Source organism: Snodgrassella sp. M0351 (genome assembly GCF_016100575.1).
GTDB lineage: Bacteria > Pseudomonadota > Gammaproteobacteria > Burkholderiales > Neisseriaceae > Snodgrassella > Snodgrassella alvi.
This window is the reverse complement of sequence record NZ_JACFSG010000001.1, coordinates 692058-749728: the sequence shown is the minus strand read 5'-3', so window position 1 is coordinate 749728 and position 57671 is coordinate 692058. Positions and strand designations below refer to the sequence as shown.

Below are 57671 nucleotides of genomic sequence, written 5' to 3'. Positions count from 1 at the left end.
CTGAGTTTCTACCTTCTTTGCTGTGGTTAATGGCAGACTATTCGGTCTGATTTGGTGTTTACTTAGTATTTGATTCAGAACTTTATGGTCACTGGCTTTATTAAGCCAGCCCTGAGCCCATATCTGACGAGCTTCGTCCTCACGCCCTTGCTGCCAGTAAACTTCTCCCAGATGAGCAGCTACTTCACTTTCCGGCAGCTTCTGATATGCATATTCTAGTAAAGGCAGTGCTTTTTCTACATTACCATTAAGAAAATAAGCCCAGCCAAGGCTGTCATTAATTGCCGGTGACTGGTTATTCTGAGCATAGGCTTGCTCCAGCAATTGCTGTGCTTCCTGCCAGTGATCTTTTGACAGACTTAACAAGGTGTAACCCAGTGCATTAAGCCCCTCTATCTGATTAGGCCGCATTTTCACAAACCGACGCAGATCTGCTACTGCTTTTGCCGGCTCATCAAGTTTATCTGCATATAATAGCCCACGAAGAAGTAATAACGGCGCAACATTTTCTACCTGTGTTCTGGCATCACCATGTTCTGCTTCATTAATCACTCTATTCAGATATTGTTCATATTTCTGGTCTGTGAGTGAAGAACTATTTACAAATGTTTGTAAACGAAGCAAATCCGATTCGCTGAAAAAAGTACCTGCCGGTGTTTTATCTGTCTGAGCTTTATTTAACCATTGCTGAGCTGCTTTCCAGTGTTTTTGTTCTGCTTCAATTGAGCACATCATAAGTGCCTGATCGAAGAGAAACTGCGGATCATTGACTTTAGCTGCCCATGTTCGGGAAGCCGGCAGATTATGTTCATCATAATAGCGCATAGCCACCATCATGGCCGCTTTACTTCGCTGATTGGAATTCCCCAGTTCTACAATTTTCTCTGCATATCCGGCAAGGGTAGCTGTAGCAGCTTTTTGACTGACAGCCAGATAAACTGCCTGCAAATACAGATCTGCGCTTTTACTTTTCTCAAGCAATGGCTGCAAAGTTTGATATGCCTGTTGTAATTGATTATTTTTAATCAGCAATTCTATATAAAGACTTTGCCATTTAGCTGGCATGGTATCCACACCGGTTAGCTGGTAAAAATCCAGCAGATATTGTGGCTGCTTAAGATTAATCAGATTCAGTGTCAGCTGGCTGGCTGGAAAAATATCGGTATCCAGATGAACCAGTGATTGTAACGCTTTGATGGTTTGCTCTTTATGCGCACCGGTTGCACCATAAATAGCATCGGCAATTAGTGCTTCTGCCATTTCAGGATGTAAAACTGCTGTTTTGTGAATCGGTGCATTTAACTCATCAGTGGCATCTAGGTTATTTAACCGGAATTGTGCCATTTTTAAAAACAACCGGCGCAACTGATAATCATTGGCATGGGATAAAACCGCATCTGCATTTTTCAATACTTGTGGCACATCATTTTTGGCGATAGCCAGCTCCCACATCAGGCGCTGTCTTGCTGGTGTCTCTGTCGGCTCAATTTCCTGCCAGCGATTAGCAATGGTTTGCGCTTCGGTGATTTTATTTGCGCCAAGAGCCATTTCCATTGCCCGTTCAGCTACCTCCGGTTCCTGTGTATGCTCAAGCATTCGCATATCTGCGGCCAGAGCCTGATCCGTTTTACCCTGAGAATAAATAAGTTCTGTGGCAAACAAAGTAAAAATATCATTGGCACGGCCGGCAATAGCCAGACGCTGCTGCAGCGAATCTGCATCATCCGGTGCTGTAATCTGATTATTTATCCGCTCAATTTTAGTTTGAATCAGTGGTACTGGTTTATGCTGCTCTGACACACTGCTGGCATTGGCCATATGTACAGCCATTAAACTTAAAACAATCGGGGTAATACGATGAATCCAATGAGGCATTAAACTTCTCCATATATGCAAATCAGTTTACGTAGACACTGAATCATAAATAAATAACAATTCTGTACTTGTGCAGACAATTTTTTCTAATCGCGGTTTATCATGCAATATGTGTTCAGTTATTAAATTCTTTAACCGGCACGATAAAATTTGCAGCCGTTTAAAGAATAAACTATTAGGGTAAAATAATTTGCTACTTTAACACAGACAATTTTAGCTGCGTATGACTTATGGCAATTTTATCTGATTAAAACTGACACAGTATGTGCTTTAAATTTTGTTTTCATGATGTTATTGTAGCGATTTTATTCTGAATAATATAAATCAATTATGCCCGAGTTACCTGAAGTAGAAACAACGCTGCGCGGAATCGCTCCTTTTATTGAAAATCAAACTATTTCACAGGTAGAAGTGCGTCAGCCGCGTTTACGCTGGCCGATAATAGATAATCTAGGCGAACAGCTTGGCGGCGAAAAGGTATTATCAGTCAGACGCAGAGCTAAATACCTGCTGATTGAATTAGCTTCAGGCACATTAATTATTCATCTGGGTATGTCAGGCAGTTTGCGCGTCTTCACTGACTTTACTGCACCGCCGGTACAAAAGCATGATCATGTAGATATTGCTTTTAGTAATGGTACGCTCTTACGATTTCATGACCCGAGACGTTTCGGAGCTGTTTTATGGTTTATCGGACTCATTGAACAGCATCCTTTATTAATTAACCTCGGACCGGAACCACTCAGCCAGGATTTTAATACTGATTATTTGCTACAAAAACTTTCAAACCAGAAACGTGCGATTAAAACAGCAATTATGGATAATAAAATTGTTGTCGGTGTAGGCAATATCTATGCTAACGAAGCATTGTTCCGTACTGGTATCCATCCGGCCATTCCGGCTATGAAGCTGAATAAAAAGCAGATTAGCGCACTGACTGATGCAATCAGACAAATATTACAGGAAGCCATTACGGCAGGTGGCAGTACTTTAAGGGATTTTGTGAATAGTGCTGGCACTAGTGGTTATTTTCAGCTACAACATCAGGTATACGGACGAGCCGGTGAACCTTGCCCGCAGTGCAAGCATCCGATTGAAAAAATGATTTTGGGACAAAGAAGCAGTTTTTATTGTCCTCAATGCCAGAAAAAACGATAAATAACAATGACAAAATCAGAACATACTTCTTTAATTACCCGTTTTTCGCGTATTTTCAGACTGGCTGTGTGGCTGGTTAAGACAATCAGACGGGTAAATCGGTTTAAGAACCTGAATGAAACAGAGCGAAATAAGGAATTAATTTCAATTGCGCACAATTTACTTGATATTCTGCACGTAAAGGTAAACTCTGAGCAATTATTACCCGATACAGCAAGTATGCCTTGGCTTACTGTAGCCAATCATATTAGCTGGCTGGATATTTTCGTATTAATGTCCTATATCCCCGGTGGTTTTATTGCTAAACAAAGTGTCAAATCATGGCCGGTAATCGGCAGACTGGCTACAAACGGAGGCTCTGTTTATATTAATCGTCAGTCGAGACAGGATATTAATCCGGTTATCAAAGCCATAGTACTGGCATTGCACGAAGGTAAAAACGTCCTGTTTTTTCCCGAAGCGTATACATCTGAGGGAATGACTACCCTACCGTTTAAAGCAGCCCTGTTTCAGGCAGCAATAGATGCAGATACACCCGTGATGGCAGTAGCCATGCGCTATTACAACCCTCAGGGATTGCGTACATCTAAAGTAGCATTTGCCGGCAAAACCAGTTTATTGCGTAGTCTGTGGAATATAGTATCTATGCCGGAAATTATAGTGAAAGTAGATTTTTCTGCGTTGCTGAATATTGCAGAAAACAAAACAAATGATCGTTTCAGCCTGAAAACTCAGGCTGAAGATTTTATTCAAAACAAAGTTCTTATGGACAGTCCGGCTACAGCAACCACGCCTTCAACTCCCGGTTCAATATAGGCACAAAAAGATGTTTAAGGCGATAGGCGCTGTTTAATCCAGAGATTATTTTGTCTTGTATACTGAATACGGTCATGTAAACGGCTTGGTCTTCCCTGCCAGAATTCTACCAGATCGGGTTTAACCAGATATCCGCCCCAATGCGGCGGTCTGGGTACATTGAACAAATATTTTGCCCCCAGTTTTGCTGCGCGCGCCATCAGCTCGGTTTTATTATTAATTACAGAGCTTTGTTCACTGGCCCATGCGCCAATACGGCTGCTGTAAGGCCGTGATCGAAAATAGGCATCTGATTCTGCTGTAGGTAATTGTTGTACACATCCCTCCACTCGTACCTGACGTTCCAGTTCCGGCCAGAAAAATGTGAGTGCCGCATGCGGATTCAGACTTAATGAACGCCCTTTACGGCTATGATAATTAGTAAAAAACACAAACCCTTCTGCTGTCACTTCTTTTAACAGCACAATGCGGGCATTAGGTCGTCCGTTTTGATCAACAGTAGCAATATTCATGGCTGTAGGCTCATTTACTTTGGCATGCATGGCTGCCATTAACCATTTTTGAAACTGCTCCAAAGGGTCTTCACAGCAATCAGCTTCACTAAGTGACTGCTGGCTGTAATCTTCACGAATATCGTGCAAATCCAGATTCTTCATTTTTTTGTTTATGCATGCGAAAAAGTTATTTATACCACTCTCAGGCATGATTTACTGCTTTTTCAGCACTGATAGCGTATAATTGCCCGATTTGATAACTTTATATTTATATAGAATATAAAGTCTGGCTGGCAATTATCCTACCCGCGGTAGCGGGCAAACGCAAATTACTTCAGGTAGTATGTCTTTAACCGTTATCGGACTCAATCACCAAACTGCGCCAGTTTCTGTACGTGAACGTTTGGCTTTCCCTGCCATAGAACTGGCAGAAGCACTAACTGCGCTTGGCAGTCAGGAAGAAATAGCAGAAGCGATGATTCTGTCTACCTGTAACCGTACAGAAATTTACTGTACTGGTAATGCAACCACAGCCATACAATGGCTGGCCGACTACCATCAATTGCCATTATCTGAATTTGCTCCCTATTTATATCAATTCCATGATAAACAGGCTGTGCAGCATGCCTTTCGGGTAGCTTGCGGACTGGATTCAATGGTTTTAGGTGAACCGCAGATTCTCGGACAATTAAAAGATGCCGTACGCGTTGCCCGCAGCCGGCATACGCTGCATCAGCAGCTGAATGCTCTGTTTGAAAAAACTTTTGCAGCAGCTAAAGAAATTCGCAATGAAAGTGCAGTTGGAGAAAACTCTGTATCCATGGCAGCGGCAGCAGTTAAAATGGCCGCACAGATTTTTCCTGATATTTCGGCATTGAATGTTTTAATGGTGGGTGCCGGTGAAATGATTGAGCTGGTAGCCACCTATTTTGCCGCAGAATGTCCGCGGCGCCTGACTGTTCTAAACCGTACCCTGGAACGGGCTCAGGAATTATGTCAGAAATTAAGCTGTGAAGCAGATGCACGCATATTAACTGCTTTACCTGAAATTCTGGCTGAATACGACGTAATTGTTTCTTCTACTGCCAGCCCTTTTCCGGTTATTGGTAAAGGTTTGGTAGAACGCGCACTCAGGCATCGGCGCGGCATGCCGATGTTTTTGCTTGATCTGGCCGTACCACGCGACATTGAAGCCGAAGCAGGCGAACTGAACGATGCGTATTTGTATAGTGTTGATGATATGGTGCATATTGTGCAGCATGGTCAGGCAGCACGGCAACAGGCTGCAGCTGAAGCTGAAAAGATGGTTGCAGGCAAAGTTGCTGAGTTTATTGCATGGCAACAGACACGCAATAGCGTTCCTTTAATTTGTGAATTGCGCGATCAGGGTGAACAGCAGCGCAACAAAGCAGTCAATAAAGCTCTACGCCGTCTGCGTAAAGGTACACCTGTTGAAGAAGTATTGCAGCGTTTAAGCCGTGAATTAACCAATAGCCTTTTGCATGCACCCACCCGAACTTTAAATAAAGACAGTCAGCAATATCCTGAGCTGGCCGAGGCCATTTGTCAGATTTACCAGCTGCATGGAAAAAATCAGCAGCATTAGCTACTGCCTCCAATTTATTCATAATTCTTAACTCTATATATTTAATACAGTCTCAATGGACTGATAGCTTTTATTTAATACGGAATACCAGATGAAACCTTCATTGATAGACAAGTTACAGCACCTGACTGAGCGTCTGGAAGAAGTAACCGCTTTGCTGGCTTCTCCTGATGTCACGAACAATATTGACGAATATCGTCGCCTTACCCGTGAACATGCCGAGCTTACACCGGTAGTAGAAACCTATCGCCGGTATACACAGGCAGAAACTGATTTAGCTGCCGCAGAAGAAATGCTGGCAGACCCGGAATTAAAAGAATTTGCGGCTGAAGAAATCAATACTGCCCGTAATCAGATTACTCAGCTGGATGGCGAGCTGCAAAAACTTTTGTTACCGAAAGACGAAGATGATGATAAGAATATTTTCATAGAAATTCGTGCCGGAACCGGTGGTGATGAAGCAGCTTTATTTGCCGGCGATTTATTGCGCATGTATACCCGCTTTGCAGAACGTATGGGCTGGCAGGTAGAAATTGTATCCGCCAGTGAAAGCGATCTGGGTGGCTATAAAGAAGTGATTGCACGAATTGCAGGCATGAATGTTTACAGTCAGCTCAAATTTGAATCTGGCGGCCATCGGGTTCAGCGCGTACCAACTACAGAAAGTCAGGGCAGAATCCATACCTCAGCCTGTACTGTGGCCATTATGCCGGAAGCCGATGAAGTTGCTGAAGTACAGCTCAATCCGAACGATTTACGCATTGATACTTTCCGCGCCTCCGGTGCGGGGGGTCAGCATATTAATAAGACGGATTCTGCCGTACGTATTACTCACTTACCAACGGGTATGGTAGTGGAATGTCAGGATGGTCGTTCACAGCATGCCAATAAAGCACAGGCAATGCGAGTACTTGCCTCCCGACTGTATGAACAGCAGAAACATGCTGCTCATGCCAAAGAGGCTGCTGAACGTAAAAGCCTGATTGGCAGCGGCGACCGCAGTGAACGTATTCGAACTTATAATTATCCCCAAGGCAGAGTAACCGATCATCGCATCAATCTTACTCTGCATAAACTGGTTTTTATTATGGATGGTGATTTATCTGAGCTGACACAGGCATTAATTGCCGAGCATCAGGCTCAGCAGCTGGCACAATTAAGTAATGCCGGCTAAGCTCATCAAAAAAAGCTGTTCTGACTTTCAGAACAGCTTTTCAATATAAATCAGCTACAACAAAGAATTAAGCCTGCTGCCATAGAACAGAAACCAGATTGCAGCAATTGCCAGAACAATTCCGGCAGCATTCAAACCATTGATTTTTTCTTTAAACACAAAAGCGCCAATAATAGTGGCCAGTGTTATTACACCCAGATTCATACCGGCAAACACCAGCGAAGGGTCTTGCTGAAAATACTGATGTGCACGAATGTAAAACAGAATATTGGCAAAATTCAAACCACCCAGTATCAGACCTGCCAGAATACTGGCCGCATTCCAGACTGTTCTGCGTAAACACAGATAACATATAATCAGAATGGCAGCGAGGATAAATGACACCAGCAAGGTCGGTGCAAAAGCTGTTCCGCTTTTCGCCATCTGTTTAAACAGAATATCTGTAGTTCCGTAACAAAGCCACACACCGAATAAATAGCCGGCAGTACTTAAAAAATCGCCTTTTCCTTTGCTTTTAGCCGGATTCTCACGATACAGCAAGGTAAGCAAGGCCATTAGTGCCAGTGCAATTCCAATAATTTTATTAGTGCTTAAAGTTTCTCCAAAGAGCACAAATGCGGCTACTATAGGCATAAATAGCGACAGGCGCTGGGCGGCATCTGTTTTTACCATTCCCGCCTGTTCGATAGCCCGCCCCAGCACAATAAAGCCGAGCGGCAGACCAATACCCAAAGCCAGAAAAATAATCCAGTGACTACTATAAGTATGCCAGTCAGAAAAATCCGGACGTAAAAAAAACCAGGTGCAGGCAGCAGCTACCGGGTAATTAATCGCTACGGCCTGAGCAATATTAACACCGTTTCTGCGTGCCAGTTTCAGTAATACTGACACAGAGACACTACATAGAATACTAATAATCAGAAAATGCATTTTTCCCCCAAAAATCAAAATTTACGAACTGACTTATCCGCTATTAAAAACTAAAAATCAAAATCTGCCTGCAGCCATATTTGCTCACTCAGATTTTGTTCTGTCTGGTCTGCTGGTTGTGATTGCATTTGTTCCAGCTTGCGCCGGCGCAATACACACAAACGCAGCACATACTGTTTCTGAGTATCAGACATACGTAACCAGTAAAGACGCTCGTCTCTGCTGCGCAGGCAGCCTTTGCAATATCCCTTTTGATTGCTTTCACAAATACCTTTACAGGGACTGGGAATAACAAAAAATTCTAACTGTTCCATTGCCTAGGTTTTGCATCCCTCTTCAATACCACAATTACAACAGACTGCCTTAAACAACCCAGCTGGAATAACACCTGAAAAACGTTAACTATGACACATACACAGATGTAAGTCAGCCTCTTTAATACAGAAAGAACATCTGATTTTGCTAAAAATTCCACGAAAAGCAGAGTAAATGTTATAATTCAAGGTTAATTTTCCTTACAAATAGCTAATAAACTAGGTTACACACTCCTATGAGTAAAAAAATTCGTAATATTGCCATTATCGCACACGTCGACCACGGCAAAACCACACTGGTAGACCAGTTATTGCGCCAGTCCGGTACATTCCGTGCCAATCAGCAGGTAGACGAACGAGTAATGGACAGCAACGATCTTGAAAAAGAACGCGGCATTACCATTCTTGCCAAAAATACCGCCATCGAATACGAAGGCTACCATATTAATATCGTTGATACACCCGGACATGCCGATTTTGGCGGTGAAGTAGAACGTGTACTGGGAATGGTTGATTGTGTGCTACTACTGGTGGATGCCCAGGAAGGCCCGATGCCGCAAACCCGCTTTGTTACCAAAAAAGCACTGGCATTAGGGCTGAAACCGATTGTAGTGATCAATAAAATTGATAAGCCAAGTGCCCGCCCGAGCTGGGTAATTGACCAGACTTTTGAACTGTTCGATAAACTGGGTGCTACCGATGAACAGCTCGACTTCCCTATCGTTTATGCTTCTGGTCTGTCTGGCTTTGCCAAGCTGAATGAAGAAGACGAATCTACCGATATGCGTCCGCTGTTTGAAACCATTCTGAAATATACCCCGGAACCAGCCGGTGATGCAGATAAACCTCTGCAATTACAGATTTCTCAGCTTGATTATGATAACTATACCGGCCGGCTGGGTATCGGTCGTATTCTGAACGGACGAATTAAACCCGGTCAGGTAGTAGCTATCATGAATGAAGATAAGCAGATTGGTCAGGGACGCATTAATCAGTTGCTTGGCTTCAAAGGATTGGAACGCATTCCGCTACAAGAAGCGGAAGCCGGTGATATTGTTACGGTTTCCGGACTGGAAGATATAGGTATCGGTGTTACCATTGCTGATCGTGAACAACCTCAGGGGCTGCCCATGCTGAGCGTGGACGAACCTACTCTGACAATGGATTTCATGGTCAATACCAGCCCGCTGGCCGGTACAGAAGGTAAATTTGTTACCAGTCGCCAGATTCGCGAACGTTTGCAAAAAGAATTGCTGACCAATGTAGCCCTGCGCGTTGAAGACACAGCAGACGCAGATGTATTCCGTGTTTCAGGCCGTGGTGAGCTTCATCTGACTATTCTGATTGAAAATATGCGCCGTGAAGGTTACGAGCTGGCTGTCGGCAAACCACGTGTGGTTTTCCGTGAAATTGACGGCGTTAAATGCGAACCTTACGAAAACCTGACTGTCGATGTAGAAGACAATACTCAGGGTGCTGTAATGGAAGAACTGGGTCGCCGCCGCGGTGAACTGACCAATATGGAAAGCGACGGCAAAGGCCGTACCCGTCTGGAATACCGTATTCCTGCACGCGGACTGATTGGTTTTCAGGGTGAATTCATGACCATGACCCGTGGTCAGGGATTGATGAGTCACGTATTTGATAATTACGCACCAGTAAAAGCAGAAATACCCGGCCGCCGCAATGGTGTACTGGTATCACAAGAACAAGGTGATGCCGTAGCCTATGCTTTATGGAATCTGGAAGACCGCGGTCGTATGTTTATCAATCCGGGCGAAAAAATTTACGAAGGCATGATTATCGGTATTCACAGCCGTGACAATGATCTGGTTGTTAATCCGCTGAAAGGCAAAAAACTGACTAATGTCCGTGCTTCCGGCACAGATGAAGCAGTGCGTCTGACTCCGCCGGTACTGATGTCTCTGGAAGCTGCGGTAGAGTTTATCGATGATGATGAACTGGTAGAAATTACTCCGCAAACCATTCGCCTGCGTAAACGCTACCTGAGCGAACAGGAACGCCGCAAGCACTTTAAAAAATTAGATTAATTAAAGTTTATTTGGCACAGGCAGCTTTTTAAAGGCTGCCTTTTTTCAATATCGACTATTTATCTTTAAGAAAAATATTTCATAATAAATAGCATTGTTATTCAATCTGATTATTGTATTGCTATTGAATCATCTAGTCTCAACAAATAACGCAGGTTTATTTATCATTTATATTTTATACAGATTGTCTGTACTGCAACTGCTCACTAATATACAGATACCATGCCAAACTGATAAAATTATCTGTTATTAATCACCGGCTGATTACATATTTTTTATCTACACTACAAAATTTATCCTTGTATGTGAGAACCGCATCCCCCATTTTACTATTCTATATTATGAATTTTATTGAGGACTAATTTGCCATGAATGCAGTATTGGTAATATTGGCTATTGTTTTATTACTCATTGGTTTATTAGGTACATTTATGCCTGCTTTACCAGGTCTGCCTCTCATGTTCGGAGGTGCATGGTTACTGGCATTGAGCAGCAATTATCAGATTATGGGAGCACCCACATTAATTACTTTAGGTATACTGACTTTATTAGGTTGTTTTCTGGATTATATGGCCGGTATGCTGGGTGCTAAACATAGTGGTGCAAGCAGAAGAGCTATCTGGGGTTCTTTTATTGGTGCCATTATTGGCATGTTTTTTGCCTTACCGGGCATGGTATTGGGGCCGCTAATTGGTGCAGCAACCGGTGAATTTATTGCCAGACGCAATCTGGTCGCTGCGGGCAAGGTAGGTTTTGCCACACTGATTGGTCTGGTTGTTGGTGTGGTTGCCAAAATTGGCTGTGCATTTGCCATTCTGATTACCATCGCTGTAATGTATTTGTATTCGCTATATTAATTATTGTTATGTAATAATAGCCATAATTCTGGGACTGTGTCTGAAACTGACTTGTTATTCACCCATTCCAAACAATTCTGTTTCAATTGTCTGCTTATCAGGGCTTGTCTTATCATAGCTTGCCCATAAGTACTGGCAATCAATTTCTATTATCTGTAAAACTAAAATTATGCCCGCTGCTGCTTCATTCGCATTGCCTAAAACCAGACAGACTGTAACCTGGTCTGATTTAAATGCTGGTAGTCTGCCATTATTACTTAGCCAGCATTTACCTGAAAAAAAACTGAAAATTATTTTAACTGCAGATGCTGAACAGGCAATCCGTATTCAGGCAGCATGGCAATTTTTTGATCCTGCTGCACGTATCATGTTTTTCCCGGACTGGGAAACTCTGCCCTACGAACATTTTTCTCCTCATCAGGAGCTAGTATCAGAGCGACTAAGTACATTGTGGCAACTAAAAAACGGACTGGTTGACGTTTTATTGTTACCGCTGGCAACAGCCATGCAAAAAATTGCCCCTCCTTCATTTTTGCTGGGACATACTTTCTGGCTGAAAACCGGGCAGGAACTGAATATTGAAGCATTGAAACACAGCCTGGTTGAAGCCGGCTACAACCATGTTTCTCATGTGGTAGCGACCGGAGAATTCGCCATGCGTGGCGGTATTCTCGATATTTTTCCAATGGGCAGTGACACCCCGTTTCGTCTGGACTTATTTGACAATGAAATTGATACCATCAAAACATTTGATGCAGACAGCCAGCGCACATTAACCACAGTAAATGAAATTCGTCTGTTACCGGCACATGAATTTCCAACCGACAGTGATGCACAGAAAATATTCCGCAGCCGCTTTCGGGAAGAAATCAATAGCGATGCCCGAAAAGCTACTGTTTATAATGCAGTATCTGAAGGACATTTCGGGGCGGGTGTTGAGTATTACCTGCCTTTATTTTTTGAAGAAGAATGCGTCAGTATCTTTGATTACACTGATGATGAAGCCATTCTGGTTTGTCTGGGTGATATTCATCAAGAATCTGCCCGCATCTGGCAGGATGTCAAACAACGCTACATTCTGGCACAGGGCGATCCGGCCTATCCACCTCTGGCACCAGATTATCTTTATCTTAGTGAAGACCAGTTCGGGGCACGTATTAAATCTTATGCGCGTCTTGTTCCGCAAATCAGTGAAAACACTACTTATACGCTGCCAAGTGTCGCAGTAGACAGACAGGCTGATGATCCGCTGCACACATTGAAAAATTTTCTCCAGCAATGGTCAGGACGGGTACTAATTTGTGCAGAAAGTCTCGGACGCCGGGAAACTATGCTCAATTTTATGCGCCAGTACAGTTTACAGCCAGATATTGTCAATAGCTGGCAGGACTTTCTGAACAGTAATTCAGGCTTGTGCCTGACTATTGCACCGTTAAGTTACGGTTGCCTGCTGACAGATCAGCAACTGGCCATTATTACTGAGGCTGATTTATACCAGTATGTTATTCGCGGCCGGCGTACAAGACGCAAGCATAGTGCTGTTTCTGACGGCATGCTGCGCGATTTGGCTGAAATTAAAATTGGTGATCCGGTGGTACATGAGCAACATGGTATCGGACGCTATCAGGGCTTGGTAACACTGGATTTAGGTGAAGGTGCCTGTGAAATGATGCTACTGGAGTATGCTGAAGGTTCTCAGTTATATGTACCTGTTAGTCAGCTCCAGCTTATTTCCCGCTATGCAGGCAGTGCTCATGATAACATCAGTTTGCATAAACTGGGTCATGGAGCATGGGATAAAGCACGACATAAAGCCGCGGAAAAAGCCAGAGATACAGCCGCCGAATTATTAAATCTATATGCTCAGCGTGAAGCCCAGCAAGGCCACCGCTTTAGTCTGAACGAGATGGATTATCAGGCTTTTGCCAATGGCTTTGGCTATGAAGAAACCGAAGATCAGGCTGCGGCAATCGCTGCGACCATAAAAGATTTATGTGCTGAAAAGCCCATGGACAGACTGATTTGCGGAGATGTAGGCTTTGGTAAAACTGAGGTTGCGCTACGCGCCGCTTTTGTAGCAGCAATGGCTGGTAAACAGGTGGTAGTACTTGCACCAACTACACTGCTTGTTGAGCAACATGCACAAAATTTTGCTGATCGCTTTGCAGACTTTCCGATTAAAGTTGCCCAGCTTTCCCGCTTTAATACCAGTAAACAAACACAGGCCACACTTGCTGGACTGGCTGACGGCACAGTAGATATTGTGATTGGTACCCATAAACTGGTTCAGCCGGATGTTCATTTTAAAAATCTGGGACTGGTTATTATAGATGAAGAACATCGCTTTGGCGTACGTCAGAAAGAACAGCTTAAACGCCTGCGTGCTAATGTGGATGTGCTTACACTGACCGCTACACCAATTCCGCGTACATTAAGTATGGCACTGGAAGGCCTGCGTGATTTTTCATTGATTACCACAGCTCCAAGCCGCCGGCTGGCTGTAAAAACTTTTGTTCGTCCTTACAGCGATGGTTTAATACGAGAAGCCGTATTACGCGAACTGAAACGTGGTGGACAGGTGTTTTTTCTGCACAATGAAGTTGATACCATTGCTAACACTTATGAAAAATTAACTACTTTATTACCTGAAGCCCGTATCGGTATCGCTCATGGACAACTGCGTGAACGCGAACTGGAGCAGATTATGCGGGATTTTCTTCAGCAGCGTTATAACGTGTTACTGTGTTCAACTATTATTGAAACCGGAATTGATATTCCCAATGCCAATACGATTATTATTGAGCGGGCTGATAAATTTGGTCTTGCCCAGTTGCATCAGCTGCGTGGCCGTGTAGGCCGTTCTCATCATCAGGCATATGCATATCTACTGATACCGGATGCAATGACCAAAGATGCACAGAAACGTCTGGAAGCCATAGAAATGGCTGATGATCTGGGAGCCGGATTTACACTAGCCATGCAGGATTTAGAAATCCGTGGTGCCGGCGAAATTTTGGGTGAAGGACAGTCTGGTGAAATGATTCAGGTCGGATTTACTTTATATACCGAAATGCTCAAGCAGGCCGTGCGCAATTTGAAGAAAGGCAGAGAGCCGGATTTGGATGCCCCGCTGGGTATTACCAGTGATATTAAATTGCATAGCCCTGCTCTGCTGCCGGAAAGTTATTGCCCGGATATTCATGCCAGACTGGTGTTGTACAAACGCCTGGCAAGCTGTGAAACCGAAGCAGAGATAGACCAGATACTCGAAGAACTGATCGACCGTTTCGGACTTCCCGAACCGGCTGTCTCTACATTGATTGCCAGCCATCATTTACGTATTGAAGCAGCCAGCTTAGGCATAGACACAATTGACGCCAGTAGTGAAGCCATTACTTTTACTTTTGGCAAACATCATCGCATTAATCCCGCAACTATTGTAGCCATTATGCAAAGTGATAAAAACTACCGTCTGACTGGAGCAGATAAACTCAGAGTTAGCATTGGTATTGAAGACGTTATGCAACGTGTCCAGATTATTAAAAACATTATGAAACAACTTGCGGTTGATGCCGGCTAAACTTAAAAATAACAGGTAAGCATTTTTAGCTGACAGCCAAAAATAAAAATCAGCATTTAAAGCTGAATAACAAAAAGCAGTCATACGATGAAAATAGTATGACTGCTTTTTATTTTGTATCAATATTGAAAACAGCCAGAATTTACTGAATTTTCCAGAGTGAGACTTTAGCTGAATTTATCCAGAGCAAACAACTCATTAGCATATTTTTTTAGCCACTTACGAGCATTATCAGCATCAGCACAGTATTCTGCAACCATTGCCCAGAAAGCTTTACCATGGTTGGCATGGCGCAAGTGACACAACTCATGAATACAGACATAATCCACCACATCAGCAGGTGCGCCAATTAATCTCCAGTTCAGACGGATTCCGCTACGCCGGCGACATACTCCCCAAAAAGTTCGTGCCTGACTTAATGTCATTGCCATTGGCTGCAACTGCATTACATTTGCCCAATATTGCAAGCGTAGTAACAATTCCTTTTTGGCACTTTGTTTTAACCATGCTTTCAAAAGTACATAGGGTGACTGTGAATTTACCAGTGGTACTAAAAAGCCATATTGCTTATGCCACTGCACTCTTGTTAGTACGGATATCTGAGTAAAAGGATATGCCTGACCACGAAACCAGATAAATTCAGGTAATGCTGCCGCTATTTTTTCTGATTGCTGCCACAGCTTTTTAATAGCGATTTCATTAACGTTCAGCCATTCAGACAAAGATTTCATTGATACAAATGGCGGAACGTTAATATCCAGTAAACAACCTGATGCAGGACGTACAATAATATTTTTTTTTGCTGTACGCCGTAATTTCAGCCTGATGGTATCGCCATCTGTCGTTGTGTGAAGAAATTCCGACATGACAACTAATCTGTTAAAAATGTAAATAAATTACTATCTGAGACAAGTAGATACTTCTATTAACCAGCACATCATATTATTTATATCCTGTTTCAGATTTAGTCTTAAAAAAAATTAAATAGGCTATCTGTTTATCTGCTCAGGATTCAGCAAAACACTATTTAACAAATAAAAAAGTATCAATATTCAACTAATATCAATTAATGCGGCACAAACGGCGTTGGTACTTGCGGATGCTCTGGTGCAAACGGTCCCACCCCTTGAATTTTTACTTGCTCGGATTCTATCCATTGCTCACAGATTCTGATTAATTCTTCCGGATTATGAGCTGACTCATAATGAATCGGTTCACCAATCACTACTGTTACTTTACCCGGATATTTAAAAAAGGAATCTTTAGGCCAGAATTCGCCACTATTTAATGCAACCGGAACCAGATTCATATGTAGTTCCTGTGCCATTCGGGCAGCACCTTTTTTATAATGGCCACGGAAACCCGGCTTAATTCGTGTACCTTCCGGAAAAATACAAACCCACATCCCCTTTTGTTTGCATATTTTCCCCTGACTGATAATCTGGGCATTTGCCGCTTTAGGGTTTTTACGATCAATACCTATTGTGCCGCGCCATTTCAGTGCCCAGCCAAAAACCGGTATACGAAAAAGTTCACGTTTAGCCACAAAGGCGAGATCAGGGAAAAATACCAGCATGGCCAGCGTTTCCCAGCCGGATTGGTGTTTACAGCACACAATTCCGGGTTCGCGCGGAATATTTTCCCGGCCGGTTACTTCGTATTTCAATCCGATAATGTGCTCCAGCATCCAGAAAAGAGTTTTTCCCCATACAGTGGTTGTCCATGTAACCCCTTTTGGTACCAGCATGGAAACAATTACTACCACCAGCCAGATTAATGAAAATACACACAAACAAAACCAGTAAATCAAATTACGCAACAACAGCATGTTATATTATTCCTCGGCTGCCTGTTCAGCCAGAGTACGACAATATTTGGCAAAATCCAGCAAATCATCGTACACCTGAGTATCTTCCGGCAATTCTTCCATTTTTAATGTTTCCTTGCCTTTACCGGTTAAAACCAGTACAGGATGACCGCCAATTGCGGCAATTGCCTGCATATCGCGAATACCATCTCCGACAAGCCAGGTATTTTCTGCTTTCATATGCAGACGATCCAGAATATCCAGCAGCAAACCCGGTTCAGGTTTACGACATTTACATTTAGCATTACCGGTATGCGGACAAAACCAAACCCCGCTTAAGCGGCCGCCAGCTTTCTGTATATGAGTATGCATTTTGCTATGTACTTCATTCAACTGCTGCATACTGACCTGATTACGCCCGATACCAGACATATTTTCCGCCACAACAACGGTATAACCACTTTGAGTCAGAAAGGCAACAGCATCCATACTACCCGGTAAAGGTAGCCACTGATCAGGATCGCTGATGGGCTGTGGTTGCATAACATTCAACACACCATCGCGATCCAGTATGATTAATTTGCCTTTTCCATTCAATGCCATAATTAACCTTATTGCACCGGCTTCAAACTTTGCCGCCACTGAATCAAAGCACTATCAAATACGCCATCAAGTAAAGACTGATTTTCATCATTAATTTCTACATGATAAAAACTTTGCAAGGCCGGCGTATTTAATGTTTGCACATAATCTTCCATAAAACGACCATAGCCCTCATCTTCATCTTCATAGTAATAAAGTGAAAACCGTCGTCCTTCATCATTAAAATCACTGTCTTCCAGACAACCGGCCATATTATTCAGAACAAATTCAGCTCCGCTCATAACCTGGGCTTTCAGTGCTGCCATATCTTCTTCTGCAGCTTCATCCCATTGCGGATTATATAAACCCCGGCGTACAGCCCATGACCAGTAATAACCCATATGTGTAGCAGCATTAGCCAGTGACAACGCAGGCGGATAATCTTCTTCTGTATGGAATACTATATTATCAAATATCATAATTTAGCTTTCATCCACTATTTAAGAATGAGCAGAAATGTCTGCTATTATTTACTCACTTAATAAGGCAATATCGGCCACAGCATTCATCTGCTGCGATAAACACAGTAACAAAGCCAGACGGTTATTTTTAACTGCTTCATTTTCATCCATTACCATCACATTAGTAAAGAATGCATCCACTTTTTCTTTAATCCCGGCCAGCTCGGTTAATGCCTGAGCAAAATCCTGCCGTTTCAGCACAGCTTGAATTTTTTCTGCAACCTGCTCAGTTGCCTGATAGAGCTGTTTTTCATCCTGCTGCTGCAAAAGATCTGGATTAACAGCGGATAAAGCAGAAATATCGGCTTTTTTCAGTAAATTGTGAACACGTTTATTAGCTGCAATCAGTGCAGTAGCTTCATCCAGATGTTTAAAGCGAGTTACTGCGGCAAGTCTGGCTTCCAGCTCACCTAAATTTTCTACCTTACCGGCCAGTACAGCAGCCACCACATCCTGTGTAAAGGAATTCTGTAACAGAATTGCCAGTCTGGCCTGCATAAACCCGGCCACCTCACTGACAGTATTTTCAGCCAGTCTGCCTGAAGCAAATGTATCAAATGCTGCCTGTAATAATGGCATCAATGCCAGATTATGCTGCATCAGCATTCGTAAAATACCCAGTGCACTGCGGCGCAATGCATACGGATCTTTATCCCCGGTCGGAATAAGCCCGATACCCCAGATACCGAGCAAAGTTTCCAGTTTATCTGCCAAAGCAACCACTGTACCAGTTAAATTGTCCGGTAAAGCATCATTAGCAAAACGCGGCCAGTAATGTTGCTCAATTGCTACAGCAACATCAGCATTTTCACCATCATGCAAAGCATAGTATTTACCCATAATTCCCTGTAGCTCAGGGAACTCCCCTACCATGTCGGTCAGTAAATCAGCTTTAGCCAGCTCAGCAGCACGTACGGCCTTATCTACATCAGCATTAAGTAGCGGTGCAATAGCTTTTGCCAGCTGAGTAATACGCTGAACCCTTTCTGCAACACTACCCAGCTTATTGTGATATACCACGTTCTGCAGACGAGGCAGACGACTTTCAAGAGTCGTTTTCTGATCCTGACGGTAGAAAAATTCGGCATCTGCCAGACGGGCTCGTAATACACGCTCATTTCCATGAATAATATGTACCGGATTTTCTGTTTGCAGATTAGATACCAGCAGGAAACGATTAATTAGTTTGCCATCACTGTTTAACAGCGGAAAATATTTCTGATTTTGCTGCATGGTTAAAATCAGACATTCCTGCGGCACTTGTAAAAAGCGCTCATCAAAACCCGCCTGTAAAACTACTGGCCATTCAACCAAAGCTGTAACCTCATCCAGCAAGCCTTCTGCATAGGCTACTTGAGCATGAAGTGCATCAGCCGCTACAGTTAAACCCTGCTCAATACGGGCTCGGCGCTCGGCAAAGCTGGCTACTACTTTACCCTGCTCCAATAATACTTTTTCATAATCTGAAGCATGGTTAAAAATAATTCTGTCTTTACTCAGAAAACGGTGACCTAAAGTCCAGTTCTGGCTGTTTAATCCCAGGACACTGCCAGTAACCGTTTCATTACCATGCATCATCACCAATCCATGTACAGGACGGACAAAAGTAAAGGTACTGCTACCCCAGTGCATCACTTTCGGAATAGGCAGTTTTTTGATAGATTGATTCAATATATCGCTTAACAAGGCATTCAGTGGTAAACCGGCCTGAGTATATTCATAGGCAAATACCATTTGTTTGCCATCATTAATCTGGCTAAGCTGACTGATTTCTACCTGATTACTGCGGGCAAATCCCTGCAAAGCCTTGGTAGGCTCACCATCTTTCATACCCGCTGTTACACTGGGTCCTTTTTTCACAATTTGCTGGTCTGCCTGCACCGCTTTAACATTTTGCACCAGAACACCCAGCCGTCTGGGTGCAGCAAATACCTGATAATCAGCCACACCACTAATCAGCTGTGCCTTTTCCAGACCCTCAACTACTCCGGCGGCCAGACTTTCACCCAGATTATTCAGTGCCTTTGGCGGCAATTCTTCAGTACGCAGTTCAATTAATAAAAGAGCATTCATGCAAGTATTACTTTCATTCAGTTTCAGGCAGTCTGATTAGTAGTATTTTTATTCAGTAACGGAAAACCAAGTTTTTCACGGCTTTCTACATATTTTTGTGCAACTGCACGGCTTAAAGCACGAACACGGCCGATATAAGCAGCTCGCTCGGTTACAGAAATAGCACCACGTGCATCAAGCAAATTAAACGTATGTCCTGCCTTAAGTACTAATTCATAGGCTGGTAATGCAAGACTGATATCCTCTACAGCCAGCAGACGTTTAGCTTCGGTTTCATAATAATTAAACTGTGCCAGTAACCATTCTGCATTACTGAATTCAAAATTATAAGTAGACTGCTCGACTTCATTCTGATGATATACATCACCATAGGTGACAATCCGACCGTCATGAGTTTTAGCCCAAACCAGATCATAGACATTTTCAACACCCTGCAGATACATTGCCAGCCGCTCAATACCATAGGTAATTTCACCCAATACAGGCGAACAGTCCATACCGCCTACCTGCTGGAAATAAGTAAACTGAGTCACTTCCATACCATTGAGCCAGACTTCCCAGCCAAGTCCCCAGGCACCCAGAGTCGGATTTTCCCAGTCATCTTCAACAAAACGGATATCATGCTGACAGGGATCTATACCCAGTTCCTGTAAAGATGCCAGATATAACTCCTGAATATTATCAGGAGCAGGCTTCAGAGCGACCTGAAACTGATAATAATGTTGCAGACGATTTGGATTTTCACCATAACGCCCGTCCTTAGGACGACGTGACGGCTGCACATAGGCTGCAAACCATGGTTCCGGCCCCAGTGCACGCAAACAGGTTGCCGGATGGCTGGTACCCGCTCCTACCTCCATATCCAATGGCTGTAACACCACGCAGCCCTGTTTAGCCCAATAGTTTTGTAATGTAAAAATAATTTCCTGAAAAGTCAGCATGACGAGAAATTTCTGATAGTCTGCAAAATTATCTATTTTACTGTGCTTGTAAGCAGTTGAACAGCCATAGACCTGCACGCGGATAAATACCGGCACAATAATAAAAATAAAAAACACTTGCACCTTTAGGGCGCTAGTGAAACGATAGTCATCTCACAAATTACTTTAGCAAGCAAAATATGTATCGCGGTGAACGCTTTAATGCGTACTCTCATTTTATCGGTTTTATTCTTGCCATTACAGGCACCGTATTTTTATTAATTAAATCCGCTATGTACGGAGATGCTTACCGTATTGTCAGCTCAGCCATTTATGGTGCCAGTCTGATATTCTTATATGGTATATCTACACTTTATCATTCAATTTATTCTCATCGGGCCAAAGCGGTGTTACAAAAATTTGATCATTGTGCGATTTATCTGTTAATTGCAGGCAGTTATACACCTTTTACCCTTACCACATTACACGGAGGCTGGGGCTGGTCAATTTTTGGCATATCATGGGGACTGGCAATATTTGGTATTATTCAGGAAGTGACTATCGGACGTAAAAGTGAAACCCGTATCCTGTCATTAGTCCTGTATCTGATTATGGGCTGGCTGATTATTGTTGCTATTTATCCGTTGATTCACCGGATGTCTGCACCAGGGCTATTCTGGCTGACTGCCGGCGGTCTTGCATACAGCATCGGCATATACTGGTTTATCAATGATGAGAAAATCCGTCATGGACATGGTATCTGGCATTTATTTGTTTTGTTGGGCAGCCTGGCCCAGTATATATGTGTTTACGCCTATATCTGACTGTACCTATATCTGACTGTAATAGTAAAGAGAAAACAGTATCAATATAGTCAATATCCGTTTCAATTTTTAAAACATAAAAAAGAAAGAATCATAGTGAAAAGTTATCTGAAATTCCTGTTATTAAGTCTGTGTATCCTCACTCTGGCGTCCTGTAGCGGCGAAAAAACCACTCAATCTGCAGCTTCCACTGAACAAAATAAAAAAGAAATTATTATCGGCACTACTGTAGGCGATTTTGCCGATATGGTCAGAGATCAGGTAAAACCAGAACTGGAAAAGCAGGGATATCGGGTACAATTACTCGAATTTACTGATTATGTGCGCCCTAATCTGGCATTAGCAGATAAATCTATTGACATCAATATTTTCCAGCATAAACCCTATCTGGATGATTTTGCCCAATCACGCCACTTAAATATTATGCCGGCATTTCAGGTTCCTACTGGTCCGCTTGGAATATATGCCGGCCGGATGCATGAACTGAGTGCAGTAAAAGAAGGCTCCAGTGTTTCTGTACCCAATGATCCGTCCAATCTGGCACGTGCTCTCGTTATGCTGGACAAGCTAGGCTGGATTACCCTGAAAACCGATATTAATCCTCTTAAAGCTTCACTTGCCGACATAGCCGGTAATAATAAAAACATCAAACTGGTACCATTGGAAGCTGCTCAATTACCTCGTTCGCGTCATGATGTTGATTTTGCAGTGATCAATGGTAATTTTGCGACCAGTTCTGGCTTAAAATTTACATCTGCCCTGTATCTGGAACCCGGCTATACTTATGTTAACTGGTCAGCAATCCGCACTGCTGATAAAGACAGCCAATGGGTAAAAGACATAACAGCCGCATATAATTCAGCTGCATTTAAACAATATGCATTCAAGCGCTTTGCCGGCTATAAGTACCCTGAATCATGGGGTATTCAAGCTACTCAACCCGCATCCGCACCGGCAAAATAATTAAATTAATTAATCATGAGCAGGCATTCCGTATATGAATTTAAAACGGAATGCTTTTACAAATAATGTTTATCTACCCATGCATTCGAATAATCTTACTTCAAGCCATCCTCTGCCATTAGAACAGAAACTCAATCTGGAAACTGCCCGTATCAACTGGCATGAACTGCAAACTCACTTTGCCCGGGGTGTTTGCATATATATTGCACCAGAACTGGATTTGGTCAATATAGCCCACATGATAGCTACTGATAACTCTGCTGCCATTGCACTTTTGATTCAAGAAGGTAAAATTGGTAAAGTAAACGATATAATGGCACAACAATATTTTGATTGTAACCAGCCGATGTGGGCAGTAGTTGTCAGACCATATGTACTGGTACAGCCTGACCAAACTATTGTTGAAAACAATTGATCATAAGCATTGATAAAAGAAAGAGAACGTGATGCGACGCCACACTTATGGTTTTACTATTATTGATTTATTGATTACTTTGGCTATTATTGGCATACTCGCTGCAATTGCCTATCCCACATATCAGAATTATGTGATTAAGGCACGAGAAGAAAATGTCAGAGCCGACATGTCAGAAAATATTAGCTTATTAGAACGTTATTACTCCTTGAATAAAACATTCAATACCTATACTGATGCTCAGCTGACCAAAAAAAGAAGCGAAAAATTCTTTACTATTACGGGAGATTATAAAGAAAGTAGTTATACTTTGACAGCCACACCAACTGCGGCAAATTCAGGAGAAACCAAAAATGTTGTCTATAATTCTGTAGAAGGGTGGTCACTTTGTAAAAAAGATACAAGTAAAGATAAAGATGATACAAGTGAAAGTAAAGATGATAAATATATTTGCGAACCCTTTTAAAATTTCTGTGAAATCGATTATATATTTCCCATTTATTTTCAAAATTAATGAGATATACAAAGATATTAATATTAAATTTTTAAAAATTTAATCAAGGGTGAGTATATGAATATACTGAAATTATTTCTGTTAACGGTAACAATCGGTTTACAGTTTAACCCTGTTCTGGCAGCCAGCCATAAAAACTTCGCTGATAATAATGAATTTGATGATGCAGATAAAATTTTAGCTCAAATGTATCATCAGCAACAGCAAATTGAAAAAGAAATCGACAGATTATCCGCATCAGTTATTCAGGATGATAATCAGGTTAAGCTTTTTAAAAACTGCAAACAGCCAGAGTGCCATCAATATAGTGAAACGACATCTTTCCGCATTGATCCGAATCAGAATTTTACTTATCAGAATCAGATTAGCAAAGATGGAAAAAGCAAATCAGTTACCCGTAAAGGTAAAATTACTCAGCATAATGGCAGAAAAACATTAATACTGAATAATGCCAACAGTCAGCCGGATGTTTATTTACAACAGTAAATTCTCAACTTTTTAGGCTGTATTGAATACAAAATATCCGTTAAATAAAAAGGCAATGATTTTTTTCATTGCCTTTTTAGTTATCTATTATAGAAAACTTTATTTATGTTTATGCTTCGGAGACTTCACTACTGAGCGTTCGATTATCTGATCCAGCTTATAAACATACTGGTTATCTGCAGCAGTACCCGTTACATCAGCCGGTTTAACCTCATATACATTTAGACGTAATACCTGATTTTCCTGCGGATTAAACTGCCAGCCATCAATCTTGCCGGCAAAATTACGCCATACACCAGTTTTAACTTTAACTCCCTGATCATTGTAGCTAATTTCTCTGACTTTCAAACACTGAGCTACCCCCTGTGCAGTATGGCAGGTTTGCGTTTGCGGGCTTATTTCCCAAAATACCACAGCAGGCTGACCATATTGAGCAACGGCAGCAGGGACACCGTGCCAGAGCAAATGTTCGCCGCGCCGGTTTTCAATCCATAATTCTGGCTGCGCATTCTGGTCATTCTCAGCATTAAGCAGCCCTGCATGTAATTTCTGACCATTCATAAAAGCCACAACTGCAGAGTCCTGCGCCATAATATCAGGCGCACAGGCTTTCATAGTGCTTACCGGAGCCTGAATTTGCATATCCTGATCATTTAACTGATAGTTAGAACTAATATTATTGCAGCCACCGGTAACATTTAGCCGCTGACCGGAAAAATTCATTGTCATAGATGAGCCGGCTGCAAAACCGGGTAACGGCCGACCATGCCGGTCAGTAGCTTCAGCCAGCTGCCAGTCATAGGCGCTTAACTGCGGAACAGTGACGGCACGCATACTTACCTTACGGTCAGATGTATGTGCACAGGCCGCAAGACTGCCGGCAATCAGAGCGGAAACTGCTAATTTTTTGATATTCATAAGTACATCCTTGCTAAAATAACACTACACTTGCACATTAAAATAATTCAGCACATAAAACAACATTCATGTTTTATTCGGCAGACAGGTTATAGCTATCATGCAACAACTGCCGCAAATACAGGAGTATTCGTATGCAATTCGGTATCATTATAATTGGTGATGAAATTCTGAATGGTTCGCGTCAGGACAGCCATTTTGTTTTTTTCAAACAATTATTACAACAACACGGTTTATATATGGCCTGGGCGCAATATTTACCAGATGATCAGGCAGTTATTACCAGACAGCTTATTGAATCATTTAAAGAAAAAATACCTGTTTTTGTTACCGGCGGCATAGGTGCCACACCAGACGACCATACTCGTCAGGCCTGTGCAAAGGCGTTGAACCTGCCGTTAACACCTCATCCGGAAGCACTGAAAGCAATTGAAACCATTTCACTGAAACAGGGAGATACACTTGACAGCCCTGCACATTTGCAACGGACAAAAATGGCTGAGTTTCCACTGGGCTCAGCACTGATTCCTAATCCTTTCAATAACATTGCCGGTTTTTCAATCAATGAGCATTATTTTTTCCCGGGCTTTCCCCAAATGGCACACCCTATGGCCCAGTGGGTACTGAGTCAATATTACCAGCAGAATTTTTTCCGGCAGAAACTGGTGACTAAAGCAGCTCTGGTTGATGGTGTGCCTGAGTCCAAAATTACGCCTTTAATGGAAGCAATTGAACAAAACTGGTCTGGGATTAAAACTTTTAGTTTACCCACCATTCGTGATGATTTACCGGCAGAAGAACAAATACATTATTACCGTCTGGAATTCGGTCTGAAAACACATAGTGAAAATTCTGTTTTTTTGCCAGAAGCCTGGGAATATGTATTACAGGAACTACAAAAACTGGGGGCAACCAATATTATTCCACTGGATAAAAGCAGTGAGGGCTGAATATAAAGATAAGACTGATGGCTTATCTCAGAATAAATCCGATTATTTATAGAAAAATTACCTGTTCAAACGTAAAAAAAAAGTGGTTTAAACTAAATCCATTATACTAACAGGCAGAAATAACCATACTTTTGCTACTTTACATGCAAAACGGTTTTGTATTTGCTTTCCCATTATCAAGCAACTAGAATTTCACCAGTTCACTGACAGATTGCAACATTAATCTGTGAACAGACTGCCAGTGTATACACACCCATCAAACGGACTGAAATTAATCAACAACAGTACATTTCTGTAACAGGTTTAAATTTATTCATGACAACACTGAACACATACAATTTTTCTGCCGGTCCTGCAATACTGCCAGAGGCCGTATTAGAAACAGCACAGGCTGAAATGCTGGATTATAACGGTACTGGTTGCTCAGTCATGACCATGAGCCATCGATCAGATGCTTTTATTAGTATTCTGCACCATGCCGAGCAGGATCTACGCCAGCTTATGCATATTCCAAACAACTATAAAGTTTTGTTCATGCAGGGCGGTGCCAGTGCCCAGTTCAATATGGTCGTGATGAATCTGGCCAATGGTTTTAAGCGGGTTGATTCAGTAGTCTCCGGTAACTGGAGCCGTATCGCACACAGCCAGATGGGTAAACTTTCCGATGCAGAAATACATCTGGCAGCACATGGTGGTGATTTATATAACTACACAGATGTACCGCCGGTTGAAAGCTGGGATGTGGATCCAAACTCTGCTTTTGTTCATTACTGCATTAATGAAACAGTACATGGCCTGCAATATCGCAACATTCCCAAACCAGATGGTTTGCCCCCTGTCATCTGCGATATGTCGAGCGAAATTTTATCACGACCGGTAAATGTAGCAGATTTTGGCGTTATTTATGCCGGTGCACAAAAAAATATCGGACCATCAGGTGCTACTATTGTGATTATTCGGGAAGATCTGCTTGATCGTTGCTCTGAACGAATACCTGATGTGTGGAATTATCAAAGTCATATCAGCCGGCAGGGAATGTACAACACTCCGGCAACTTATCCGATTTATATTTCAGGTCTGGTATTTCGCTGGCTGCAAACTCACGGTGGTGTGGAACAGATGGAAGCCATTAATACCCTTAAAGCTGAAACGTTGTATTCTGCCATTGATAACAGCAATGGATTTTATATCAATAATGTGAAACAGCATGCACGCTCACAGATGAATGTTATTTTCCATACACCTACAAAAGAGCTGGATAAAATATTTGTAATGCAAGCCGGTGCTCATGGTTTAAGCGGATTACAAGGCTATAAATCAATGGGTGGAATGCGGGCGAGTATTTATAATGCCATGCCCATACAGGGTGTTGAAGCTTTAGTGGAGTTCATGCAGGAATTTCAGCGCCGCTACGGATAATAAACTGATTTTTTTCTGATTACTGGTGTGGTGATAATTACCACACCAGTTTTTCATCTCTATTCTGGAAATATTCAATTCGCTCAAAGCTAAGTTCAAACCCAATGTTTAGTGAGTGGTTGCCGGACGGTACCGCTCCAGAAATAGATTACTGAATTTATTCTCTGGATCTAAGCGCTCTTTAAGCTTAAAAAATTCTATTGCCCGTGGGTATGCGCGCTGAAATTGCTCCTCAGTTGCATGCAATTGATAAGGTAAATAATAAGTACCTCCGTTTGCTAATGCCGCATCTATTAATTCCCGTGTCCATATCCCTACCTGCTTTTTACTCTGTTCATCAGTTCCTTGCTGATAGTAAATCACAAAAGCAAATACCTCAGTTTTAGCCCATGCCAGCAAAGAACCACTATCAGGAATAGCATGACGAATAGAGATATTGATAATATTTGCCTGATGCTTTTTCAGGATGTCTATCATCTGCGGATAAAAATCATCAAACTTTTCTACCGGTATGAAATATTCTTCCAAAGCAAAACTTTTATCTTGCATGGAAATAGGCTCTAAAAGTGCTACTGCTAAGCTGGCTTCATAATTACGCATCATTACTGGCTGTTTTACAAAATAGGCATCATCATATAATTTGCGCAATTCTTTACCAAAATCCGATGCAGCAACAATTTTCAATTGTCTTTGGCGTTTGCGTGTAGGTGCAGAAAGTGGTCTTAAACGGGCAGAAATAGTTAATGGTTCATCAGTCTGCTTAAAAGTCACAGCCCTAACCTTTTTGAAATCAGGAGGATAAATAATGGCATTATGAAATATGGCCGTTCTGTCAGCACGAATCTGCTCAGAGAAATAAGAGGAATACTGACTAATCGGCATCACATCATTAATTCGTTTTACTTTTACATTTTCAGTAAGGCGTAATGTCACTTCTGTGATAACACCCAATGCACCATAGCCACCAATAGCACCATAAAAAATATCCGAATTTTCTTGCGGGCTGGCTAAAACTATTGAACCATCTGCCAGTACTATTTTAATTTGCTCAACAGACAGAATAATAGGACCTGCCCCCATATATCGACCATGTACATTAACACTTAAAGAACCACCAATACTAAAGTCAGCCAGACTTTGCATGATTTTCACAGATAATCCATATGGATCAATCAGCTCCTGTACCTGACGCCAGTTTGCACCTGCTTCTATCGTTAAAAGTTTTTGTTCAGGATTAAAAGCAATTACATGATTGAGTTTTTGAGTATCTATTTGCACGCCATTCTGAACTGCAGTTTGCCCGCCCATACTGTATTTACCACCAGCTATACTAATGGGACCGGTTGTGTGCTTAACCAGCTCTGCAACCTCTTCGGTTGATTCCGGCTGTATCACAGCGACCATCTGTACCGGCGTCATACCGGTAACATCATTAACTACCACCGCATACGCAGTTAATGGCAACAACAAACAAAAACAGCTATACCAAATAATTAGTTTTTTCATTATTAAATAATATTTATTCTTATAAAAGATATATTATTGTACTAATTAATGATAATATAATATTTGTTTTAAAACAAAATTTTTGATTATTTTCATTTTTTCAGAATATTCTGATTATCTGCATAATCCAGACCAATATCCAGATAGCGTGCGCTGTGGGTCAGATAGCCCATCGCCAGAAAATCTACGCCTGTTTCTGCAGCAGCTACCACAGTATCCGGTCGCAAATTACCTGAAGCCTCAGTCTGACAACGTCCCTTACACCAGCTCACAGCTGTTCGCATTTCTTCTATTGACATATTATCCAGCAATACCACACTCACGCCTTCATCCAGAACCTGACGCAGTTGCTCCAATGTGTCAACTTCTACTTCCACTGCAATCAAATGGCCGGCATAAGATTTAGCTTGCTTAACAGCAGTAATAATATCTCCTCCGCTAAGCGCAATGTGATTATCCTTAATCAGTATAGCATCATCCAGACCCATACGATGATTACGTCCCCCGCCCATTCTTACTGCATATTTCTGGACTATACGCAAATTAGGTATGGTTTTACGTGTACACGTCAGCTGAGCTCCGGTATGAGCTATAGATTTCTGAATTTCATGAGTTGTAGTGGCTATTCCGCTAAGATGCGTCAGAAAATTTAACGCTGTGCGTTCGGCAGCGAGGATAGCACGCGCATTACCGGCAACCCGGGCCAGCACTGTACCGGCGGCGGTAATATCACCATCATTTTTGTATGCAGTAAATTCCAGATTTTCATTCATCAGAGCGAAGCTCTGCTGGGCCAGATCTAAACCGCATACCACACCGGGTACTCTGGTTACAATACTGAATGCGGCCATCCTGTCTGCCGGTATCACTGCCTGTGAGGTAACATCTCCGCGTCTGCCTAAATCTTCTGACAGTGCAGCCTGTACTATTGGACGGGTAATTATTTCTGGTAAATCGCTAATCATATTGTTAAGCCCGGATATATACTCTTTTAGAGTATATATTAGTAGTCAAAGTCTGAAAATACGTTAACAAATAATAAGCAGATAAATTTGAAAAGCGGTAGTTTTTAAATTCAGCAAATTAATCAGATTTATTTGTTTAAAACCAAGAATCAAAAATTTTTAATCAGAAAATTTCTATTTTATCAACGGAATTGATGACAATTACGCTATTTGAATTACTGTATATGGTTATTAATTAATGGTAATCTGTAACCGGAGAGCAGACTTTCCTGTAAAACATTTTCATTAAAACGGTACAGCTGTGCCGGACGTCCGCGCTCAGCCACTACTGTGGTTCCGGTTGGCACAACCAGCTGCTGATTGTTGATTAATCTGCGAAAATTCTGTTTATGTAAATCTACGCCATTCAGCGCCTCTATGCTTCTCTGCAACTGATATAGAGTAAATTGAGGCGGCATTAAATCAAAAATTACCGGACGATACTGTAATTTAGCTCGTAAACGAGATACAGCAGTAGCAAGAATACGGCGATGATTAAACTGCATGGAGCGACCGGTCAGCATAGCCGGCAGACGACCGTCGAAATAGGGAGATTCAGTGATCATGCCAACTTCATACATCAATTCATAACGCAACAGAGCATTTTCTGCCAGCCATTGCTGCCCGTTTATTCCCCAGCATAAATTCAGGCGCTGCTGACGCTGATTGCGGATTTCCTGATTCGGAGCAGCATCTACCCAGTTCTGCATCGGCAGGATTAATTGATCGAGTATCTGCTTATGCTGAGGCAGTCTGCTGTCTTCCCAAGGAAAAAATTCATACCAGTCATGCCATTTGGCTTCCAGCTTTAAACCACTCTCAGCAGCTTCTTTTACCAGTCCGAGATAGCTGATATTAATTACAGCATGGCCGCAATGATGGCTGCGTTTGACATCAACAAATGTATATAACTGTTCCATATAGCCTAATGGCTGACCTGTCTGCTGATGTACCCAGGTTCTGGCACCAGCCTGTAAAGAATGATGTACAGGCTTCAGCGGACCATATGGCAATAGTTTTCCATCGTTTATGGTAAGTACCCGCGCACTGAAATCGGTAACAGCAAACAATACCGCCACGAGTTCAGCTGCACTGTCGCTATAACTTGAAGATGAATATTCAGCTGAAGAGTGCATGCGGATAAACTCCTTTATTAAAGCTGGCTAATTGTAAAGAATTTGTCGCAAAAAAACAAAATTCACTGATTGAGTAGATTACCGCAAAAGCACCGTTGTATCTAACTGAACGCAACTGATTATCACATTCAGTCGAGTTTATTCGAGTTCTTGGCTTTTTCGTATTGCCTTATATACTCATTATGAGCATAATTAATTATTCCTTTCAGGAGCGATTATGCAAAGTACCAATCAATGGCGTGCATTCGATTACGAAAAACCACAATTGTCATCAGTTGCAGCTACTGAGAATGCTGCACACACTACTAAAGATGAATCTGCTGTGCTGCAATGTGCCTGGGCTAAAATTCCACAGCAATTGGACCGGCAGCAAAAGCAAAAATATATTGAACAGGTAAAAGCTCTATTACTGCAACAGCATGCTGTGATGCTGGCACATTACTATGTTGAACCGGAATTGCAGGATCTGGCTCTGGCTACTGGCGGCATGGTAGGTGATTCACTGGAAATGGCACGTTTCGGAGCACAGCATCCGGCAAAGACTTTATTGGTAGCCGGAGTGAAATTTATGGGCGAAACTGCACGAATACTCAGTCCGGAAAAAACTATTCTTATGCCCGATACTGAAGCGACCTGCTCTCTTGATCTGGGCTGTCCGGCAGAAGAATTTACTGCTTTCTGCAACCAGTATCCAGATCGGACAGTTGTGGTTTACGCCAATACCAGTGCCGAAGTTAAGGCCAGGGCTGACTGGGTCGTTACTTCGTCAATTGCTCTGGAAATTGTTTCTTTTTTACATGCCCAAGGAAAAAAAATTATCTGGGGACCGGACAGACATCTTGGAGAATATATTCAGAATCAGACTGGTGCAGATATGGTGCTCTGGCAAGGTTCCTGTCTGGTACATAATGAATTTAAAGGTCAAGAACTGGCTTTAATGAAAGCACGCTATCCGCATGCCAAAATACTGGTTCATCCTGAATCACCGGCAGCTGTAGTCGCTTTAGCTGATGTAGTAGGTTCTACCAGCCGTCTGTTGCAGGCAGCAATTCACGATTCGGCAGATACATTTATTGTAGCGACAGATCAGGGCATATTACATGAAATGCATAAACATGCTCCGGAAAAAACCTTTCTGGCTGCGCCTACTGCAGGCAATGGTGCCACCTGCAAGTCTTGTGCTTTCTGCCCCTGGATGGCTATGAACGGATTACAAGCCTGTATAGATGCTTTAAGCAAACCAGAACAGCATAAAATTGATCTACCTTCTGCTTTAGGTAAACAGGCTGGTATTTCCATACAGCGTATGCTTGATTTTTCAACTGCATGGCAGGAATTTCATACTGATAAGACCAATCTTCACCATACAGAAAACCATTCACCCGATATTTTTGCTCACTGGATTAGCCAACATGACCAATATCACACCCTGCTCTGTTAATACTACCGATGTTTTGATTGTTGGTGCCGGTTTGGCCGGGCTGACGGTGGCCTTATCTTTACCGGAAAATTTTCACATTATTTTGCTGGCAAAAGAAGATTTATCAACCTGTGCCAGTAATCTGGCACAAGGCGGAGTAGCAGCTGTTATTGATCAGGCAGACAGTGTAGCCGAACATATTAAGGATACGCTTATAGCCGGTGCCGGCTGCTGCAATGAAAAACAAACTGCCGAAATTCTGGCTGAAGGCAACAGTGCTATTGAATGGTTATGCGCCCATGGCGTGGAATTTACCCGTGAGAATGGTCGCCTGCATCTGACACGTGAAGGCGGACATGGCCGGCGGCGTATCGTACATGCGGCAGATCATACTGGTCACAGTATTACTCATACACTCCAACAACAGCTATCAGCACGACCAAATATTCATATTTTGCCGCATAGCTGTGTTATCGATTTAGTGTATGAAAATTCAGTTTGTACCGGAGCAGTCGTACAGATGGCACAAACTGATGAGACCGTAACTATTCAGGCTAAGCATACTGTACTGGCAACCGGAGGATTGGGACAATTATTCACTCTGACCACTAATCCGGTAACAGCAAATGGACAAGGAGTTGCTTTAGCGGCTCTGGCTGGTTGCAGAACGCAAAATCTGGCTTTTGTACAGTTCCATCCCACAGCACTTGCCTTACCCGAAAATCCGTGTTTTCTAATTTCTGAGGCTGTACGCGGTGAAGGAGGTATTTTACGTAATCAGCAAGGCCGGCGCTTTATGCCTGAATACGATAACCGTGCCGAGCTGGCTCCGCGTGATATTGTTGCACGAGCCATTGCAAGCGAAATAGCTAAAACCGGCCATCACTGTGTATATCTGGATATCACTCATTTACCTGAAAGCTTTATCTGCACACATTTCCCGCAAATTTACCAGCATTGTCTGCAACAGGGTCTGGATATCACTCGTGAATTAATTCCGGTAGCACCAGCAGCACACTATGCCTGTGGCGGCATTGTTACAGACACCGATGGGCGTACCGATATAGCTCAGTTGTATGCTATAGGTGAAACTGCCTGTACCGGGCTACATGGTGCCAATCGTCTGGCCAGTAATTCTTTACTTGAATGTGTTGTAACCGGACGCAATGCCGCGGCATCGATAGTTGCTTCTAAAGAACACCCGCAAACATGGCCAGTCAATCAGCAGGTGAATTCATCAGAATTGACCTGGCAGGAAATTATTTTTCCGGAACAACCTCATCCGACTCAGGATATCCCTTCTTTCAGTATGCAAGCACTGCAACACTCCATGAGCCGTTATTTTGGAATTTGCCGACGAACTGATGAAATGTTCACGCTGCATAAAATATTACAATACTGGTATAGGCAAACCATTAATCAGCAACACAAGCTGTCACTGGTAACTGCGTTATTAATGGTACAGGACGGGCTAAATCAGCAAATGAACCGTGGCACACACTTTAATCTTGACCTACAGGTAAATCTATAAACGAACGTTGTGCTGTTTACACTGCCGTCTGGCTTCAGCAATTACTTGATTCAGCTTTATTTCACTCAGTGTACCTATCAATGCCCGCTGAAAACCGCATTTAGGTGCCTGAACCTGAGTAAAAGGTACTCCGCCAATATTATTGCCTAATCGTTGCATCCATGCACGGCTATCCGAACCTGTATAACGGTATAACGGATACGGTACTGACACTTGCTGTGTAAAGCGTTGTAAATTTGCATCATTATCTAAAGATACACCAACGACAGCAATGGTTTTCTTCCCTGAAGTTCGTTGTTGCTGATACCAGCGCGAAAGCATAGCTATTTCACTACGACAAGGTTTACACCATGTTGCCCATACATTAACCACCATTATTGGGGAATTAGTTGGTAAAGTAGCTGGTGTACGCTGAGGCCAGTTTTGTAATTCTGCAGCATGCACACGAATACAGCTTAGAAACAGTGCGCTAATTAAAAATATTTTTTTCAAGACTTGGGCAGACGGAAACATATCATTACCTTAATATTACCTTTAATAGCAATTATTATAGAATAATTCATATACAATTTTGCCGCAAAAACATTAGCAGTTAAGAGGTTTATTTATTTTTATTTTGTATAAATCAATTGAAATGCATATTCAAAAACAGATAATTTATTTACATCCGACACATTAATTCAGCTTTAGCTTTAGAATAATTAATAATACTTGTCAAAATTTGAAGTTTCGTCCACACTTCCAATTTAGATTTTTTATTTATAGAAGTTCAGGGATAATCATGACACACACCGTCATACTGTACCATAATCCAAATTGCTCTAAGTCGCGCGCTGCCCTGTCTTTACTCCGAGTACGCAATATTAATACCAAAGTCATTCCCTACCTGACCGAGCCTTTATCCGAAGCACAAATTCGTTCACTGAAACAAAAACTGGCCATCAATTCAGCACGGGAAATGATGCGCAGTAAAGATGATCTGTTCACACAACTGAATCTGCTTGAAGCAGATGAAGATACTCTGATTGCCGCAATGGCTGCACATCCGATTTTGATTGAACGACCGATAGCTGTATACGGCGAACATGCCGCTATAGGTCGCCCGTTAACGAATATTGAAGCTTTACTAGAACAATAAATGAGCTCCGGCACACGTTTAGGTTTTTGGTATTGTCTGCGCACTGTAATTGCCGGATGCAGCCTATTTGTTGGTGCCAACTATGCTTTTAGTGTTGCTACAGTCTACCAGCTCAGCCATCCGCAGCAAGTACCGACAGAAGCCGATGCCGCTATCGTGCTTGGCGCAGCCGCTTGGGATAAGCGCCCTTCACCAGTTTTCCGTGAACGTATCAATCATGCCATTAATCTGTATCGTGCCGGCATAGTAAAAAAAATTCTCTTTACTGGTGGCAGCCCCAGAGCCGGTTTCATGACGGAAGCAGCCGTCGGACGTCGCTATGCTATCCGTAACGGTGTTGATGCCAATGATATTATTTATGAAAATCATTCGCGCGATACCTGGCAGAATCTGGTTAATGCAAAAGCCATAGCTGATGATAATGATCTAAACAGCTTTATTATTGTCAGCGATCCATATCATCTGGCACGTGCTTGCTTTATGGCACGTGATCTGGGTTTAAATGTACAGCTTTCGCCTACTCCAACTACCCGCTACACCGCAACCCAGTCGAAATTACGTTTTATTGCGCAGGAAAGCTACACTTTAATGGTTTATCAGTGGGTGCAGCATTTATCAAAATTTCCGCGTTTTATTCGTATGCTACGTACGCTAGTTTAGTAATTTTCTTTTAGTTACCTTAGAATCTGAGAATTCTGTCCATTAATTTAGCTAAAAAACATAAATTTCATACAGCTATAAGATTTTAAATCTGAAATCTTAGCTCTGTCTTTATGTATGTGAGACTTACGATTTTACAATCAGCTATAGATAATTTTATTTCTTTGAAAATAGAAAGTATTACTTAATCAATTATTAATAGTAAGAAATTACATATTAATATTTAATAAATCAATTATTTCACCATTAAAATTACTTACTGCTACCCTGATATTTTATTTTATCTTCCGGATTCCTGTTCGAAAAGCTAAAGACAATTAACCTTTAGGGGTAATCGATAGTATGATTAATCCCTGAATGCAAGTTATCTGATATTCCAATAAAGCAAAGGTCATAATCATGGATAGAAACCAGCAGCTTTTTGAAGAGGCAAAAACCATTATTCCCGGCGGAGTAAATTCTCCTGTACGGGCTTTTGGCAGTGTCGGCGGCATACCCCGCTTTATTAACAAAGCTCAGGGAGCTTATGTATGGGATGAAAATCAAACCCGTTATATTGATTATGTCGGTTCATGGGGACCAGCCATTGTCGGTCATGCACATCCTGAAGTTGTTCTGGCAGTCTGTCAGGCGGCCGAAAATGGCTTATCTTTTGGTGCACCGACAGAAAATGAAATCCGCATTGCAGAAGAAATACGCCATATCATGCCCAGCATGGAACAGATTCGATTGGTCAGTTCAGGTACAGAAGCAACTATGAGTGCAATCCGTCTGGCCAGAGGTTTTACCGGCAGGGACAATATCATTAAATTTGAAGGCTGTTATCATGGTCATTCAGATAGTCTGCTGGTTAAAGCCGGATCTGGTCTGCTAACCTTTGGTAATCCCAGCTCTGCCGGCGTACCTGAAGATTTCAGCCGCCATACCCTGGTATTACCTTATAACGACGTTGAGGCTTTGCAACAAACTTTTGCCAGCAAGGGCGACAGTATTGCCTGTGTTATTGTCGAACCAATTGCCGGTAATATGAACATGATACCCGCCACAACAGAGTTTGTTCAGGCATTGCGTGAACTTACAGAACGGTACGGAAGTGTTCTTATTTACGATGAAGTAATGACCGGTTTTCGCGTTGCTCTGGGCGGAGCACAATCCATTCATGGTATTAAGCCTGATTTAACGACAATTGGCAAAGTAATTGGCGGAGGTATGCCAGTAGCAGCTTTCGGTGGTCGTGCGGACATCATGGCCTGTGTATCACCTTTAGGTGCTGTATATCAGGCAGGTACACTTTCCGGTAATCCGGTATGCGTAGCAGCCGGACTAGAAACACTGGAAATCATACAACGACCCGATTTTTACACTACACTCAGCAATCATACCCGACAATTGAGTGATGGTCTGACAGCAATCGCACATGAAGCCAATATCCCTTTCAGCAGCCGCAGTGAAGGCGGTATGTTTGGTTTCTACTTTACTGATAATCTGCCATCCTGTTTTGCAGATATGCAAAATACCAATCAGATACTATTTAAAGAGTTTTTCCATGCCATGCTGTCACGCGGTGTTGCATTTGCACCATCAGCATATGAAGCAGGTTTTGTTTCAGCTGCTCATAGCAGTGAAATCATTGCAGATACACTGGGTTTAGCTGCCGAAGCGTTTACGGAAATTGCGCGCACTGTCTGAGACATTTATTCTTACCAGTGTATGTCAAAAGTAAAACATACACTGGTATTCTAGATAATAATCAACTCTGAACTAATAATAACGTAATCTACATATCTTTATATTTATACTTATAGAAGCCACATATTAAGACAAGATTAAATTCCATTTTCTATAAAAATCTCATTTATTTATTATTAGCAAATAGATTTCAATAGCATATAAATAATAATCTTTATTCAATGCATCAAACATAAACCATTATAAAATCATATTATTTTAAATTTTAAACTAATAAGCGAATCTAAACTTACTCTAAATAATAACATTTAATTACATTAAATTAACAATAAACAACATTTAGCTAAGTCTTGCCTAAGTATTTAAAGCCATACTGTGCATCAACAAGAACCGAGATGGTTATTGTCTTTAATTACTTTTAATGGAGATCTGTCATGAAAAAAATCACTGCTGCTGTTGTAAGTGCTATCTTTGGTTTAACTGCTGCTGCTGCCTTTGCTACCCCTCCTAAACAAGCTACAGCCACCACTACTACTACAACTACTACAGCTGAAAACACCAGTGCTAAAACTGTAAAACCAGCTGTTAAAAAAGCACCAGTAAAAAAAGTACATACTAAAAAAGCACATGCCAGAAAAGCAGCTGCTAGTACTACTACGACCAAACAAACAACTACCACTACTGAAACTAACTAATCAGTCGCTGGTTAACGTTTGAATAAAACCGTTTCAGGAATCCTGAAACGGTTTTTGTTATCATAGATATCTCACAGTCTGAAACAATACAGACTGGTTAACAAGTCTATGCGGAAAAATGTTAACTCATGCGAATTCTACTTCTTGAAGATGACAAAATGATTGCAGAAGCATTAAGCGATATGCTGCATGCTGCCGGTTTTGCCGTTGATTGTGTGGCTGACGGTATTGCAGCTGAAAATGCATTGCAACCAGAAATTTATGATATTGCCCTACTGGATATTGGTGTACCCGGACAGGATGGACTAAGTGTGTTACGCCACTTACGTGCAAAAAACTGTGATTTACCCGTTATTCTGATTACTGCCCGAGACACAGTGGAAGAACGCATTAATGGTCTGGACAGCGGTGCCGATGACTATGTAATTAAACCTTTTGCGCCTTCCGAATTACTGGCGCGTATCCGGGCTTTATTACGCCGCCGCAGCGGACATGCTACTCCTATACTAAGTAATGGCACCATTACCCTGAATCCTGCTACTCGTGAAGTCAGTGCCAACGGACAGGTTACCCGGCTGTCAGCACGAGAATATGCTTTGATGTACAGTTTATTGCTCCAACCCGGCACGATACTGTCTCGACAGGAACTGGAAGAAAAGCTCTACGGCTGGAATGAAGAAGTAGAAAGCAATGCCGTAGAAGTAGTCATTCACGGAATTAGAAAAAAACTGGGCAGTAATGTGATTAAAAATGTACGAGGACTGGGATGGCTGGTAGACCGACGCGGATAGTCTCATCACTACAGTGGCGCTTATTACTGGTTTTAACCATCGTAGTAACTTCAATCGCTATTATTGGTGACATTCTTGCCTATCAGACTGCTTTTCGGGAAACACAGGATTTACAAGATGCTCAGCTGGAGCAGATAGCCCATTTACTTGATCCGCGCAGTTCCATACTGCGCAGAGATACACAGGAAGATCTCAATTTTCCTGAAAGCGCCAGAACGCTGCCCAAACCACGCGTGCTGGCACAGACACTAGATTCACCCTATCTCAATATTCTGATGGGAGATGATAATGCTGTGCAGAACCTTCAACAATTACCTGATGGTTTTCATAACTTTACTACGGTAGCTCGTCATTGGCGGGTTTACCTGCTCACCCGTGAACGTGAGCGAATTATTGTTGCTCAGCGAACAGCATACCGAAATCATATAGCCAAAGACAGTGCATTAAGTGTAGTTTGGCCATTTCTTATTCTGATGCCTATTCTATGGCTGTTTACAGCTATCTGGATTCGCCGCCTGTTTCGGGCAACACAGGAAATGAGTAGCGAATTAACCGCACGCAACGCCAATGATTTATCACCTCTGGATACCAGGCACGTACCGACAGAAATCCGCCCTTTCATTACCGCACTTAACCGCCTGTTCAGTCAGCTACAGGCTGCGATTGAGCATGATAAAAAATTTATCAGTCATGCAGCACATGAATTACGTACACCAATTACCGCACTTACTCTGCAAATAGCCCGTTTTGATGAACCGGAATTAACTATTCAGGAACAACACAAACTTATTGAACAAATCAAAGCAGGTATTGCAAGAACCGAACAGCTGCTTATCCAATTATTATCTATGGCCAGAGCACAGCATCAGCAGCAGCAACATCTGATAGCGAACAATGCTCAGAAAACTGCACTAATGCCCTTACTGCGTGATTTAATTGCCGAATTATTGCCGCTGGCCGAACAAAAAAAACAGAATTTAAGTTTCGACATTAGCGAAGATATTTTTCTGCCAGTCAGCAGTAATGATTTATATACTATTTTGAAAAATATACTGAGTAATGCCATCAAATACACTCCTGTTGATGGGCAAATATGCATTGGCATTAGACCAACCACAGATAACAAAACGATTTTACTTATAGAAGACAATGGTCAGGGAATCTCTGAAACTGAGCGCCAGCTAGTATTTGAACCGTTTTACCGTATTTTGGGCAACAATGAAAGCGGAAGCGGCCTCGGGCTGGCAATCGTTAAGACCCTGTGTGATCAGTGGCACATCAGTATCAGTCTGGCAGACTCTGGTCTGCAAAATTCAGAACAGAAAGCAGGACTGGCTGTAAGCCTGATATTCAGCCCAGATAAGCTGCAAGCACAAAACAAATAACCATCTTAAATCTTACAAAATGATTGCATCAGATTATAATTAACCGGCAAATATTCGATTTATCATTTTATAAATAAAAATTTATTTCTTATCTGACCAGCCAATTCTATTTAGAATATTTATCTGATACCTATATCCATTTTTTAAAACAAACCTGAATTTAATTCAGCATAATAAAAAACACAGAATCTTCCATACAGAAAACTCTGTGTTTTTTTATTAACAGATTCTTTCAGCGATCAGACTGCATGAAATAATCTGAATTTAAATTACCAGTGCTTGGTACCAAAAATCTTGTCACCAGCATCGCCCAGACCAGGAATAATATAGCCATTATCATCCAGATGATCATCCAGAGCTGCCGCGTAAATAGTCACATCAGGATGAGCTTCATTGACAGCCTTTACACCCTCCGGAGCGGCCACAAGAACCAATGCCTTAATATCCTTGCAACCTTTTTTCTTAAGTAACTCAATAGTTGCATTCATGGATCCACCTGTTGCCAGCATTGGATCAATGATCAATGCCGGGCGTTTATCCATCTGACTGACAAATTTTTCAAAATAAGGTACCGGTTCCAGCGTTTCTTCATCGCGCTGTAAACCTACTACACTGATTTTAGCTGTAGGAATTAAGTCCAGTACGCCATCCAGCATACCCAGCCCTGCCCGCAGAATCGGTACAATAGTAACCGTTTTGCCTTTAATCTGGTAAGCATCAATCTCACCACACCAGCCCTGCATTTTGACAATTTCTATATCAAAATCACGGCTGGCTTCATAAGCCATTAAGCGTGCCAGTTCTTTAGTCAGCGTACGAAAACGATAAGTACTGCAATCTTCTTCTCGCATTAATGACAGCTTGTGCTTCACCAGAGGATGGTCAATCACATTTATATTCATAGCCAGTTCCAAAAAATAATTGCTATAAAACCTGAATAAAACAGCTACCGGAAAATATTTCCGAACAAAACTCTGTCAGACAGACGCCAGCAAAGTCTGCAATTCACCTGCTTCGTACATCTCCAGCATAATGTCAGAACCACCGACAAATTCACCTTTTACATACAATTGCGGAATTGTCGGCCAGTCTGCATATTCCTTGATACCCTGACGGATATCTTCATCTTCGAGCACATTAACAGTATAGAACTCTTTTAAACCGGCAGCTTGCAATATTTGTACAGCACGGGATGAAAAACCACACTGTGGAAACTGCTTAGTGCCTTTCATGAACAACACAACCGGATGTTCAGTAACAAGCGTTTTAATTCTTTCCTGAGTACTCATGTACATTCCTTCTTATATCACTTTATTTAATGCGTGTAAGTACAGCGGCAAAAAAACCGTCTGTATGATGTTCACCGGTGTTCAGCTGCAGATAGTTACCCTGCATATCAGGTAAGACATTACTTTTAAGCAAAGTCTGCACCGGTTCTATATGCCAGCCTGTATTGGCTGCCAGAAAATTATTTAACTGTTGCTGATTTTCCATTTCCAGAATACTGCAAGTTGCATACACAAGCCTTCCGCCCGGACGTACCAGTGCAGAAGCTGCCAGTAAAATTGATTGTTGCTGCTCGAGCAACTTCCGGATATTGTCATTACTCTGACGATATTTTAAATCAGGATTACGACGCAAGGTGCCCATTCCGGAACAGGGCGCATCAACGAGCACACAATCTGCCTTATTCTTTAATCTAGCAATACGGGCATCATGCTCATTATCAATCCGCTGCGGATGAATATTAGTCAGACCTGCCCGAACCATTCTCGGCTTCATATTAGCCAAACGTTTTTCAGCCACATCAAAAGCATACAGCCGGCCGCTGCCAGCCATCATTGCACCCATCGCCAGTGTTTTACCACCTGCTCCGGCACAGAAATCGACAGCAATCTGACCGCGTTTAACGCCTGTTAGCAACGCCAGCAGCTGACTGCCTTCATCCTGAACTTCCAGCACACCGTCTAAAAACAGCGGATGCTTGTTTAAAGCCGGTTTATCAAATAGCCGGATTCCCCATGGCGAAAAAGGCGTAGCTTCAGCACGCATTCCTTCTGCCTGTAACGCAGACAGAATCTTATCACGTTTGCCTTTCTGAGTATTTACCCGTACATCCAGCGGCGCCGGCTGCATAACACTGCGACCGTAAGTAGCAATCTGATTATCATCCCAGCCCTGCTGTTGCAGACACTCAATTAACCATTGAGGCAGCTCAGCAGCTGTTGTCAGATCGGAAGCAAAAGCAGACTTTTGCTCTTTAACATCAATCAGCCACTGCTTTTCTTCTGAGTCACAAAGTGATTCTACTCCATGTACGCTTATTCCCCGCCCTAAAACCAATGCAGCCAAAGCTGCACGACGTGGTTTTTGATGCGGTTTTGGCAGCATCTTCTGAATTTTCTGCAAATGGCGGATAGTAGCGAACACAGTTTCAGCTATTTCCTGCCGGTCACGCATACCCAGCTTGCGCTCACGCCGGAAAAAAGCTGAGAGCACAACATCTGCAGGCTGTCTGAATGTTAATACCTGTGCTAGCGCAGAAGTAGTTAAATCAAGTTGTTGTGCATTTATCATAATTTCTTAAAAAACCTTCCCGTTAATCCGGCCGCCTTTCAGTTGCAATGTATATACTTTACCATTGTCCACATAGCTAATCCGTACCGGAATATTCTCAAGCTGGGGAGCGAATGCATATTCCACTACATCATCGCCACGACTGATGCTGTACTGTCTGATCTCAATTTGCCGTCCGTTTAATATCAGCTGATCACTACCACGGCTGTTAACTGCATCCAGTTGGTATACTTTTTTACCATTGGTCAGATAAGTATTTGCGGGCAATTTACCTTGATTAAAGCCCAGCTGCCAGCCAAGAGCAAACATATCATATACCGGTCCGTTCACCGACATATGTTTAACTGCTTCAGAAACCTTACCATAGTCAACCCTATGCTCAGAAAAATGTGCCTGAGCATATGGTTTGCCAAAGCGGCTGTCAGTGTAGGAAAGCGGATTTAAAACTGAGTCTTTTACGGTTCCGGACGAAACAAACTGCATCTGGTAAAAAATCAAATTAATTTGCGTATTAATCTGATACTGACCATCCTTTTGCACAAAATCCATATTTACCGGCAAACCATAACTGTCGACAAACTGCAATTGTGCCTGCCGAGGCAGGTCTGCTGCCTGTGCCATAGGTATGAACAGCAAATTTATCCAGACAAATATCAAACCTGAATATACTTTCAACTTCATATTTTTCTCATAACATCTTAGTTTTTCAGGCAGGCCACATTATCCGTAACAGCTTCAGCAAGATTTTTTACCCTGTTACCTTCAACTACCAGATTTCCAGCAACAAAATCAGCCACTGCTTTTGGTAAAAGCTGATGTTCAATCTTTAATACGCGCTGTGCCAGAGTATCGGCTGTATCCCCGTTCAGAACAGGTACTACACCTTGGGCTATAATCGGACCGCAATCCAGCTCGGCAGTGACAAAATGAATCGTACAGCCTGCAACCCGGCAGCCACTATCCAGTGCACGCTGATGAGTATGCAGTCCGGTAAAAGCGGGCAATAATGACGGATGAATATTAATTAACCTGTCCGTATAATGTTTGCAAAACTCAGGTGTTAAAATGCGCATAAAGCCAGCCAGTACCACCAAATCAGGCTGATAAGCATCAATATGCTTTATCAATGCCGCATCAAATGCGTCACGGCCTGGATAATCATGATGGCTGATTGCCTCTATTGTCAGCCCGTGTTGCGCAGCCCACAGTAAACCGGCTGCATCAGCCTGATTACTGATTACTGCCACAATTTCTGCCTGCGCAATATCGGCTTCTGCAAGAGCCTGCATATTGCTGCCGCGACCGGAAATCAGAATCACAATTCTTTTTTTAGCGCCCATCTCTCACCTGTCAACCAAAATACCTAGCCCAAAGAAACCATTTCCAACTGCTCCAGACTTCGCCCCAGAAATCGCTCACCAATTGTCTGGAAACGTAGCGGAATATCACTGACATAAAACCGGTATTGCGCACCTGAATGATCAGGATTAATCAGATTATGCTGTTCCAGTGCCAATGCAGTGGCTTCAGCAGTCGTAATCGCTGAATCAACTAATTTCAGATCAGGAGCCTCCTGACGGATTAAAGGTTTCAATAACGGATAATGAGTACATCCCAAAACCAGCGTATCCACTTCTTCTGCCAGAATCGGCTTCAGATACTCCCGTGCTGTCAAGCGGGTAACTTCATGATCCAGCCAGCCTTCTTCCACCAGCGGCACCAGCAACGGACAGGCCTGTGAAAAAACACGCGTTTGTGCATTCTGATTATGAATCGCCCGGGCATAAGCATTACTGTTAACAGTAGTACTGGTGGCTATTACACCAATGTGATTATTCTGAGTAGTTTCCAGAGCAGCCTGTGCACCTGCGGCAATTACATCCAGAACCGGCATTGTGCCTGCAAGCTGCCTTACTTTTTCTCTTGCCACCGCAGCTATAGTATTACAGGCCACAACCAGCGCCTTAACATCATGCTCAAGCAGAAAAGATACAATCTGTTCAGTATAAACCTCAATTGTATGTCTGGATTTCATACCATACGGAACACGCGCCGTATCACCAAAATAAATAATATTTTCATTAGGGAGCCGTTCCATCAATGCGCGAACCACTGTCAGGCCGCCCACCCCGGAATCAAATACACCTATAGGTTGTTGTATTGCAGTCATTTGTCTCTTCATTATTGACCATGACAACTCAGTTCAGCATAAACTGAATTAATCGAATATCAGTCATTATTGTGATTATAGCATTGACCCGGAAATATACTCATAGCTTAGTACACAACAAATGTACATAAAAGAAGCCTGAATCCGGAAACAAGACAGACAGACTGAATTTTATTACTTTCGTTATTACAAACTTTATCGCATAATAACCCCGTTTTGATTAATTAAAAACACCATGTCTGCCACTGAAGTCCGTGAAATTTTTCTGGCTGATGAAAACGATACCCTGAAACTGGGCGAACGTTTTGCACAGCTTATCAGCCCTCCTCTGATTATCTGGCTGGAAGGTGATCTGGGTGCGGGCAAAACAACTTTTACCAGAGGCTTACTCAACGCTCTTGGTTACAACGGTGCAGTTAAAAGCCCTACCTACAATATAGTTGAAACCTACCCGTTTAAAAGCTTTAACCTGCATCATTTTGATTTATACCGTTTTCAAAATCCAGAAGAATGGCTGGATGCAGGGCTGGATGAACTGATTACAGCAGACAGCATTATTTTGATTGAATGGCCACAGCTTGGCGGTGATTTGGCACCTCCGGCTGACATTATCCTAAACATCACCATTAATGGTAGTGGCCGCACAGTACAGATAAATGCCGTTACTACAAACGGAACAAAAACATTAAATAAAATTACAGAATAAACCATGTCCAACCACATCAGCCGCCGGAAATTATTAATTGCATCTACTAGCACGCTTTTAATCAGCCTAACTCCATTTGTACGCGCAGCCCAGACAGGGGCTGATATTGTGGCTTCACGCATCTGGCCGGCCACAGCCTATACCAGGATGACATTAGAATCCACAACACCCATCCAGTTTAAATATTTTCAGCTAAAGAATCCTGACCGTCTGGTTATTGATATTCAGGGGTCAGCCACCAATCAGTTTTTACGTGAACTGAGCAATAAAGTTCTCCCAATGGATCCCTATATTGCCAGTGTCCGCGTCGGACAATTTAATCCTGAAACCATCCGTATCGTGATGGATTTGAAAACCACCGTTAATCCTCAGGTATTTTCGCTTGCTCCGGTTGCCAACTTTAAAAACAGACTGGTAGTGGATTTATACCCTACAGCCACCGTAGCAATGGAACAGGAAAAAAACGATCCCTTAATGGCTCTATTACAGGATTACAGTCACGGTAAAGTAAACAGTGACGGCACTACTCGTCCTCAGGCTACAGCCTCCACACCTCCGGTAAAAAAACTACCTGAAAATAAACCACCAGTAACTCAGCAGCCTCCTCAACCATCAGGTACGCCAAATAAACTGAATCGTCAGCCTGTAATCATGATTGACCCCGGACATGGTGGTGAAGATCCCGGAGCCACAGGTCCTTCCGGTCTGCGTGAAAAAGATGTGGTACTCGCTATAGGGCGTGAAGTAAAAAAAATATTGGATTCGTATGGTTACAAAACTTATATGACCCGAAACGAAGATATTTTTATCCCATTGGGTGTACGTGTAGCCAAAGCGCGTAAACTCAGAGCAGATGTTTTTGTTTCCATTCATGCAGATGCATTTACCAATCCGTCAGCAAAAGGTACTGGTGTATATGCACTTAATCCTAAAGGCGCCACCAGTGCAGCAGCCAAATATCTGGCACAAACCCAGAATGCAGCTGATTCGATTGGCGGGGTAAATTATTCAACTGATAAAAATGTCAACAACACACTGTTTGATCTAACTCAGACAGCTACCATCAATGATAGTCTGAAACTCGGTAAAGACGTACTGAATCAACTGGCCAAAATCAACAACCTGCATAAAGGCAGTGTCGATCAGGCAAATTTTGCCGTCCTGAAAGCACCGGATATCCCATCAATTCTTGTTGAAACAGCTTTTATTTCCAATCCGACTGAAGAACGCTTACTATCTAACAGCGATTTCAGAAAAAAAGTTGCAAACTCAATTAGTAGCGGAATTAAGGATTATCTGTCTACAGCAGTGCTGGCGCGCCGCTGATAAGAATCTTCGGAAAAACAAAAAGAAAATGACTAAATGATATTAATTTTAATCAATCAATATTATATTGACATAATAAAGACAAATCGGATACCTAAATATCAAAATAATTTATTTTATAAATTTAAAGTTTGAACAAATTGGTATCAAATAAAAAGAAATACAGAATATTGATTGTGGTTATTCATTCCGCCAACAATCAATATTCTGTAATAATTGAAATTACTAAGTATAAATAGAATTATTAATTAATTATTAAAATAACCAAAAACAATTTATTTAATAAATTTGATAATATTTCGTAGCTATTAATAACTATGAACTTATCACAAAGCTATAGATTAAATTATTAAAAATAATTTAGTTAAATACTACTGGCTTCATTCCATATATCAAATATTTGCTTTTCACCCAGATGCAAAACATCAGTTAAATATTTCCACCAGTTATCATCGTTTAAAGCAAAAAACTGAGTTTCCAGAATGTAATTGCGAATCTTGATTAAATCAATTCCCTTTAACATATTTTCTGCATCTTTCATTAACGCTTCTTTATTTTTCCCCAGAGTGATTTCCAATTGAGAAAGCATTTGTGTGCGGGATAATGAACCGGCATTGTTGCGTTTATCCTGCAAGCGTAACTGTTCAGCATCCGCTTTTTCTATCCAGTTATTTGTTTTATCAGACCATTGATGATAAATATCAGGACAAGGTATTGTAGTTACAGTTGCTGGCAATACGCCCAATTCATTGATTACCATCACTTCTCCGGTTTTCTTACTATAAACGGTTTCTCCGCGATGATCTTCAATATACTTCCATGTTTTACCCGTCCATTGAGTAACAAATCCATGTTTGAATTCCGGCTGTTCAGTCTGAATACACAATCGGGGAATCAAATAATGACCATTATTTGCCAGGGGATCTAAGTCAGCGATAGTCATTCCAACAAAATAATTATTTTCGTCTAACTGGCATACAGGAATAGTTCTTGCTTGTATTTCCATTTTCATTCCTTAAATTTTAATGCAGGCTAATAATGCGATATTTTTTGGACGATTTTCGTTTGCGGTAGGTACTACTCTACTAGCATCAAAACCAAAATCATCAGTCTTGTTATTTTTGTCCATCAAATTAGTGTTTGCTGAATAACGAGTGCCTACATCGTAGAAAGCGCCAGTAAGTGTATCAAAACTTACACCTCCGGCTCCACTACAGATGCCTGTAATATTTCTGATTGCATCACTTTGTTTACTACCAAATACTCTTTCAGAATCAATATTGTTTCCATCATCCCATGCCCTAAGAAAATAACCTCTTAAATCAGGCAAATTAAACGTCGTTTTACCATCACCTGCTCCAAATATCGTTCCAATGGCAGCAAATAAATTTGCATATACCGTTCGAGACAATGCAGTTCCATTAGCTTTTAGCCAGCCAATAGGTGCTGTTTCCATGGCGAAAAACTGAACAGCTCCAGCTGGCGTGGCATTAATATCTGCACTACCATCAAATGGCACACCATTTATTGTGCATATTGTTTGTAATCTGGTAGCAGTAGCAGCATTACCCGATGTATCCTGATTACCCTTAATATTGACACCTGGTAAATTTATATCTGTTTTGGCATTAAATATAACACCACCAATTTTTCTGGCGGCTATCTGAGCTGCATACGAGGCTGTAGCCGCATTTCCGGAAGTATTCTGATTTCCGGGCTTATTTACTCCGGGTAAATCAATATCCGCTGAACCATCAAATGCGACCCCACCCACATTTCTGGCTTTGCTAAGTTTGTCAGCTACCTGTGCTTTTTTAGCCAAATCTGCGCTGGCAGCGGTAGCTGATTTATCCAGTTTATTGTCTTTGAGCCATTTGGTTCGGTTGGCCAGCTGTCGTGTCGGTACATTATCGATACCATTTTCCCCACCCAATACCGGATCAGATGTTTCCCATTGATAAATACCTTCTTCCCAGAACGAAGATTCTTTTAAATTTGCCATTAAGCAGTTCCTTTGTTAAATGAGCCATCCCGCTGCGCCTGTCCGTTATGCTGTAGTGGTACAGCAGTATAGTCGAGACTGGAAAGCACACAGCGTGCCGGAGCAAAAGCAGCCAGAGTTTGACGTAATAAAGCTGCCTGTTGATTGGTAATTGGGTGATTCAGTAAAATACGGTAATGCGCCCAGTAACTATTATGTCCGTGTACATAGATACCATCACGCTTAATATCACCGTTGTGCCTCTGGTGATTAAGCCCTTCAATAATCGTTATTTCACCAAAGCCAAGGCGGCGGACAATCTCTCGTAACGACCAAGGTGTTCCTTTATTGCGATGAAGCTCGTATGCACCTTTAATCAATTGCCGTTTGGCCTGATCGCTTTCTGCCAGCCAGTATCCGTTTACTCCGAGAATACAATGGCTTTCAGCCAGAAGTTCAAGATGATCCGTCAATACCAGTTCTACTAGCCTAGGCATAAGCTGTGGTGTAGACACCATATCCAGACGTAATCCCAGAGCAGCCAGTGCCCGCATACGCTGATCACGCTCAATTACTGCTGCATATGTCAGCTTAGCCATCCACTGCCTCCTCAGCTATGCTCAGGGTCAGATCAGTACAGTGTGCCCATGTATCAGCAGCAACCTTAGTCAGCACCAAATCCGGTGTGGCAACGTTATAAACACCATCAACTTTTAATAATGACTGTATAACTAACGGAACTACATCTACTCCGAGTCGTTGCTCCTGACTAATCTGATATTGCTGCCAAGCAGCTCGGGCTGCTGCAAGTACAGCTCGTGCGTCAGTACCTATATACAAAGTTAATATTGCATTTACCTGATAAGTAAACGTTTTTGGGGCCCGTACAATCACTTGATCACATAGTGGGCGTACCCGCTCATCAGACAAAGCTGTCTGAACCTGATTAACAAGTTCTGCTGAGGGTAAACCGGTTTTTGTAAGCAAATTCACTGCAACAACACCCCCCAAGGGTTTACCTTGTTTATCAGTATCATTGCTTACAAAAACATCAATGATGTCCTGACTAACTTGTCTGGCAAAATATTCATAGGCTCCTACAGGTCCTGCAACTGAAAACGATTCAGGAGCAAGCAGAATACGTACCCGATATGCATCATCGCTTTCAACATCTACTCCACCACTTGATGTCGTGACATTACTGACCTTAATTTCAGCAATATCGGTCAAATGATCAGCTAAAGTGTTTATCTGGCCTGGTGACCAGCCATTTCCTATGATTCCCGTTGCCTGACAGACAGCATTGAGCTCAATGCTGGGAGTGGTTGCGGTAAGCATACCTGCTGCTGTAGTAGTAAATATCAGCGAGTCCACTGTAACTCTGGTTTCTTTCGGGATCACAATCTGCTCTTTACCTTTTAGTACTGCTTGAAAGCGAAGTGTTGTTTGTGCCGGCTGAGCCTGTAATCGCGGAGTATTAACATCATCACCACATAAATCCAGCATCAGGCCGGTAGCAAAACGTACATGTTGCTGCCTGTAGGCCTCATTTATCTGTTGACGGGTTAATGCCTCACGATAGGCGTAAGTATTAATTAGTAAGCGTTCAATATGCGCCGGCTGTAGTGTTTTGCCCGTACGATTCTGATAATCATTTATGGTATCGGCCAGAATCGTTGCCAGATCGTCCTCAACTATTTTTACGTCTGTTCGTGAAAGCTTAGTTAAATCTGTCATTTTTGTACCAACCCAATATTTGTTTGATAAATTTCACCGGCTACCTCTTCTGCGATCCGCCAATGAACAGTTATCATCAGTTCAGGTGCGTGACCAGTAAAAGAGACCTGCTCCACTACCACACGCTTTTCCCAGGTTTGAATAGCGAGAATCACCTCACGCGTTACTCCCGGAATAAAGACATCTTCTGGTGTATCCAGATAGTCCAGATGATCTGAACCAAAAGTTGGCCGGGTTACATCTGTCCCTTTACGGGTTATTAAAATATTCAAAATACATTGATTAATATCATCAATACCGGTAACAATATCGCAGCCACTATCCAGTGGCGCTAGCTGCCAGTGGCGGGTACGCGGTGTTATGGTCATAGCGGTGTTCCAAAAAATAAAAATCCCTGTCAGAATGAACAGGGATATAAAAAATAAGAATTAGCAGAGCTTTTCGCTGAATGTCAGTTTGGTTTGCCCGTATTTCCACCTGAAGTCAGATCAGGATGAGTATGACTCTTAAGACTTTTACCATCGGCTACCACATCTCCGTTTTCAACCTTAATTGTGCCGGTTATTGAGGCTGCCGTTCCACCACCGCCGGAACCGGCCATTCCGCCCTGATAGGTCAGTTGCCCCTGTACCAGTAAGCTGCCGGTAGCAGTAGTAGTAGGTGCATCAAGAGTAATATCACCTGCTTTAACCAGTACCGTATCTGCTTCTACAATTACTGCTCCGCCAGTCTGAACACATACTTCACCACTATTGCGATTATGGCTGATCACCGTACCATTGCTGAATTTTTTCATCCAGACATTATTATTATTTACCGGTGTGCTATCAGCCTGATTGTATAAGGCTCCCAAAACCACACCATTTTCTCCTCGTGCATCCAGAATACAGGCGACCAGCTCCCCTCTGTCAGGCAGTGAATAAAAACTGTTTCCGCCTGCAGCAGCAGTCAGCATTGGCAGCCAGTCAGTGTGAATATTTTCTAATGCCGGTAAACTGACTTTAAGCATATGCCGTCCGGCATCTATGGATTCAACAATACCAAACTGTAAAGTCGCACCAAATTCATACAGTTTCTGCATGTTTATCACCATCTGCGTCATCAGCAATATATTCAATCATATTTATTTCCAGAGACGTTACATAACCTGAACTGCGGCTCAAATTATGGCTTGCCTGCTTAATCTGGTAATTTCCCGACATTTTGCCATAACCGCTCAGACGAATAATCTGACCGGCTACCAGCTTGACATTACCAAAAAGATCCAGACTGCCGGTTACCTGACACTTGCGTGCATCGGCCAATGCAGCATCTGCACGTGCAGCTAATTGCTGCTGTGATTCCCCTTTATTAGCCACAATTTTTAACCTGTCACCGCTTGCGCCCTGTTTACTTTGCGGGCGTAACGGCTGTCCTTTACGCTTAACCGTACGTACTTGTTTAGCCTTAGGGTCGTAGCCTGAAGCAACCACTTCATTAGGAACGCCTTTGATCTGATCGCGAAAACTGGCTGACTCAATATCTTCTGGCAGCAACACCAGTACCGGTTCCTGTGTAGTTAATTCCGTATTAGCAATAAAAGCCAGAGTTTTATCAACAATTTTAAAAGTATAGCCAAACTGTTTTGCTAGTCGCGCCAGAAATTCAACATCACTTTCCTGATACTGTGTGATACGTTCAATTTCCAACTTGGCAATCGGATTTTTAACCACCAGTTGTAATCGTGCAGCTACTGTCTGTACAATTTTTTCCAGAGTGGTTTTTTCATACGCCTTAGGCTGTAAAGTCCGGCTGGCCGAAGTAATTCCCGTAGAAAGCGCTTTCAGAGTAATCACATTTGGTTTAAATGCATAATCGATATCCGCAATCTCAAAATTACCAAGATTCACCAGACCGGTAAACTGATCACCTAGTGAAAACGACAGCAAATCACCCTGTTCAGGATACCAGTTACGCAACCATCTGCCATCTGTATCTTCAAATGACACAGACAGCTCATCTGATTGCTCGCCCAGATAATCCGTATAACTAATGCTGATAAGATAAGGCTTAATTGCTAATGTAATGTCTTTTTTTTCGTATTCGATAGTGAAATCCGGCATAGTAACCGGATGTGTTTTGCTTAAGCCGGATAATCCTTTTAACATATTTACCGCATCCATGGTGGCATATCCTCCTGAGCAGCATGAGTATCAGACCGGATAACCGGAATCAGTACAGTCAGATTTGCCGTAAACTGTTCAGCCAGCGCTAAATGCGGGTTGGCCGCAATCAGCCTGTCAATCATCGTGGCATCACCATAGTATTTATGTGCAATCAAATCCCAGCGATCCCCTTCACTGGTCTGATATTGCAAGACTGAATCAACCATAATCAGACCTCATCTTTTCTTGCGGCCAGCCACGCCGTCAATGACTGGGTACCTGCAGTCGCATTACCAATACTGTCTTCTACCGTTGCTAACACTTGTTCACTGGTATTCAGCCAGTCGCCCCACTCTCCGCTATCGTAACCGGTTTGTATTAAATTAATACATGTTTGCAGCTGACAGGCTGCCTGACCCGTGTAAGACAGAAAATCTGCTGCTCCGGCCAGATTTCCGAACCATGCACCAATCTCAGGTAAAGTATTCAGTTTATCCAGAGTCTGACCACCTATAGACAATACATCTGCAATCAACCCCATCCAGCCGGCAGTATTATGCTGAACAGTACGCGCGCGCGTAATCAGGTTCTGAATATCAGTAATATTCTGTTCAACAGAATGATAAATACGCACACCAGTCTGAACCGCTGCGGAAACTTTATTAACCGCGCCTTTAACCGACTCCGGTAAAAGAGCAAGCAGCGGATTCTGTCCGGTCATGATTCCCGGTGTTGGTAACGGATTATTAGGATCACCAACAAATTCAAGCAATTCAACGCTAATTTCGCGCGCCGCCGTACGCCCTTTAGCATCCTGGATCAGAGTTGTACTGCTTAATTGCTGTATCACAAACCAGCCCGCAAACCGCCCGGAACCGAACACCAGCGCCAGCGCCTGCTGTGCTTCTTTAGCACTGATCAGCGCATTATAGGCACTATCCGGATTAGCCAGTTTCCAATGCAGCAGCATACCAAAACGTATCGTAGTCAAATCATTACCGGTAGCCTGCAGGCGCGGTCGCCCGGCCAGTACATCATGTTTGGCAAAAACAGCACTGTGCGTTTCTTCATAACTGGTGAAACTATCCAGCACTTCAAAGCGAATATCCCCTAGCATCGCATACATCAGTAACTCCTCAATTCTTTTGCCTGCATCATGCGCCGGTACATCTGTTCAAATTCACGCTGGCTCAGTGCGAGTGCCTGCTGAATGACTGACCGGTCAGCATTACCATTAACCTGAATCGTTGGATTAAAATTAATGGTCACAGCACCTGAATCATGTCCGGCCGGATAACGATTCTGTGCAAACTCTGCTGCATTTAGCTGCATTTTTTCATTTAACTGTGCAGTCAGCTTTCCGGAACCGGCTTTAAATTTCTGCTGTAAACGCTCAGCTACCTGACCTATCGCCGAAACAGGTTTATCCGCCCCGAGATCAACTCCCAGATGCATTCCCTCCATCAGCGAGCTGCCTATACTTTTAAATACCCGGCTGGGGGAATTAATACCCAATACTGATTTAGCCTTATTAATAATTTTACTGGCAAACTCACCTACAGCATTAACAGCTTTACTGATACCTTCAGTAAAGCTTCGGACCAGACCATCAATAATATTGCGCCCGAATTCACTGAATTTAGCAGGTAATTCTCTGAAAAAATTCATACCGGCTTCAAATTTGGTCTTAACCGTATCCCATAAACCAATAAAGAATTTCTTGATTGGCTGCCAATATTTATAAATCAACAAGGCGGCCATACCAATGGCCAGCGCAACCCAGCCTATCGGTGACATCAAGAAAGCCCGGCCTACTGCCATAATTCCCTGACGCAGCAAATTAAGTACAAACCTGCCTTTACCTAAAACACTAAACCCCTTCCCCAAATTCGAAAAAACCGAAAACAGAGGTTTCACCGCCTTAGAAATCAGACCAAAAGACTGCACAATTTTTCTGATGGGAGCCATTGCTGCACGACCAATTGCACCAAATGCTTTTTGCAATAAACCTAATGCAGCGCGACCTTTACTAAAAACAGCAAACTTTTTTCCAATGCCGGATAGCTTACTGCCAAAAGACATCAGTTTCTGACGCAATGAACCTGCAGATTTTCCTACTGAGGAAATTGCAGTTCGAAGACGCTTAAATACAGAACCACTTTGCTTAAGCTCACGTGCCACCTGAAAACGGGCAAAAATAGTACGCAGAACAGCCAGCGGACCGGTAACCATAGTAATCGCATAACGAACAGTCAGTAATACCATCCGTAAGCCTGCCATTCCAATACCAAAAGCCACTACAGATTTAATCAGCGTCGGATGTTTCTGAATAAAAGGCAATACAGTATTAAGCAGCACATCTTTAGCCACCTGAGCGAAAGTATTAATCTCCGGTGCCAGAATAGCACCAAAAGCATTCCCGACCTCAGCAACCGAATCTTGCAGATTTTCCATACTGACAGCCAGCGTATTTGTCTGCAGTTCTGCTCGCTGATCAAGAGAAGGCTGCTGATTTATTTTAGTTTGCATGGCCTGATAACCGGTATGACCACCTTTAGCAGCGGCTGAAGCAACTTGTCCGCCCTTCCCGCCAAAAACAGCATCCATCATATTCAGTGCAGCGCGTTCACCATACTTAGTTTTAACAGCTTTAAAATTCGTTTCCAGCTCACTAATAACCACACGCATGTCTTTAAGTGAACCGTCTTTATTAAATAAATCAAACTTTACACCGGATTTCTGCATCATCTGGCGCATTTCCGCATTCATAGCTGACGTAGCCAGATGCATAGCTTTAGGTCCCTGCGCCAGCTTATTCAGAAATTCTTCCATCCCATCTGCGATCACAGCTTTACTGATACCGCCTTGTATTGCCATACCTTCTAAAGCATATATTTTTTGCTGGTTCTGTAAACCGGTCAGATGAAGCCTTTGCAGAGGAGAGGCCATAGCACTTTGAAATTTTTCTATATCTTCCAAACTCATTCCGGTCGAATAAGCCATTTTCTGTACAGCGTCCAGACCGGCTGATAATTCAGTATCCTTCAGCTTATAAGTTTGCATCAGCCCTTTGGCAACAGAAATATCCTCAATTTTTTTACCGAATAATGCATTAAAACTGGCTATTGACTTCATACCTCCCTGAAGTAGCGAATCATCAGACATATTAGCCATCTTCATATTAGTGGCAAGACTGGTAAAATCATTTTTATTTCCCCGCTGCTCAAGGCTTAGCTGTGCTGTTCGGGCATTAATCTGATCAAATCCGCCTGATCTGCCATCATTTTGCATCATAGCCTGCTTCAGCCCGGTTTCAGATGTTTCGCGCTCCATATAAATTTTTACAGACTTTTCAGCTGGTTTCATCAAAGCTTGCAGCGTGCTCTTAGTTTTGCTTAATTCACTACCGATTTTAGTGCGCTGCTCCAGAACCTTATTTTGTCTTTCAATTGCCTGAGTTAATTTATCCTGAGCATTACCCGCTTTAGCCGTCGCTGCTGAAAAACTATCAATAGAGCGAATTTGTCCATGTAAACCTTGTAAAGCTTTTCCCATCTCCTCAACATGCCGGGTCGCTGTACTGATAGCAAAGCCAAAAGCCTTTACAGAACGGTGCACCTCACCAAAATCAGAAACGAATCCATTATCCATAACGGCACCAATATATTTTTCTCCAATTACCTAACTGTATTGGAATCTACTTATTTATATTATTTGTTGTTTCGATTACTGTGACTGTCAACTTATTATCGCTTCATAACCACGCTTATAAGCTTACAACAAGTTAACAGCACAGTTACTTCAGACAGCAACCAGTTATAGTTTGCTGTATTTGGCTTTAATCTGCCGGTTAGCCTGTTGCTGCCATTGCAAAATTTCCTCCAGAGACATTTCATCAATATCTGCCGGAGAAAAACCAAACCACCACGCTAAATCCGCAGCTGCCTGATAAAAACTATCCCAATCAGTGAGTACCCAGACAAAACTGACGCACCTGCGTGTAGTCCTCCCATGACAACTCATCAAAATCTTCACTTTGCAGACCAGATGCCATAGCCAGACACTGAGCTTCCTGTAATACTGCATTATCAGGATACTGTTCTGCAGCACGTTTAAAATCTTTAACCCGTACCCGGCGCAATGTCAGCTCCGTTATCGCACCACTTGGTGTTTGCAGTGGTTCCGCCAGTTTAATTACTTTGCCTGTACCCAATTGTTCTTGCAGATTTTGCGCTTCAGTTTGTGCCATATTTATTCCTCGACTAATCAATAATTACTGAATCAATTCAGCATATAAAAATACTTCAACCATAAAAAAGCTCACTCCGGTAATCAGAGTGAGCATTCAAATACATCAATACAAATAAAAATTACATACCAATATTTGCACGCATCTGCGCCAGCATATCCACACCATTCACCCGGTACTGATTGGTAAATGCGTTGTAATACAACACTTCACGACCAGCTACAGTCTGATGAATTTCAGTAGCCTGAAAAGTACTGGCGAATTCAGCTTTTTCTTTCGGTTTATAAGTTCCCAACGGATTTTTGCTGAAAGTTGCCATTACAGTCACGACCATCGGAGCCTCAGCTGCAAGTCCGGAAGCATTAAATGCCTGCACATTGGCACGAACCATTAACTGACAAGCTTTGAAAGGGTTATATACTTTTGTAAACACATCCGGATAGAAACTATTCCAGGTGATTTCCCCTTCCAGTGCCTCAATCCCGCTAGGCAGTTTTACTGAGCCCACCAGACCCAGACCTTTAGTTTCTGTCTGACCAACAGAAATATCCGGTAATTTAAACTGACTGGCACGGCCTA

Annotated in this window: 58 protein-coding genes (2 of these 58 cut by a window edge); 24 read left to right on the top strand and 34 right to left on the bottom strand. The window is 42.4% G+C overall.

Going from position 1 to position 57671, the window contains the following annotated elements:
• Nucleotides 1-1875, bottom strand: partial view of a tetratricopeptide repeat protein gene (locus tag H3V01_RS03370; protein ID WP_198185996.1) — the 5' portion only. Its footprint begins 969 nt before the window's first position; 1875 of the gene's 2844 nt are visible here — the first part of the coding sequence; its start codon is at nucleotides 1873-1875; the stop codon falls past the left edge of the window.
• 330 nt (nucleotides 1876-2205) lie between these two features.
• Between H3V01_RS03370 and mutM the strand changes: the two genes are divergently transcribed.
• Nucleotides 2206-3033: a bifunctional DNA-formamidopyrimidine glycosylase/DNA-(apurinic or apyrimidinic site) lyase gene (gene mutM, locus H3V01_RS03365; RefSeq protein WP_198185995.1), complete on the top strand. Its 828-nt coding sequence runs from the start codon at nucleotides 2206-2208 to the stop codon at nucleotides 3031-3033.
• Nucleotides 3034-3039: 6 nt separating this feature from the next.
• On the top strand, nucleotides 3040-3849 hold the full coding sequence (locus H3V01_RS03360; RefSeq protein ID WP_198185994.1) for a lysophospholipid acyltransferase family protein: 810 nt from the start codon (nucleotides 3040-3042) through the stop codon (nucleotides 3847-3849).
• A 14-nt stretch (nucleotides 3850-3863) separates the two neighbouring features.
• Here the strand turns inward: H3V01_RS03360 and pdxH are convergent, their stop codons facing one another.
• On the bottom strand, nucleotides 3864-4496 hold the full coding sequence (gene pdxH, locus H3V01_RS03355; protein WP_198186426.1) for a pyridoxamine 5'-phosphate oxidase: 633 nt from the start codon (nucleotides 4494-4496) through the stop codon (nucleotides 3864-3866).
• A gap of 190 nt (nucleotides 4497-4686) precedes the next feature.
• On the opposite strand from pdxH, the gene hemA reads away from it, so the two are divergent.
• Both hemA and prfA read left to right on the top strand, forming a co-directional pair.
• Nucleotides 4687-5949 (top strand): glutamyl-tRNA reductase, encoded by a 1263-nt coding sequence (gene hemA, locus H3V01_RS03350; RefSeq protein ID WP_198185993.1) that lies wholly within the window; start codon nucleotides 4687-4689, stop codon nucleotides 5947-5949.
• Nucleotides 5950-6040: 91 nt separating this feature from the next.
• Nucleotides 6041-7123, top strand: coding sequence for a peptide chain release factor 1 (gene prfA, locus H3V01_RS03345; RefSeq protein ID WP_198185992.1), 1083 nt, complete (start codon nucleotides 6041-6043; stop codon nucleotides 7121-7123).
• A gap of 54 nt (nucleotides 7124-7177) precedes the next feature.
• Here the strand turns inward: prfA and H3V01_RS03340 are convergent, their stop codons facing one another.
• Nucleotides 7178-8053: a DMT family transporter gene (locus H3V01_RS03340; protein WP_078474919.1), complete on the bottom strand. Its 876-nt coding sequence runs from the start codon at nucleotides 8051-8053 to the stop codon at nucleotides 7178-7180.
• A gap of 50 nt (nucleotides 8054-8103) precedes the next feature.
• Nucleotides 8104-8367 carry a DUF1289 domain-containing protein gene (locus H3V01_RS03335; RefSeq protein WP_025330593.1) on the bottom strand — a complete coding sequence of 88 codons (264 nt, stop codon included), beginning with the start codon at nucleotides 8365-8367 and terminating at the stop codon, nucleotides 8104-8106.
• 236 nt (nucleotides 8368-8603) lie between these two features.
• Here H3V01_RS03335 and typA point away from each other — a divergent pair, with 236 nt between their 5' ends.
• The 3 genes from typA to mfd all read left to right on the top strand — a co-directional run bounded on the left by typA (nucleotide 8604) and on the right by mfd (nucleotide 14855).
• A complete protein-coding gene (gene typA / locus H3V01_RS03330; RefSeq protein ID WP_025330592.1) occupies nucleotides 8604-10418 on the top strand; it encodes a translational GTPase TypA in 1815 nt (604 codons plus the stop codon).
• A 368-nt stretch (nucleotides 10419-10786) separates the two neighbouring features.
• Nucleotides 10787-11275: a DUF456 domain-containing protein gene (locus H3V01_RS03325; protein ID WP_025330591.1), complete on the top strand. Its 489-nt coding sequence runs from the start codon at nucleotides 10787-10789 to the stop codon at nucleotides 11273-11275.
• A gap of 169 nt (nucleotides 11276-11444) precedes the next feature.
• Nucleotides 11445-14855, top strand: coding sequence for a transcription-repair coupling factor (gene mfd, locus H3V01_RS03320; protein ID WP_198185991.1), 3411 nt, complete (start codon nucleotides 11445-11447; stop codon nucleotides 14853-14855).
• A 167-nt stretch (nucleotides 14856-15022) separates the two neighbouring features.
• Here the strand turns inward: mfd and H3V01_RS03315 are convergent, their stop codons facing one another.
• From H3V01_RS03315 to glyQ, 6 genes are all read right to left on the bottom strand, one after another.
• On the bottom strand, nucleotides 15023-15721 hold the full coding sequence (locus H3V01_RS03315) for a M48 family metallopeptidase (RefSeq protein ID WP_084587065.1): 699 nt from the start codon (nucleotides 15719-15721) through the stop codon (nucleotides 15023-15025).
• Between the two features lie 200 nt (nucleotides 15722-15921).
• Nucleotides 15922-16683 (bottom strand): lysophospholipid acyltransferase family protein, encoded by a 762-nt coding sequence (locus tag H3V01_RS03310; RefSeq protein WP_198185990.1) that lies wholly within the window; start codon nucleotides 16681-16683, stop codon nucleotides 15922-15924.
• Nucleotides 16684-16689: 6 nt separating this feature from the next.
• A complete protein-coding gene (gmhB, locus tag H3V01_RS03305; protein WP_025330587.1) occupies nucleotides 16690-17265 on the bottom strand; it encodes a D-glycero-beta-D-manno-heptose 1,7-bisphosphate 7-phosphatase in 576 nt (191 codons plus the stop codon).
• A gap of 8 nt (nucleotides 17266-17273) precedes the next feature.
• Nucleotides 17274-17723, bottom strand: a complete 450-nt coding sequence (locus H3V01_RS03300; protein WP_180214728.1) for a DUF7832 domain-containing protein — start codon at nucleotides 17721-17723, stop codon at nucleotides 17274-17276.
• 51 nt (nucleotides 17724-17774) lie between these two features.
• Complete coding sequence (gene glyS, locus H3V01_RS03295) at nucleotides 17775-19838, bottom strand: glycine--tRNA ligase subunit beta (RefSeq protein WP_198185989.1); 2064 nt, start codon at nucleotides 19836-19838, stop codon at nucleotides 17775-17777.
• A 23-nt stretch (nucleotides 19839-19861) separates the two neighbouring features.
• Nucleotides 19862-20779 (bottom strand): glycine--tRNA ligase subunit alpha, encoded by a 918-nt coding sequence (gene glyQ / locus H3V01_RS03290; protein WP_025330584.1) that lies wholly within the window; start codon nucleotides 20777-20779, stop codon nucleotides 19862-19864.
• 179 nt (nucleotides 20780-20958) lie between these two features.
• Between glyQ and trhA the strand changes: the two genes are divergently transcribed.
• The 5 genes from trhA (at nucleotide 20959) to H3V01_RS03265 (ending at nucleotide 23960) form a co-directional block, all read left to right on the top strand.
• The gene (gene trhA / locus H3V01_RS03285) at nucleotides 20959-21582 is read left to right on the top strand and encodes a PAQR family membrane homeostasis protein TrhA (RefSeq protein WP_084554337.1); all 624 of its coding nucleotides are present in this window, start codon (nucleotides 20959-20961) and stop codon (nucleotides 21580-21582) included.
• Nucleotides 21583-21672: 90 nt separating this feature from the next.
• On the top strand, nucleotides 21673-22545 hold the full coding sequence (locus H3V01_RS03280; RefSeq protein WP_084587072.1) for a MetQ/NlpA family ABC transporter substrate-binding protein: 873 nt from the start codon (nucleotides 21673-21675) through the stop codon (nucleotides 22543-22545).
• A gap of 34 nt (nucleotides 22546-22579) precedes the next feature.
• Nucleotides 22580-22960: a DUF2288 domain-containing protein gene (locus H3V01_RS03275; protein ID WP_232332584.1), complete on the top strand. Its 381-nt coding sequence runs from the start codon at nucleotides 22580-22582 to the stop codon at nucleotides 22958-22960.
• A 31-nt stretch (nucleotides 22961-22991) separates the two neighbouring features.
• Nucleotides 22992-23426 (top strand): type IV pilin protein, encoded by a 435-nt coding sequence (locus H3V01_RS03270; protein WP_025330580.1) that lies wholly within the window; start codon nucleotides 22992-22994, stop codon nucleotides 23424-23426.
• 105 nt (nucleotides 23427-23531) lie between these two features.
• On the top strand, nucleotides 23532-23960 hold the full coding sequence (locus H3V01_RS03265; RefSeq protein WP_198185987.1) for a hypothetical protein: 429 nt from the start codon (nucleotides 23532-23534) through the stop codon (nucleotides 23958-23960).
• A 99-nt stretch (nucleotides 23961-24059) separates the two neighbouring features.
• Here the strand turns inward: H3V01_RS03265 and H3V01_RS03260 are convergent, their stop codons facing one another.
• Entirely contained in the window at nucleotides 24060-24878 is an 819-nt protein-coding gene (locus H3V01_RS03260) for an META and DUF4377 domain-containing protein (RefSeq protein WP_198185986.1), read from the bottom strand.
• Nucleotides 24879-25012: 134 nt separating this feature from the next.
• Between H3V01_RS03260 and H3V01_RS03255 the strand changes: the two genes are divergently transcribed.
• A complete protein-coding gene (locus H3V01_RS03255; RefSeq protein WP_025330577.1) occupies nucleotides 25013-25828 on the top strand; it encodes a competence/damage-inducible protein A in 816 nt (271 codons plus the stop codon).
• Nucleotides 25829-26143: 315 nt separating this feature from the next.
• Nucleotides 26144-27247 carry a 3-phosphoserine/phosphohydroxythreonine transaminase gene (serC, locus tag H3V01_RS03250; RefSeq protein ID WP_198185985.1) on the top strand — a complete coding sequence of 368 codons (1104 nt, stop codon included), beginning with the start codon at nucleotides 26144-26146 and terminating at the stop codon, nucleotides 27245-27247.
• A 108-nt stretch (nucleotides 27248-27355) separates the two neighbouring features.
• Here the strand turns inward: serC and H3V01_RS03245 are convergent, their stop codons facing one another.
• From H3V01_RS03245 to H3V01_RS03235, 3 genes are all read right to left on the bottom strand, one after another.
• Complete coding sequence (locus tag H3V01_RS03245) at nucleotides 27356-28717, bottom strand: FAD-binding oxidoreductase (RefSeq protein ID WP_198185984.1); 1362 nt, start codon at nucleotides 28715-28717, stop codon at nucleotides 27356-27358.
• A gap of 128 nt (nucleotides 28718-28845) precedes the next feature.
• Entirely contained in the window at nucleotides 28846-29718 is an 873-nt protein-coding gene (gene nadC / locus H3V01_RS03240; RefSeq protein WP_198185983.1) for a carboxylating nicotinate-nucleotide diphosphorylase, read from the bottom strand.
• 215 nt (nucleotides 29719-29933) lie between these two features.
• The gene (locus H3V01_RS03235) at nucleotides 29934-30893 is read right to left on the bottom strand and encodes an NUDIX hydrolase (RefSeq protein WP_084586299.1); all 960 of its coding nucleotides are present in this window, start codon (nucleotides 30891-30893) and stop codon (nucleotides 29934-29936) included.
• 217 nt (nucleotides 30894-31110) lie between these two features.
• On the opposite strand from H3V01_RS03235, the gene nadA reads away from it, so the two are divergent.
• Both nadA and nadB read left to right on the top strand, forming a co-directional pair.
• On the top strand, nucleotides 31111-32334 hold the full coding sequence (nadA, locus tag H3V01_RS03230) for a quinolinate synthase NadA (protein ID WP_198185982.1): 1224 nt from the start codon (nucleotides 31111-31113) through the stop codon (nucleotides 32332-32334).
• A complete protein-coding gene (gene nadB, locus H3V01_RS03225) occupies nucleotides 32306-33844 on the top strand; it encodes an L-aspartate oxidase (RefSeq protein WP_198185981.1) in 1539 nt (512 codons plus the stop codon). The genes nadA and nadB overlap by 29 nt, the downstream gene beginning before the upstream one ends.
• Here the strand turns inward: nadB and H3V01_RS03220 are convergent.
• The gene (locus tag H3V01_RS03220) at nucleotides 33839-34357 is read right to left on the bottom strand and encodes a TlpA family protein disulfide reductase (RefSeq protein WP_198185980.1); all 519 of its coding nucleotides are present in this window, start codon (nucleotides 34355-34357) and stop codon (nucleotides 33839-33841) included. The genes nadB and H3V01_RS03220 overlap by 6 nt on opposite strands.
• A gap of 268 nt (nucleotides 34358-34625) precedes the next feature.
• Here H3V01_RS03220 and arsC point away from each other — a divergent pair, with 268 nt between their 5' ends.
• From arsC to H3V01_RS03190, 6 genes are all read left to right on the top strand, one after another.
• On the top strand, nucleotides 34626-34982 hold the full coding sequence (gene arsC / locus H3V01_RS03215) for an arsenate reductase (glutaredoxin) (protein WP_025330570.1): 357 nt from the start codon (nucleotides 34626-34628) through the stop codon (nucleotides 34980-34982).
• On the top strand, nucleotides 34983-35642 hold the full coding sequence (locus tag H3V01_RS03210) for a YdcF family protein (protein WP_025330569.1): 660 nt from the start codon (nucleotides 34983-34985) through the stop codon (nucleotides 35640-35642). It abuts the gene before it with no gap.
• Between the two features lie 399 nt (nucleotides 35643-36041).
• Nucleotides 36042-37331: a glutamate-1-semialdehyde 2,1-aminomutase gene (gene hemL / locus H3V01_RS03205; protein WP_198185979.1), complete on the top strand. Its 1290-nt coding sequence runs from the start codon at nucleotides 36042-36044 to the stop codon at nucleotides 37329-37331.
• 434 nt (nucleotides 37332-37765) lie between these two features.
• On the top strand, nucleotides 37766-38026 hold the full coding sequence (locus H3V01_RS03200; RefSeq protein WP_084586294.1) for a hypothetical protein: 261 nt from the start codon (nucleotides 37766-37768) through the stop codon (nucleotides 38024-38026).
• Nucleotides 38027-38154: 128 nt separating this feature from the next.
• On the top strand, nucleotides 38155-38817 hold the full coding sequence (locus tag H3V01_RS03195) for a response regulator (protein ID WP_084547155.1): 663 nt from the start codon (nucleotides 38155-38157) through the stop codon (nucleotides 38815-38817).
• Nucleotides 38793-40202, top strand: coding sequence for an ATP-binding protein (locus H3V01_RS03190; protein WP_198185978.1), 1410 nt, complete (start codon nucleotides 38793-38795; stop codon nucleotides 40200-40202). Before H3V01_RS03195 ends, H3V01_RS03190 begins: the two co-directional genes overlap by 25 nt.
• A 269-nt stretch (nucleotides 40203-40471) precedes the next feature.
• Here the strand turns inward: H3V01_RS03190 and upp are convergent, their stop codons facing one another.
• The 6 genes from upp to murI form a co-directional block, all read right to left on the bottom strand.
• On the bottom strand, nucleotides 40472-41104 hold the full coding sequence (upp, locus tag H3V01_RS03185; protein ID WP_025330564.1) for a uracil phosphoribosyltransferase: 633 nt from the start codon (nucleotides 41102-41104) through the stop codon (nucleotides 40472-40474).
• A gap of 75 nt (nucleotides 41105-41179) precedes the next feature.
• Nucleotides 41180-41491: a Grx4 family monothiol glutaredoxin gene (gene grxD, locus H3V01_RS03180; protein WP_025330563.1), complete on the bottom strand. Its 312-nt coding sequence runs from the start codon at nucleotides 41489-41491 to the stop codon at nucleotides 41180-41182.
• A gap of 22 nt (nucleotides 41492-41513) precedes the next feature.
• The gene (locus tag H3V01_RS03175; protein ID WP_198186425.1) at nucleotides 41514-42776 is read right to left on the bottom strand and encodes an RsmB/NOP family class I SAM-dependent RNA methyltransferase; all 1263 of its coding nucleotides are present in this window, start codon (nucleotides 42774-42776) and stop codon (nucleotides 41514-41516) included.
• A gap of 9 nt (nucleotides 42777-42785) precedes the next feature.
• Nucleotides 42786-43460 carry a DUF3108 domain-containing protein gene (locus tag H3V01_RS03170; RefSeq protein ID WP_198185977.1) on the bottom strand — a complete coding sequence of 225 codons (675 nt, stop codon included), beginning with the start codon at nucleotides 43458-43460 and terminating at the stop codon, nucleotides 42786-42788.
• Nucleotides 43461-43477: 17 nt separating this feature from the next.
• Complete coding sequence (gene purN, locus H3V01_RS03165; protein WP_198185976.1) at nucleotides 43478-44119, bottom strand: phosphoribosylglycinamide formyltransferase; 642 nt, start codon at nucleotides 44117-44119, stop codon at nucleotides 43478-43480.
• 23 nt (nucleotides 44120-44142) lie between these two features.
• Nucleotides 44143-44949, bottom strand: a complete 807-nt coding sequence (gene murI / locus H3V01_RS03160; RefSeq protein ID WP_038648809.1) for a glutamate racemase — start codon at nucleotides 44947-44949, stop codon at nucleotides 44143-44145.
• 235 nt (nucleotides 44950-45184) lie between these two features.
• Between murI and tsaE the strand changes: the two genes are divergently transcribed.
• On the top strand, nucleotides 45185-45655 hold the full coding sequence (tsaE, locus tag H3V01_RS03155; protein ID WP_041879587.1) for a tRNA (adenosine(37)-N6)-threonylcarbamoyltransferase complex ATPase subunit type 1 TsaE: 471 nt from the start codon (nucleotides 45185-45187) through the stop codon (nucleotides 45653-45655).
• A 3-nt stretch (nucleotides 45656-45658) separates the two neighbouring features.
• Nucleotides 45659-46981 (top strand): N-acetylmuramoyl-L-alanine amidase, encoded by a 1323-nt coding sequence (locus tag H3V01_RS03150; RefSeq protein ID WP_198185975.1) that lies wholly within the window; start codon nucleotides 45659-45661, stop codon nucleotides 46979-46981.
• A 364-nt stretch (nucleotides 46982-47345) separates the two neighbouring features.
• Here the strand turns inward: H3V01_RS03150 and H3V01_RS03145 are convergent, their stop codons facing one another.
• The 13 genes from H3V01_RS03145 to H3V01_RS03085 form a co-directional block, all read right to left on the bottom strand.
• Nucleotides 47346-47987, bottom strand: coding sequence for a hypothetical protein (locus tag H3V01_RS03145; protein WP_198185974.1), 642 nt, complete (start codon nucleotides 47985-47987; stop codon nucleotides 47346-47348).
• A 9-nt stretch (nucleotides 47988-47996) separates the two neighbouring features.
• Nucleotides 47997-48983: a phage tail protein gene (locus tag H3V01_RS10990; protein ID WP_232332582.1), complete on the bottom strand. Its 987-nt coding sequence runs from the start codon at nucleotides 48981-48983 to the stop codon at nucleotides 47997-47999.
• Nucleotides 48983-49561: a phage tail protein gene (locus H3V01_RS03135; protein WP_198185973.1), complete on the bottom strand. Its 579-nt coding sequence runs from the start codon at nucleotides 49559-49561 to the stop codon at nucleotides 48983-48985. Before H3V01_RS03135 ends, H3V01_RS10990 begins: the two co-directional genes overlap by 1 nt.
• A complete protein-coding gene (locus tag H3V01_RS03130; protein WP_096765417.1) occupies nucleotides 49554-50699 on the bottom strand; it encodes a baseplate assembly protein in 1146 nt (381 codons plus the stop codon). The genes H3V01_RS03135 and H3V01_RS03130 overlap by 8 nt, the downstream gene beginning before the upstream one ends.
• On the bottom strand, nucleotides 50696-51067 hold the full coding sequence (locus tag H3V01_RS03125) for a GPW/gp25 family protein (protein ID WP_198185972.1): 372 nt from the start codon (nucleotides 51065-51067) through the stop codon (nucleotides 50696-50698). Before H3V01_RS03125 ends, H3V01_RS03130 begins: the two co-directional genes overlap by 4 nt.
• An 83-nt stretch (nucleotides 51068-51150) precedes the next feature.
• Complete coding sequence (locus H3V01_RS03120; RefSeq protein WP_037475427.1) at nucleotides 51151-51780, bottom strand: phage baseplate assembly protein V; 630 nt, start codon at nucleotides 51778-51780, stop codon at nucleotides 51151-51153.
• Nucleotides 51764-52861 (bottom strand): phage late control D family protein, encoded by a 1098-nt coding sequence (locus H3V01_RS03115; protein WP_198185971.1) that lies wholly within the window; start codon nucleotides 52859-52861, stop codon nucleotides 51764-51766. The genes H3V01_RS03120 and H3V01_RS03115 overlap by 17 nt, the downstream gene beginning before the upstream one ends.
• Nucleotides 52849-53070 (bottom strand): tail protein X, encoded by a 222-nt coding sequence (locus H3V01_RS03110; RefSeq protein WP_025330549.1) that lies wholly within the window; start codon nucleotides 53068-53070, stop codon nucleotides 52849-52851. Before H3V01_RS03110 ends, H3V01_RS03115 begins: the two co-directional genes overlap by 13 nt.
• Before the next feature lie 2 nt (nucleotides 53071-53072).
• Nucleotides 53073-53969, bottom strand: coding sequence for a phage tail protein (locus tag H3V01_RS03105; RefSeq protein ID WP_084551593.1), 897 nt, complete (start codon nucleotides 53967-53969; stop codon nucleotides 53073-53075).
• On the bottom strand, nucleotides 53969-56494 hold the full coding sequence (locus H3V01_RS03100) for a phage tail tape measure protein (protein ID WP_198185970.1): 2526 nt from the start codon (nucleotides 56492-56494) through the stop codon (nucleotides 53969-53971). The genes H3V01_RS03105 and H3V01_RS03100 overlap by 1 nt, the downstream gene beginning before the upstream one ends.
• Nucleotides 56495-56659: 165 nt before the next feature.
• Entirely contained in the window at nucleotides 56660-56866 is a 207-nt protein-coding gene (locus H3V01_RS11125) for a GpE family phage tail protein (RefSeq protein ID WP_080690445.1), read from the bottom strand.
• Entirely contained in the window at nucleotides 56808-57092 is a 285-nt protein-coding gene (locus tag H3V01_RS03090; protein ID WP_025330546.1) for a phage tail assembly protein, read from the bottom strand. Before H3V01_RS03090 ends, H3V01_RS11125 begins: the two co-directional genes overlap by 59 nt.
• A 121-nt stretch (nucleotides 57093-57213) precedes the next feature.
• On the bottom strand, nucleotides 57214-57671 hold the 3' portion of the coding sequence (locus tag H3V01_RS03085) for a phage major tail tube protein (protein WP_037475438.1). It continues 58 nt past the right edge of the window; only the last 458 of its 516 coding nucleotides appear in the window; its start codon lies off the right edge, out of view; its stop codon occupies nucleotides 57214-57216.

Bases quoted from the DNA above. Each gene is read 5' to 3' on its own strand.
- H3V01_RS03150 (WP_198185975.1), top strand. From the start codon at position 45,659: ATGTCCAACCACATCAGCCGCCGGAAATTATTAATTGCATCTACTAGC.
- serC (WP_198185985.1), top strand. From the start codon at position 26,144: ATGACAACACTGAACACATACAATTTTTCTGCCGGTCCTGCAATACTG.
- mfd (WP_198185991.1), top strand. From the start codon at position 11,445: ATGCCCGCTGCTGCTTCATTCGCATTGCCTAAAACCAGACAGACTGTA.
- hemL (WP_198185979.1), top strand. From the start codon at position 36,042: ATGGATAGAAACCAGCAGCTTTTTGAAGAGGCAAAAACCATTATTCCC.
- murI (WP_038648809.1), bottom strand. From the start codon at position 44,949: ATGACTGCAATACAACAACCTATAGGTGTATTTGATTCCGGGGTGGGC.
- H3V01_RS03125 (WP_198185972.1), bottom strand. From the start codon at position 51,067: ATGACCATAACACCGCGTACCCGCCACTGGCAGCTAGCGCCACTGGAT.
- arsC (WP_025330570.1), top strand. From the start codon at position 34,626: ATGACACACACCGTCATACTGTACCATAATCCAAATTGCTCTAAGTCG.
- H3V01_RS03255 (WP_025330577.1), top strand. From the start codon at position 25,013: ATGCAATTCGGTATCATTATAATTGGTGATGAAATTCTGAATGGTTCG.
- H3V01_RS11125 (WP_080690445.1), bottom strand. From the start codon at position 56,866: ATGAGTTGTCATGGGAGGACTACACGCAGGTGCGTCAGTTTTGTCTGG.
- H3V01_RS03360 (WP_198185994.1), top strand. From the start codon at position 3,040: ATGACAAAATCAGAACATACTTCTTTAATTACCCGTTTTTCGCGTATT.
- H3V01_RS03100 (WP_198185970.1), bottom strand. From the start codon at position 56,494: ATGGATAATGGATTCGTTTCTGATTTTGGTGAGGTGCACCGTTCTGTA.
- upp (WP_025330564.1), bottom strand. From the start codon at position 41,104: ATGAATATAAATGTGATTGACCATCCTCTGGTGAAGCACAAGCTGTCA.
- H3V01_RS03105 (WP_084551593.1), bottom strand. From the start codon at position 53,969: ATGTATGCGATGCTAGGGGATATTCGCTTTGAAGTGCTGGATAGTTTC.
- H3V01_RS03195 (WP_084547155.1), top strand. From the start codon at position 38,155: ATGCGAATTCTACTTCTTGAAGATGACAAAATGATTGCAGAAGCATTA.
- H3V01_RS03115 (WP_198185971.1), bottom strand. From the start codon at position 52,861: ATGGATGCGGTAAATATGTTAAAAGGATTATCCGGCTTAAGCAAAACA.
- H3V01_RS03120 (WP_037475427.1), bottom strand. From the start codon at position 51,780: ATGCAGAAACTGTATGAATTTGGTGCGACTTTACAGTTTGGTATTGTT.
- gmhB (WP_025330587.1), bottom strand. From the start codon at position 17,265: ATGGCATTGAATGGAAAAGGCAAATTAATCATACTGGATCGCGATGGT.
- grxD (WP_025330563.1), bottom strand. From the start codon at position 41,491: ATGAGTACTCAGGAAAGAATTAAAACGCTTGTTACTGAACATCCGGTT.
- glyQ (WP_025330584.1), bottom strand. From the start codon at position 20,779: ATGCTGACTTTTCAGGAAATTATTTTTACATTACAAAACTATTGGGCT.
- tsaE (WP_041879587.1), top strand. From the start codon at position 45,185: ATGTCTGCCACTGAAGTCCGTGAAATTTTTCTGGCTGATGAAAACGAT.
- nadC (WP_198185983.1), bottom strand. From the start codon at position 29,718: ATGATTAGCGATTTACCAGAAATAATTACCCGTCCAATAGTACAGGCT.
- nadA (WP_198185982.1), top strand. From the start codon at position 31,111: ATGCAAAGTACCAATCAATGGCGTGCATTCGATTACGAAAAACCACAA.
- purN (WP_198185976.1), bottom strand. From the start codon at position 44,119: ATGGGCGCTAAAAAAAGAATTGTGATTCTGATTTCCGGTCGCGGCAGC.
- H3V01_RS03270 (WP_025330580.1), top strand. From the start codon at position 22,992: ATGCGACGCCACACTTATGGTTTTACTATTATTGATTTATTGATTACT.
- H3V01_RS03110 (WP_025330549.1), bottom strand. From the start codon at position 53,070: ATGGTTGATTCAGTCTTGCAATATCAGACCAGTGAAGGGGATCGCTGG.
- trhA (WP_084554337.1), top strand. From the start codon at position 20,959: ATGTATCGCGGTGAACGCTTTAATGCGTACTCTCATTTTATCGGTTTT.
- H3V01_RS03315 (WP_084587065.1), bottom strand. From the start codon at position 15,721: ATGTCGGAATTTCTTCACACAACGACAGATGGCGATACCATCAGGCTG.
- H3V01_RS03300 (WP_180214728.1), bottom strand. From the start codon at position 17,723: ATGATATTTGATAATATAGTATTCCATACAGAAGAAGATTATCCGCCT.
- H3V01_RS03145 (WP_198185974.1), bottom strand. From the start codon at position 47,987: ATGGAAATACAAGCAAGAACTATTCCTGTATGCCAGTTAGACGAAAAT.
- H3V01_RS03170 (WP_198185977.1), bottom strand. From the start codon at position 43,460: ATGAAGTTGAAAGTATATTCAGGTTTGATATTTGTCTGGATAAATTTG.
- H3V01_RS03190 (WP_198185978.1), top strand. From the start codon at position 38,793: ATGGCTGGTAGACCGACGCGGATAGTCTCATCACTACAGTGGCGCTTA.
- H3V01_RS03210 (WP_025330569.1), top strand. From the start codon at position 34,983: ATGAGCTCCGGCACACGTTTAGGTTTTTGGTATTGTCTGCGCACTGTA.
- H3V01_RS03340 (WP_078474919.1), bottom strand. From the start codon at position 8,053: ATGCATTTTCTGATTATTAGTATTCTATGTAGTGTCTCTGTGTCAGTA.
- mutM (WP_198185995.1), top strand. From the start codon at position 2,206: ATGCCCGAGTTACCTGAAGTAGAAACAACGCTGCGCGGAATCGCTCCT.
- H3V01_RS03200 (WP_084586294.1), top strand. From the start codon at position 37,766: ATGAAAAAAATCACTGCTGCTGTTGTAAGTGCTATCTTTGGTTTAACT.
- prfA (WP_198185992.1), top strand. From the start codon at position 6,041: ATGAAACCTTCATTGATAGACAAGTTACAGCACCTGACTGAGCGTCTG.
- H3V01_RS03135 (WP_198185973.1), bottom strand. From the start codon at position 49,561: ATGGCTAAGCTGACATATGCAGCAGTAATTGAGCGTGATCAGCGTATG.
- H3V01_RS03220 (WP_198185980.1), bottom strand. From the start codon at position 34,357: ATGTTTCCGTCTGCCCAAGTCTTGAAAAAAATATTTTTAATTAGCGCA.
- H3V01_RS03235 (WP_084586299.1), bottom strand. From the start codon at position 30,893: ATGCACTCTTCAGCTGAATATTCATCTTCAAGTTATAGCGACAGTGCA.
- H3V01_RS03090 (WP_025330546.1), bottom strand. From the start codon at position 57,092: ATGGCACAAACTGAAGCGCAAAATCTGCAAGAACAATTGGGTACAGGC.
- H3V01_RS03335 (WP_025330593.1), bottom strand. From the start codon at position 8,367: ATGGAACAGTTAGAATTTTTTGTTATTCCCAGTCCCTGTAAAGGTATT.
- H3V01_RS03265 (WP_198185987.1), top strand. From the start codon at position 23,532: ATGAATATACTGAAATTATTTCTGTTAACGGTAACAATCGGTTTACAG.
- typA (WP_025330592.1), top strand. From the start codon at position 8,604: ATGAGTAAAAAAATTCGTAATATTGCCATTATCGCACACGTCGACCAC.
- H3V01_RS03130 (WP_096765417.1), bottom strand. From the start codon at position 50,699: ATGACAGATTTAACTAAGCTTTCACGAACAGACGTAAAAATAGTTGAG.
- nadB (WP_198185981.1), top strand. From the start codon at position 32,306: ATGACCAATATCACACCCTGCTCTGTTAATACTACCGATGTTTTGATT.
- hemA (WP_198185993.1), top strand. From the start codon at position 4,687: ATGTCTTTAACCGTTATCGGACTCAATCACCAAACTGCGCCAGTTTCT.
- H3V01_RS10990 (WP_232332582.1), bottom strand. From the start codon at position 48,983: ATGGCAAATTTAAAAGAATCTTCGTTCTGGGAAGAAGGTATTTATCAA.
- H3V01_RS03310 (WP_198185990.1), bottom strand. From the start codon at position 16,683: ATGCTGTTGTTGCGTAATTTGATTTACTGGTTTTGTTTGTGTGTATTT.
- H3V01_RS03260 (WP_198185986.1), bottom strand. From the start codon at position 24,878: ATGAATATCAAAAAATTAGCAGTTTCCGCTCTGATTGCCGGCAGTCTT.
- glyS (WP_198185989.1), bottom strand. From the start codon at position 19,838: ATGAATGCTCTTTTATTAATTGAACTGCGTACTGAAGAATTGCCGCCA.
- H3V01_RS03325 (WP_025330591.1), top strand. From the start codon at position 10,787: ATGAATGCAGTATTGGTAATATTGGCTATTGTTTTATTACTCATTGGT.
- H3V01_RS03275 (WP_232332584.1), top strand. From the start codon at position 22,580: ATGAATTTAAAACGGAATGCTTTTACAAATAATGTTTATCTACCCATG.